Annotated in this window: 57 protein-coding genes and 2 other annotated features (2 of these 59 cut by a window edge); of the genes, 6 read left to right on the top strand and 51 right to left on the bottom strand. The window is 40.8% G+C overall.

Annotated features, from left to right (window positions below):
- The 5 genes from ABVF21_RS11180 to nadB all read right to left on the bottom strand — a co-directional run.
- Nucleotides 1-279: the start of a phosphotransferase gene (locus ABVF21_RS11180; protein WP_371018221.1), read on the bottom strand. The gene continues 633 nt to the left of window position 1, outside the view; only the first 279 of its 912 coding nucleotides appear in the window; its start codon is at nt 277-279; its stop codon lies beyond the left edge, outside the window.
- Entirely contained in the window at nt 263-2149 is a 1887-nt protein-coding gene (safA, locus tag ABVF21_RS11175; protein ID WP_371018220.1) for a SafA/ExsA family spore coat assembly protein, read from the bottom strand. The genes ABVF21_RS11180 and safA overlap by 17 nt, the downstream gene beginning before the upstream one ends.
- Before the next feature lie 186 nt (nt 2150-2335).
- Nucleotides 2336-3439, bottom strand: a complete 1104-nt coding sequence (gene nadA, locus ABVF21_RS11170; protein WP_371018219.1) for a quinolinate synthase NadA — start codon at nt 3437-3439, stop codon at nt 2336-2338.
- Nucleotides 3436-4278: a carboxylating nicotinate-nucleotide diphosphorylase gene (nadC, locus tag ABVF21_RS11165; protein WP_371018218.1), complete on the bottom strand. Its 843-nt coding sequence runs from the start codon at nt 4276-4278 to the stop codon at nt 3436-3438. Before nadC ends, nadA begins: the two co-directional genes overlap by 4 nt.
- On the bottom strand, nt 4232-5782 hold the full coding sequence (nadB, locus tag ABVF21_RS11160; RefSeq protein WP_371018217.1) for an L-aspartate oxidase: 1551 nt from the start codon (nt 5780-5782) through the stop codon (nt 4232-4234). Before nadB ends, nadC begins: the two co-directional genes overlap by 47 nt.
- Before the next feature lie 123 nt (nt 5783-5905).
- Between nadB and ABVF21_RS11155 the strand changes: the two genes are divergently transcribed.
- Both ABVF21_RS11155 and ABVF21_RS11150 read left to right on the top strand, forming a co-directional pair.
- Nucleotides 5906-7030 (top strand): IscS subfamily cysteine desulfurase, encoded by a 1125-nt coding sequence (locus tag ABVF21_RS11155; protein ID WP_371018216.1) that lies wholly within the window; start codon nt 5906-5908, stop codon nt 7028-7030.
- Nucleotides 7031-7070: 40 nt separating this feature from the next.
- Nucleotides 7071-7616: a transcription repressor NadR gene (locus ABVF21_RS11150; RefSeq protein WP_371018215.1), complete on the top strand. Its 546-nt coding sequence runs from the start codon at nt 7071-7073 to the stop codon at nt 7614-7616.
- Between the two features lie 70 nt (nt 7617-7686).
- Here ABVF21_RS11150 and pheA read toward each other — a convergent pair whose 3' ends face one another.
- The 29 genes from pheA to ABVF21_RS11005 all read right to left on the bottom strand — a co-directional run bounded on the left by pheA (nt 7687) and on the right by ABVF21_RS11005 (nt 33134).
- A complete protein-coding gene (gene pheA, locus ABVF21_RS11145; RefSeq protein ID WP_303531908.1) occupies nt 7687-8550 on the bottom strand; it encodes a prephenate dehydratase in 864 nt (287 codons plus the stop codon).
- Between the two features lie 9 nt (nt 8551-8559).
- Nucleotides 8560-9009, bottom strand: a complete 450-nt coding sequence (locus ABVF21_RS11140; RefSeq protein ID WP_303531909.1) for an ACT domain-containing protein — start codon at nt 9007-9009, stop codon at nt 8560-8562.
- A gap of 126 nt (nt 9010-9135) precedes the next feature.
- Complete coding sequence (gene obgE, locus ABVF21_RS11135) at nt 9136-10419, bottom strand: GTPase ObgE (protein WP_194219403.1); 1284 nt, start codon at nt 10417-10419, stop codon at nt 9136-9138.
- A gap of 9 nt (nt 10420-10428) precedes the next feature.
- Nucleotides 10429-10962: a Spo0B C-terminal domain-containing protein gene (locus tag ABVF21_RS11130; protein WP_226614537.1), complete on the bottom strand. Its 534-nt coding sequence runs from the start codon at nt 10960-10962 to the stop codon at nt 10429-10431.
- Between the two features lie 182 nt (nt 10963-11144).
- Complete coding sequence (rpmA, locus tag ABVF21_RS11125; RefSeq protein ID WP_098444403.1) at nt 11145-11435, bottom strand: 50S ribosomal protein L27; 291 nt, start codon at nt 11433-11435, stop codon at nt 11145-11147.
- 13 nt (nt 11436-11448) lie between these two features.
- Entirely contained in the window at nt 11449-11781 is a 333-nt protein-coding gene (locus tag ABVF21_RS11120; RefSeq protein WP_303531920.1) for a ribosomal-processing cysteine protease Prp, read from the bottom strand.
- 11 nt (nt 11782-11792) lie between these two features.
- Entirely contained in the window at nt 11793-12101 is a 309-nt protein-coding gene (gene rplU / locus ABVF21_RS11115) for a 50S ribosomal protein L21 (RefSeq protein ID WP_048312605.1), read from the bottom strand.
- Between the two features lie 12 nt (nt 12102-12113).
- Nucleotides 12114-12188, bottom strand: a sequence feature (ribosomal protein L21 leader region).
- 78 nt (nt 12189-12266) lie between these two features.
- Nucleotides 12267-13415, bottom strand: a complete 1149-nt coding sequence (locus tag ABVF21_RS11110; protein ID WP_303531927.1) for a ribonuclease E/G — start codon at nt 13413-13415, stop codon at nt 12267-12269.
- A gap of 31 nt (nt 13416-13446) precedes the next feature.
- Nucleotides 13447-14271 (bottom strand): M50 family metallopeptidase, encoded by an 825-nt coding sequence (locus tag ABVF21_RS11105; RefSeq protein WP_371018214.1) that lies wholly within the window; start codon nt 14269-14271, stop codon nt 13447-13449.
- Complete coding sequence (locus ABVF21_RS11100) at nt 14271-15005, bottom strand: M23 family metallopeptidase (protein ID WP_303531931.1); 735 nt, start codon at nt 15003-15005, stop codon at nt 14271-14273. Before ABVF21_RS11100 ends, ABVF21_RS11105 begins: the two co-directional genes overlap by 1 nt.
- A 188-nt stretch (nt 15006-15193) precedes the next feature.
- Nucleotides 15194-15994 carry a septum site-determining protein MinD gene (minD, locus tag ABVF21_RS11095; RefSeq protein ID WP_194219398.1) on the bottom strand — a complete coding sequence of 267 codons (801 nt, stop codon included), beginning with the start codon at nt 15992-15994 and terminating at the stop codon, nt 15194-15196.
- Between the two features lie 19 nt (nt 15995-16013).
- The gene (gene minC / locus ABVF21_RS11090; RefSeq protein ID WP_371018213.1) at nt 16014-16703 is read right to left on the bottom strand and encodes a septum site-determining protein MinC; all 690 of its coding nucleotides are present in this window, start codon (nt 16701-16703) and stop codon (nt 16014-16016) included.
- Between the two features lie 29 nt (nt 16704-16732).
- A complete protein-coding gene (mreD, locus tag ABVF21_RS11085) occupies nt 16733-17278 on the bottom strand; it encodes a rod shape-determining protein MreD (RefSeq protein WP_303531935.1) in 546 nt (181 codons plus the stop codon).
- On the bottom strand, nt 17275-18153 hold the full coding sequence (gene mreC, locus ABVF21_RS11080; RefSeq protein ID WP_303531938.1) for a rod shape-determining protein MreC: 879 nt from the start codon (nt 18151-18153) through the stop codon (nt 17275-17277). The genes mreD and mreC overlap by 4 nt, the downstream gene beginning before the upstream one ends.
- A 16-nt stretch (nt 18154-18169) precedes the next feature.
- Complete coding sequence (locus ABVF21_RS11075; RefSeq protein WP_194219395.1) at nt 18170-19207, bottom strand: rod shape-determining protein; 1038 nt, start codon at nt 19205-19207, stop codon at nt 18170-18172.
- Between the two features lie 102 nt (nt 19208-19309).
- Nucleotides 19310-19981, bottom strand: a complete 672-nt coding sequence (radC, locus tag ABVF21_RS11070; protein ID WP_194219641.1) for a RadC family protein — start codon at nt 19979-19981, stop codon at nt 19310-19312.
- 52 nt (nt 19982-20033) lie between these two features.
- Entirely contained in the window at nt 20034-20612 is a 579-nt protein-coding gene (locus tag ABVF21_RS11065) for a Maf family protein (RefSeq protein WP_303531941.1), read from the bottom strand.
- Between the two features lie 249 nt (nt 20613-20861).
- Complete coding sequence (locus tag ABVF21_RS11060) at nt 20862-21857, bottom strand: SPOR domain-containing protein (RefSeq protein WP_303531943.1); 996 nt, start codon at nt 21855-21857, stop codon at nt 20862-20864.
- Nucleotides 21858-22026: 169 nt separating this feature from the next.
- Nucleotides 22027-22806, bottom strand: a complete 780-nt coding sequence (locus tag ABVF21_RS11055; protein WP_303531946.1) for a hypothetical protein — start codon at nt 22804-22806, stop codon at nt 22027-22029.
- A complete protein-coding gene (locus ABVF21_RS11050; protein ID WP_303531949.1) occupies nt 22799-23392 on the bottom strand; it encodes a PilN domain-containing protein in 594 nt (197 codons plus the stop codon). The genes ABVF21_RS11055 and ABVF21_RS11050 overlap by 8 nt, the downstream gene beginning before the upstream one ends.
- Nucleotides 23382-24383: a type IV pilus biogenesis protein PilM gene (gene pilM / locus ABVF21_RS11045; RefSeq protein ID WP_371018211.1), complete on the bottom strand. Its 1002-nt coding sequence runs from the start codon at nt 24381-24383 to the stop codon at nt 23382-23384. The genes ABVF21_RS11050 and pilM overlap by 11 nt, the downstream gene beginning before the upstream one ends.
- 15 nt (nt 24384-24398) lie before the next feature.
- On the bottom strand, nt 24399-25154 hold the full coding sequence (locus tag ABVF21_RS11040) for a prepilin peptidase (protein WP_371018210.1): 756 nt from the start codon (nt 25152-25154) through the stop codon (nt 24399-24401).
- Nucleotides 25155-25243: 89 nt separating this feature from the next.
- Entirely contained in the window at nt 25244-25642 is a 399-nt protein-coding gene (locus ABVF21_RS11035; protein ID WP_371018209.1) for a prepilin-type N-terminal cleavage/methylation domain-containing protein, read from the bottom strand.
- Between the two features lie 77 nt (nt 25643-25719).
- Nucleotides 25720-26928 carry a type II secretion system F family protein gene (locus tag ABVF21_RS11030; protein ID WP_371018208.1) on the bottom strand — a complete coding sequence of 403 codons (1209 nt, stop codon included), beginning with the start codon at nt 26926-26928 and terminating at the stop codon, nt 25720-25722.
- A gap of 4 nt (nt 26929-26932) precedes the next feature.
- Nucleotides 26933-27967, bottom strand: coding sequence for a type IV pilus twitching motility protein PilT (locus tag ABVF21_RS11025; RefSeq protein WP_303531961.1), 1035 nt, complete (start codon nt 27965-27967; stop codon nt 26933-26935).
- A gap of 8 nt (nt 27968-27975) precedes the next feature.
- On the bottom strand, nt 27976-29640 hold the full coding sequence (locus tag ABVF21_RS11020) for a GspE/PulE family protein (RefSeq protein ID WP_303531963.1): 1665 nt from the start codon (nt 29638-29640) through the stop codon (nt 27976-27978).
- A complete protein-coding gene (locus tag ABVF21_RS11015; RefSeq protein ID WP_303531966.1) occupies nt 29637-31010 on the bottom strand; it encodes a VanW family protein in 1374 nt (457 codons plus the stop codon). Before ABVF21_RS11015 ends, ABVF21_RS11020 begins: the two co-directional genes overlap by 4 nt.
- A gap of 13 nt (nt 31011-31023) precedes the next feature.
- Nucleotides 31024-31821: a PRC-barrel domain-containing protein gene (locus ABVF21_RS11010; protein WP_303531968.1), complete on the bottom strand. Its 798-nt coding sequence runs from the start codon at nt 31819-31821 to the stop codon at nt 31024-31026.
- Between the two features lie 14 nt (nt 31822-31835).
- Nucleotides 31836-33134: a hypothetical protein gene (locus ABVF21_RS11005; protein WP_303531970.1), complete on the bottom strand. Its 1299-nt coding sequence runs from the start codon at nt 33132-33134 to the stop codon at nt 31836-31838.
- A gap of 141 nt (nt 33135-33275) precedes the next feature.
- On the opposite strand from ABVF21_RS11005, the gene ABVF21_RS11000 reads away from it, so the two are divergent.
- The 3 genes from ABVF21_RS11000 to ABVF21_RS10990 are packed head-to-tail and all read left to right on the top strand — an operon-like array spanning nt 33276 to nt 35998.
- Nucleotides 33276-33722: a type IV pilus modification PilV family protein gene (locus tag ABVF21_RS11000; protein WP_303531971.1), complete on the top strand. Its 447-nt coding sequence runs from the start codon at nt 33276-33278 to the stop codon at nt 33720-33722.
- Nucleotides 33703-34191 carry a PulJ/GspJ family protein gene (locus tag ABVF21_RS10995; protein WP_303531972.1) on the top strand — a complete coding sequence of 163 codons (489 nt, stop codon included), beginning with the start codon at nt 33703-33705 and terminating at the stop codon, nt 34189-34191. The genes ABVF21_RS11000 and ABVF21_RS10995 overlap by 20 nt, the downstream gene beginning before the upstream one ends.
- On the top strand, nt 34181-35998 hold the full coding sequence (locus ABVF21_RS10990) for a hypothetical protein (RefSeq protein WP_303531974.1): 1818 nt from the start codon (nt 34181-34183) through the stop codon (nt 35996-35998). Before ABVF21_RS10995 ends, ABVF21_RS10990 begins: the two co-directional genes overlap by 11 nt.
- 55 nt (nt 35999-36053) lie before the next feature.
- Here ABVF21_RS10990 and ABVF21_RS10985 read toward each other — a convergent pair whose 3' ends face one another.
- The 12 genes from ABVF21_RS10985 to hemA all read right to left on the bottom strand — a co-directional run bounded on the left by ABVF21_RS10985 (nt 36054) and on the right by hemA (nt 51860).
- Nucleotides 36054-37763, bottom strand: a complete 1710-nt coding sequence (locus tag ABVF21_RS10985) for a sensor domain-containing diguanylate cyclase (protein WP_303531977.1) — start codon at nt 37761-37763, stop codon at nt 36054-36056.
- A 112-nt stretch (nt 37764-37875) separates the two neighbouring features.
- Nucleotides 37876-39171 (bottom strand): bifunctional folylpolyglutamate synthase/dihydrofolate synthase, encoded by a 1296-nt coding sequence (locus tag ABVF21_RS10980; RefSeq protein ID WP_303531980.1) that lies wholly within the window; start codon nt 39169-39171, stop codon nt 37876-37878.
- A 56-nt stretch (nt 39172-39227) separates the two neighbouring features.
- Complete coding sequence (locus ABVF21_RS10975; protein WP_303532330.1) at nt 39228-41870, bottom strand: valine--tRNA ligase; 2643 nt, start codon at nt 41868-41870, stop codon at nt 39228-39230.
- Between the two features lie 114 nt (nt 41871-41984).
- Nucleotides 41985-42209, bottom strand: a binding site (T-box leader).
- Nucleotides 42210-42568: 359 nt separating this feature from the next.
- Nucleotides 42569-43534 (bottom strand): phosphotransferase, encoded by a 966-nt coding sequence (locus ABVF21_RS10970; protein WP_303531983.1) that lies wholly within the window; start codon nt 43532-43534, stop codon nt 42569-42571.
- A complete protein-coding gene (locus tag ABVF21_RS10965) occupies nt 43534-44397 on the bottom strand; it encodes a hypothetical protein (protein ID WP_303531985.1) in 864 nt (287 codons plus the stop codon). Before ABVF21_RS10965 ends, ABVF21_RS10970 begins: the two co-directional genes overlap by 1 nt.
- 68 nt (nt 44398-44465) lie before the next feature.
- Nucleotides 44466-45500 carry a stage VI sporulation protein D gene (gene spoVID / locus ABVF21_RS10960; RefSeq protein WP_303531987.1) on the bottom strand — a complete coding sequence of 345 codons (1035 nt, stop codon included), beginning with the start codon at nt 45498-45500 and terminating at the stop codon, nt 44466-44468.
- 142 nt (nt 45501-45642) lie between these two features.
- Nucleotides 45643-46929, bottom strand: a complete 1287-nt coding sequence (gene hemL, locus ABVF21_RS10955; RefSeq protein ID WP_303531990.1) for a glutamate-1-semialdehyde 2,1-aminomutase — start codon at nt 46927-46929, stop codon at nt 45643-45645.
- 24 nt (nt 46930-46953) lie between these two features.
- A complete protein-coding gene (hemB, locus tag ABVF21_RS10950) occupies nt 46954-47931 on the bottom strand; it encodes a porphobilinogen synthase (protein ID WP_303531993.1) in 978 nt (325 codons plus the stop codon).
- 12 nt (nt 47932-47943) lie between these two features.
- Nucleotides 47944-48660, bottom strand: a complete 717-nt coding sequence (locus ABVF21_RS10945; protein ID WP_303531996.1) for a uroporphyrinogen-III synthase — start codon at nt 48658-48660, stop codon at nt 47944-47946.
- Between the two features lie 26 nt (nt 48661-48686).
- Entirely contained in the window at nt 48687-49616 is a 930-nt protein-coding gene (gene hemC, locus ABVF21_RS10940; protein ID WP_194219381.1) for a hydroxymethylbilane synthase, read from the bottom strand.
- Nucleotides 49617-49641: 25 nt separating this feature from the next.
- Complete coding sequence (locus tag ABVF21_RS10935; RefSeq protein ID WP_303531999.1) at nt 49642-50469, bottom strand: cytochrome c biogenesis protein; 828 nt, start codon at nt 50467-50469, stop codon at nt 49642-49644.
- Between the two features lie 17 nt (nt 50470-50486).
- Complete coding sequence (gene hemA / locus ABVF21_RS10930; RefSeq protein ID WP_303532002.1) at nt 50487-51860, bottom strand: glutamyl-tRNA reductase; 1374 nt, start codon at nt 51858-51860, stop codon at nt 50487-50489.
- 241 nt (nt 51861-52101) lie between these two features.
- On the opposite strand from hemA, the gene ABVF21_RS10925 reads away from it, so the two are divergent.
- On the top strand, nt 52102-52578 hold the full coding sequence (locus ABVF21_RS10925) for a LiaI-LiaF-like domain-containing protein (RefSeq protein ID WP_303532005.1): 477 nt from the start codon (nt 52102-52104) through the stop codon (nt 52576-52578).
- Between the two features lie 22 nt (nt 52579-52600).
- Here ABVF21_RS10925 and ABVF21_RS10920 read toward each other — a convergent pair whose 3' ends face one another.
- From ABVF21_RS10920 to lon, 5 genes are all read right to left on the bottom strand, one after another.
- A complete protein-coding gene (locus tag ABVF21_RS10920) occupies nt 52601-53341 on the bottom strand; it encodes an amino acid ABC transporter ATP-binding protein (protein ID WP_276511803.1) in 741 nt (246 codons plus the stop codon).
- 21 nt (nt 53342-53362) lie between these two features.
- Nucleotides 53363-54022: an amino acid ABC transporter permease gene (locus tag ABVF21_RS10915; protein ID WP_160918640.1), complete on the bottom strand. Its 660-nt coding sequence runs from the start codon at nt 54020-54022 to the stop codon at nt 53363-53365.
- A 79-nt stretch (nt 54023-54101) separates the two neighbouring features.
- The gene (locus ABVF21_RS10910) at nt 54102-54917 is read right to left on the bottom strand and encodes a transporter substrate-binding domain-containing protein (protein ID WP_306558415.1); all 816 of its coding nucleotides are present in this window, start codon (nt 54915-54917) and stop codon (nt 54102-54104) included.
- A 282-nt stretch (nt 54918-55199) separates the two neighbouring features.
- Nucleotides 55200-55781 carry a ribosome biogenesis GTP-binding protein YihA/YsxC gene (yihA, locus tag ABVF21_RS10905; protein ID WP_303532012.1) on the bottom strand — a complete coding sequence of 194 codons (582 nt, stop codon included), beginning with the start codon at nt 55779-55781 and terminating at the stop codon, nt 55200-55202.
- Nucleotides 55778-57671, bottom strand: the 3' portion of a protein-coding gene (lon, locus tag ABVF21_RS10900) for an endopeptidase La (RefSeq protein WP_303532014.1). The gene runs 428 nt beyond the window's last position; 1894 of the gene's 2322 nt are visible here — the last part of the coding sequence; its start codon lies beyond the right edge, outside the window; its stop codon occupies nt 55778-55780. The genes yihA and lon overlap by 4 nt, the downstream gene beginning before the upstream one ends.

Below are 57671 nucleotides of genomic sequence, written 5' to 3'. Positions count from 1 at the left end.
CTTCATTGTTTTCATACAGGCAAAATATAGTCCCCCGTCCTCCTTAAGCCAATCGCCATCTGGAAATGGAATGAAAGTAATAAAAGAATCTGAACAGTGATGTGAGAGGTATATTTGCTTTCTTAACGATTCCTTTTTTAAAGATCCTTTCATATAAACTGATACCCCAGTAATCAATTTGCCCTTCCAAACAAGTGAATTAACACGTTCTAAATGAAGAAAAAAAGGACGTACCCTTTCCAGGATACCGTCCTCTTTTTCCTTAGCGTGATTCTGCATAGCTACTTTCCATGCCCATGTAATCATCCATCATTGGCGCTTTATTCGCTCCCTGAACAAATCCCGGATTAGCATATTGCGGCATTTGATGATATGGTGATGCGTTCTGATTCCCACCACATCCACAGTCGTGCTGTTGATAAGGTGATACCATTGGCTGATTCGGGTAACCCGGAGGCATCATCATGCCTGCTACGTTCTCATTTGGATAGCCATAAGCTCCCATTACAGCTTCAGGATATTCTTCATTTCCTTTATGGCCATAAGGTGATGGCATACCATTCCCATTCATTGAAGCACCTGCGACATTTGGGTAGCCCATATTCATTTGAGGATAACCGGAAGCTGCACCTGCTACAGCACCTGGGTATCCACCATTGTTTCCTTTGTGCCCGTAACCTTCATACGCACCCGCTACGTTTTGATTTGGGTAACCCTGGTTCCCATCATATTGCATGCCACCTACTGATCCTGGGTACCCACCATTGTTTCCTTTGTGCCCATAACCTTCATACGTACCCGCTACGTTTTGGTTTGGATAACCCTCGTTCCCATCATATTGCATGCCACCTACTGATCCTGGATAACCACCATTATTTCCTTTATGACCATAACCTTCATACGCACCCGCTACGTTTTGATTTGGGTAACCCTGGTTCCCATCATATTGCATGCCACCTACTGATCCTGGATAACCACCATTGTTCCCTTTGTGCCCGTAACCTTCATACGCACCCGCTACGTTTTGATTTGGGTAACCCTGGTTCCCATCATATTGCATGCCACCTACTGATCCTGGATAGCCTGACATTTGTTGATTGGCTTTATGACCATAGCTTGCTCCTGCTACATCTGAGCTTTCTTCACCCATTCCATAATTACTTTTATTAGCCCCACCGACAGAACTCTTATTTGCATATTGATATGCGTCTACTACATTCTGATTAGGATAGCCGTTACCTTGATTATACGCGCCTGCAACATTCCCAGAAGGCGCACCGAAATTCGGCTGACCATAACCTTCATAAGCCCCAGCTACTTCAGAGTTTTCCTCTTCTTTATGGCCATAATTATTCATTTCTGCTCCTGCAACTGAACCTGGATAGCCACCTTTATTTCCATAGCCTTGATACATCCCAGCCACTTCTCCTGGAGAGCCATTTTGATTACTTTTGTTCCCATAACCATCATATACACCAGCAATATTCTGGTTGTTCGGGAAGCCCATATGCGCTCCGCCTACAGAAGTTGGATACCCCGGGTAACCTCCATTGTATTCTTTGTTTGCATAATTCGTTGCCCCCGCTACATTATTAGGATAGCCCTGATTCATCGGCGGTGGAGGCATTTCCATTGATGAGGATTCAAATTCGCTCAGCACTTCTTCGTCATTCATTGGATAGAATAAATTTTCTGTTTTCTTCGCTTTCTCAACAGGTTTCTTCGCAGCTGTCTTTTTCTCTTCTACTTTCTTCTCAGCTTTCTTTTCAACAGGCTTCATTTTCTTTTCAGGCTTTATTTCTTTTGGCTTAACCTTTTTAGGCTTCTCTTCTTGAGGCATCATGTTCATATTCATGTTCATGTTCATATTCAATTCATTGTTGATCGGCATAGTCATTGAAGGCTTCTCTTTCGGCTTCATCATTGGCTTTTCTTTTTTCTTAGGCATTTCTTTTTTCATTTCTTTAATCGGCATTTCCTTCTTCTTTACCGGAACACCGCCAGATGGTATTTTCACTTTCATACCAGGCATAATCATATTAGGATTGTTAAGCTGTGAATTAACAGCTTTTAGTTGTTCAAAATCAACACCATATTTTTTAGCGATTTTCCACAAAGTATCGCCTTTTTGAACGACATGTATTTTCAAACTAAAAAACTCCCTCCTGTAATCAGTACAATGAAATTCAGTACAGTGTATGCGTGACTGGGCAGATTGCTACCTTTTTTAAAGGATAAGATCATCACATTAATATGCAGGAGTAAGTGTAGCTATGTATAGTGTCTCTCTCTTTTAAAAAAAAGGAATCAAACATCATGTCTGATTCCTTATCCATCATGCTCGATCAAGCATTCGATTCAATGCTTTAATTGCGTAGAAGGATGTTTCTTGATCAACGATTATTTGATTCGTTTTCTTTCCACTTTGTACTTCCTCAAGCGCCCAAAGAAGGTGGGGCATATCGATTCGATTCATTGTAAGACAAGGACACATATTTGGGTTTAAAGAAACAATTCTTTTATCTGGATGCTGTTGAATGATCCGATTCACAAGATTCATTTCTGTTCCAATTGCCCATTTCGTACCTGCCTCTGCTTCCTCAATGGTTTCAATAATCATTTTAGTAGATCCTGATAAGTCAGAGCGTCTAACAACGTCAAAACTGCATTCTGGATGAACAATAACGGACATACCAGGTTCATTCTCTCGAATTTGTGCGATGTTTTGAACTGTAAACTTTTCATGGACGGAACAATGACCTTTCCAAAGAATCACCTTAATTGCATCATAATCTCCCTCATATTCAAGCGTATCCGTTATTGGATCCCACACTGCCATCGCTTCAAGTGGAACACCAAGGTCGTAAGCTGTATTCCGCCCAAGATGCTGATCAGGTAAAAATAGGATGCGTTCTTTTTGAGTAAACCCCCACTCAACCATTGCTACAGCATTTGAAGATGTAACCGTGGCTCCTCCGTTTCTCCCAACAAATCCTTTAATAGCTGCCGTTGAATTTACATAAGTTAGGGGAAGTACAGTCTCTCCAAAAAGATTAATGAGATGGCTCCAAGCACGTTCAGTTTGATGAATATTCGCCATATCAGCCATTGAACATCCTGCTCGCATATCAGGTAAAATAACCGTTTGATCTTCTTCAGTTAAAATATCTGCTGTTTCGGCCATAAAATGAACACCACAAAAGACAATTGCTTCTGCCTTCTTATTCCGAGCGGAAAGCTGGGCAAGTTGAAGTGAATCTCCGGTATCATCTGCAAATTGAACGACTTCATCTTTTTGATAGTGATGGGCAGGTAAATACAAACGATCCCCCATCTCGGCTTTAATGGCTGCGATTTTTTCTACCATTTCTTGATCTGATAGTTCTTTGTATCGATCAGGAAGTCCGTTCGATCGCTTCAACGCATCTAAAATACTCATTTCTCTTCCCCTTTCATTCGTAAGCTAATATCAAGGCTTTTAACAGAGTGTGTTAAGCAGCCGAGCGAAATAAACTGAACACCTGTATCACGATAAGTTGCAAGGTTGTTAAGCGTGATGCCCCCAGAAGCTTCAGTTACAATGTGGTCAGGTACTAACTGCGCGTATGAAGCGACTTCTGTAGGAGAACAATTATCAAACATAATAATATCTGCTCCCGCATTCGCCGCTTGACGAACTTCTATTTCAGAAGACGTCTCAACTTCAATTTTGGTCATATGCCCTAAGCGACCTTTCACATGTGCTACAGCCTGTTCGATACTACCAAACTGGGCAATGTGATTATCTTTTAACATTACCCCGCTATCAAGAGTCATTCGATGATTAAATCCTCCTCCACTCCTTACTGCATACTTCTCATACATTCTTAACCCAGGCGTCGTTTTGCGTGTATCACAGATCCGAATCGATGAATCTCCCAACAATTCCACAGCATGGGAAGTCATCGTTGCAATACCGCTCATTCGTTGTATCATATTTAAAACAACCCGTTCTCCCGTTAATATTGTGCGAACTTTTCCTTTAACAGAAGCAATTACTTCACCAGTTTGAACGTGATCGCCATCTTCGACGTAAACCTCGACACAAATATCCCGATCAAGAAGTTCAAACCCGGTCTCGATTACCTGATGCCCACAAAAAACGCCAGCCTCTTTCATTACAAATAGCGCCTCAGCTTGCTCCTCTGAACGAAATAACAACTCACTTGATAAATCAACATTTCCAATGTCTTCAATAAAAAACTGTTCTAGATCTTTTTTGACTTTCAGCCCAATCATCGTAATATATCCCCCTGAGTATTCTTTTTTGCTTCCACTCTTGCTTCTGATCTGGATAATCTGCGCGATAATGCCCTCCTCTGCTTTCTTCACGAAGAAAAGCTGAAGTTGCCATTAACCACCCTACCTGAAACATATTGTATCGCTCGATTGACTCTATTTTTAAATCCTCAACTAGCCTCATTTCATCCAGCTGAAGCATTCTTAGCGAGTAAGCTAACCCATCACTTGTTCTTACCATTCCTACATGTTGTTCCATTATGTTTTTTAACTCATTTGTTGTTAACAAAGGTTCACGAAGTTGAAAATGTGAGCTCTCCGATTCACCTTCCGGAACGTTCCGTTTATTTTGAAGTATCCACTTCGAGGCTTCACTAGCAAATACAATTCCCTCCAAAAGAGAATTGCTTGCAAGACGGTTAGCGCCGTGCACACCTGTATGAGCGACCTCACCAAGAGCAAATAAACCTTCTATGGATGTTCTACCAACCTGGTCCGTCATTACTCCGCCCATAAGAAAATGGGCGCCTGGTTTCACAGGTATGATTCCCTCCGTTAATCTTACGCCATGACTTTTACACTGCTTAGCGATTGTTGGAAATCGTTCTTCAAACTGTGAAACCTTTGAGATATCAAGGTATACAGTCGAAGCCTCTTGTTGAATCGCTCTCGCAACGACATCTCTTGGGGCGAGATCTAATTGGTCATGCTTACCTTCCATTAAACGCTTGCCTTCAGACGTTAATAAAATGCCGCCTTCTCCTCGGACAGCTTCTGAAATAAGGAACGATTGCTCGGTGTCTCCTGCATACATTGTAGGATGAAACTGCATAAATTCTAGATCGGCTAGAACGGCGCCGGCACGATAAGCCATCGCAAGACCATCGCCCGTTATTGATAGTTCATTTGAAGTAACAGGATAAAGTTGCCCCGCTCCTCCGGTAGCGAGAATAGTGTATGCTGCATTAATAAGCATTCTTTCACCTTCTTGATTGATCGCTTCAGCTCCAATACAATGCCCATCTTTCATTGTTAAGTCAACGATTTGATGATGCTCAATGATCGTACACTTTCTTTGAACACGCTTCATTAGAGTTAAAACAATTTCTCTCCCCGTTGCATCTCCCCCAGAATGATAAATACGTGAAACACTATGAGCTCCTTCTTTACACCTTTTATACTTTCCATCAGCTTCTTGATCAAAATGAACTCCTAAGTTTATGAGCTGATCGATTTGATCTGGTCCTTTTCTGACCAAAAGTTCCGTTAGTTCTTCATTATTATGAAAAACCCCGGCACGAATCGTATCAAAAAAATGATTTGTCCAGCTGTCTTCATCAGCTGTAGCTGCGGCAATTCCTCCTTGTGCAAGCATTGAATTGCTTTGTCCAAACTTAGACTTTGTGATAACAGTCACATTCTTTTGCGCCGAAAGAAGTTCGGCCACCATCAACCCACTCACACCACTTCCAATTACTAATACATCTGTTTTTAGCTGATTCATGAAATCCCTTCTCTCGCTGAACAATATGGAGATTACACCCAAGTAAATTAACATGTGTCTTGACACCTATATTTACATATATTTAAATAAATAACAAGACGGAAAATAAGCGAGGAGATTAAAATGATTTATTTAGACTACGCAGCTTCAACACCGATGTCAGAAGTTGCAATTGAGGCATATACTCATGCTGCACAGCATTTCTATGCAAATACACAAAGTTCTCATGATGCTGGCACAGACGCTTCTCATTTACTAGAAGCTGCGCGTAGTTCAATCGCCTCTCACATCAATGGCGAACCATCAGGAGTTTATTTTACATCTGGTGGAACAGAAGCAAATATACTCGCTCTTAGAAGTTTAGTAAAAATGTATGCTAAAGGACATTTGATTACTTGTTCTGCAGAGCATTCTTCCGTTTTGCATACATTCTCTCAGCTAGAACAGGAAGGATTTGAGGTAACATATCTTTCTTATGATCATAATGGGCATGTATTACTTAGTGAATTGATAGAGACTATTCGTGAAGACACGATTTTAGTATCGATCGCCTGTGGGAATAATGAAATAGGAGCCGTTCAGTCAATGAAAGAAATCGGAGAAGAACTTGCGAAGCGTCACATTCTTTTCCATACAGATGCAGTACAGGCTTTCGGCAAAATCGCGATTAATGTCAAGGAGATGCATATCTCTGCATTATCCGTTTCATCCCATAAGGTATATGGACCAAAAGGTGTAGGTGCATGCTATATTGCACCGTCTTTAGCATGGAGGCAGGATTTACCCGGAACCGTTCATGAAAAAGGATTTCGTCCTGGTACCGTAAATGTTCCAGGCATTATGTCCTTTGCTGCAGCAGCAGAAGAAACGATTCATGCGTTGAACTCGAACCAAACAAAATATACAAACTTACGTGCCTACCTCGTGAATAAACTTACTCATCCGAATATTGTCATCGAGGGAGAGCAAGGACTACCACATATTATCGGACTTCGAATCAAAGGGCTGGAAGGACAATATGTCATGCTAGAGCTGAATCGCAAAGGAATTGCTATTTCAACTGGATCAGCCTGTTCAGTTGGCCAACAGCAGCCTTCAAAAACATTGCGAGCAATGGGGAGATCGGATGATGAAGCTAGAGAGTTAATTCGTATAAGCTTTGGAAAAAGAACTACACAGAAAGAAATTGAGAAAATAGCAGACGTATTTCGTGAAATCCTTACACGCACTTCCGTAACAAAGATATAATAAGGGTACACATCGTGGTCTTCGAAAGGGGTTTTCAATAGTGGGACAAGAAGGAGAAAAAATACTGGGTGAGAACAGGAGGTTACTCATTCTTCAATGGCTGAAAGAGAGCGAAAAGCCTTTAACAGGAAGTGATTTATCAAAACGAACCAATGTCAGCAGACAAGTGATTGTCCAGGATATTTCTTTGTTAAAAGCAAGAAATGAACCGATTATCGCTACTTCCCAAGGATATGTCATGTTCTCTTCAGATCGGAAAGATACAAAGCAAGAACAAGTGATTGCATGCAAGCATTTACCAGAAGATACAAAGAATGAACTCTATACAATAGTTGATAACGGCGGGATTGTGAAAGACGTCACCGTTGAGCATCCTCTTTATGGACACTTAACAGCTTCACTTTACGTAGGAAATCGCTTTGAAGCAGATCAATTTCTTTCTAGGCTCTCTATGACAAATGCTTCTCTTTTGTCCGAGCTTACTTCTGGTGTTCATCTTCATACAATCGAAGCAAACTCTAAATCACAGCTTGAGGCTGTTATCAACGCGTTAAAACACGAAGGATTTCTATTAGAACAGGACTAATTCTAAAAACTTTATTTTCCAATAGAAAAGAACGGCTCAGATGCCGTTCTTTTTTATTGCATTCCTATCGCTATTTATTTGTTACAACAAAGCAGGGGTACTCTCCTAATACAGATATACCAATACCAAGCGCTTGAATTTCTTCCATTACGCCTTTTAAGAGTACATCGCGGTTAGGACGTTCGACATCAATAATAAAGAAATAGTTACCAAGTCCTGTTTTCATTGGGCGAGACTCAATTTTCGTTAAATTGAGATTACGCCATGCAAATGCCGCAAGCACTTGATGGAGGGCTCCAGGATAATCTGACGGAAGAATAATCTTGTAAGTGACGCGGTCTTCCCGAAATAGGTTAGTTCTCGGGAGCGGTTCAGCCGTATGATGTAAAACAAGAAAGCGAGTATCATTATCTTCTGTATCATGTATGTCAGCCTGTGCAATGGTTAATCCGTATTTTTCTGCAGCAAGTTCATTACCAATTGCTGCCTCTTCGATCTTTCCGGTACTCTGCACATATTCCGCTGCAGCACTTGTAGACGCTGCATTACTAAGCTCAGCTTGAGCTAACTCCTTTTGTAGAAAAACATGGCATTGGGCTATCGCGTGTGGATGCGAAAGAACTCGAGTAATCTTTTTCCAATCGTTTTGATCAGGATGGATCAGTAAGTGCTGTCGAATTGGCAATACAAGCTCTCCTACGATTGGAAGTGAAACTTGCTGCGAAAGAAGATCCAGCGTCATATTAACGGAGCCTTCAATCGTATTCTCTAGAGGAACAACACCATAGTCAACAGATCCATTTTCTACTGCTTCAAGGCATGCGCGAATCGTAGGAAAAGGTGTCCGATCCTCGTCTTGAAATAACGTTTTTGCTGCGATTTCTGTAAAAGTTCCTTCTGGTCCAAGAAAACCTATCTTCTTTTGATTATCCATTTTCTCCCCCTATGCTCCAGATCCAATAATTTCAGCATTGTTTACGGCTTCGATGTCTTTAATTTTCTCAAGTAAATTGCTTATGCGTAAGTTTGTTTCACCAATTTCCATTGTTAAAATAACCGTAGCATAGCCCTGTAGGGGAATCGTCTGGTTAATCGTCAATAAATTGCAACCAAGTGAGGCTACTGTGCTAAGCACTCTAGAAAGCGCTCCTGAACGATCTTCCAAATGAACCGAGAGCGTTACGATCTGTTCAATGATCATCGTATGAAACGGTAAGATTGTGTCACGATATTTATAGAATGCACTCCGACTTACGCCAACTTCATCAATGGCTTCTCGAACTGATTCCACAGTGCCACTCTCAAGAAGAAGCTTGGCTTGCAGCGTTTTCAACATCGAATCAGATAGGACATCTTCCCGAACGAGATAAAAATTCTTATCGTCTTTGCTCATTCTTCCCCTCTCCTCTATCGCGGCCAGCTACGACCGATAATCGTCTATCATTTACAGGTTTGCTATGTTCAGGTAGGTCTATGTAAAAAAAGACCGCCCTTCCATGAGGACAGTCTTCTCCGTTTATCAGTCTACGAACTCAAATTCGAACTCCAGAATTCGAACCGCATCTCCATCCTCAGCTCCACGCTCTCTTAGCGCATCATCAATTCCCATGCTACGCATTTGTTGCGCGAACCTGCGAACATTGTCTTCTCGGTTAAAGTCTGTCATCTTGAATAGCTTTTCAATTCGTGGTCCATTAACAACGAATGTTCCGTCGCTATCACGCGTTACAAAGAACTCAGGTGCACCTTTTTCGTGACGGTACATCACGCGAGTCTCTTCTTCCTTCTCTTCATCAAGAGGGAACTCAGGTGTTGTCTCAAGCTTGTCTGCAATTTCAAACAATACTTCTTGGACACCTTGTCGCGTTACAGCAGAAATCGGATAAATCGGGAAATCTTCCTCAAGCTTTTCCTTGAAAATCTCAAGATTTTCTTCAGAATCTGGAAGATCCATTTTATTAGCGACAATGATTTGCGGACGTTCCATTAGACGCATTTTATATTGCTTTAACTCATCATTGATCTTCAAGTAGTCTTCATAAGGGTCTCGCCCTTCCATACCAGACATATCAATGACGTGAACGATAACTCGTGTTCGCTCAATGTGTCGAAGGAACTGATGGCCAAGGCCAACGCCTTCATGAGCGCCCTCAATTAATCCAGGTAAATCAGCCATAACGAAACTGCGTCCATCTTTTGTATCAACAACACCTAGATTGGGTGCAATCGTTGTAAAATGGTATGCTGCAATTTTTGGCTTCGCTGCTGATACTACGGATAGAAGCGTTGACTTACCTACACTAGGAAACCCAACAAGTCCAACATCAGCTAGAACCTTGAGCTCTAAAGTAACATCTTTTTCTTCCCCAGGTTCACCATTCTCTGAAAGCTCTGGTGCCGGGTTAGAAGGCGATGCAAAGCGTGAATTCCCACGTCCGCCTCGACCGCCACGCGCTACAGTTGCACGTTGCCCGTGCTCAGTTAGATCCGCAATAACCTCTCCCGTTTCCGCATTGGATACAATTGTACCAGGTGGGACCTTTACAACCATATCTTCTGAATTACGGCCATGCTGATTCTTCGAGCGACCATGCTCACCTGTTTTGGCTTTAAAATGACGATTGTAACGGAAGTCCATAAGCGTACGAAGACCTTCTTCTACTTCGAAAATGACGCTTGCGCCTTTTCCTCCGTCGCCTCCTGCAGGACCGCCATCCGGTACATATTTCTCTCGACGGAAGGCAACCATACCATTTCCGCCATCGCCTGCTTTAACAAATACTTTGACCTGATCTACAAACATACTTTCACCTCATTTAATCAAAAACGTGCTAACTAGCTCCTGACCCGTTTGCTCTAATTCAATCAATTTAGCGCTTTTCACTTCAGGATTTTCGAACGCCAGCTTGAGCTTGTTTTGATCGGAAACTTCACCTTGAAAATCAAAAACAAGATGAATTTCTTCATGGTACAACTGAAGCGTTAATAACAAGTGATGATCTGATGGAACTTTCACATGAGAATCAAGCACTGTTGTACATCGAGAGATTAACTCGATAAGATCCGCTTCATAAACGCAAATATCATACTCGTCTCCGATCACTTCAAAATCCAACTGAAATAAATGGTTACACCAGTTAAACGTTAATATATATTCTGCAAGTTTCGGAGCATTTAAATTCGATAATTTTGCTTCCTGTCTCGACTGGATAATAATTTCTTCGATAATTTCCTTTGCCCTGTCTACATGATCCAGTGCAAGGTTTCCCTTGATCAACTGCAAACGATTTAACCAATCATGACGAGAATGGCGCAGAACGTCAAAGGTATTCCAATTTTTAGACATAATTGCACTCCCAATGCTCTAACCATTTCCTTCATTATAACAATAGATCTTTTCTGTATGTTAATTTGGATTAAAAGAAAACAATCTTACGCGAATTCATTGTGCATCGTCACTTATCCATCTCATTTTCTCCATTATATCAAAAAACTCTAACCGTTCGGTTAGAGTTTTTCTTAAGTTGCTTATGCTTCCTTAGCAACTGGATATACACTTACTTGTTTACGGTCACGTCCAAGACGCTCGAATTTCACGACGCCGTCGATTTTCGCATATAGAGTGTCGTCTCCACCGCGGCCAACGTTTGTACCAGGGTAGATCTTAGTTCCGCGTTGACGGAAAAGAATCGAACCGCCGGATACGAACTCGCCGTCTGCGCTCTTCGCGCCAAGACGCTTGGAGATTGAATCACGGCCGTTTTTTGTACTACCTACACCCTTTTTCGATGCGAAAAACTGTAGATTCATTTTCAACATATTGTCCCACCTCCTATGTGTGAGTAATTTGGATGTGCTTGCCATATTCCTCGGCAATAGCAGAAATGGATACTTCCATTCCTTGAAGGAGAAGTTGAACGTTCTCATCTATACGTTGTTCCAGATGATCCGGAACAGTACAGCTGAGGTAGCCGCCTTCATCCTCCATATCAACTATGAGAGTTACATCGCAAAGGGATTCAATCGCATTCACCGTCCCAATCGACACAGCAGAAACACCTGCACAAACTAAATCATAGCCATAAGGGCCAGAATCAGCGTGTCCAGAAATGGAAAATGAAAGGATGCGATTGTTAGAATCTCGCTTCACCTTGAAACGTATCATCTTAGATATCCTTAAGCGTTAATTTTGTCGATAACTACTTTAGTGTAAGGTTGACGGTGTCCTTGCTTACGACGGTAGTTTTTCTTTGGCTTATATTTATAAACCGTGATTTTCTTACCTTTACCGTGCTTATCAACTTTACCAGTTACAGTAGCGCCATCTAGCATAGGAGAACCAACTTTAATGTCATCTCCACCTACCATTAGCACACGGTCAAAAGTAACCGTTTCACCAGCTTCAGTGTTTAGAAGCTCGATGTAGATTTCTTGACCTTCAGTAACCTTGATTTGTTTACCACCAGTTTCAATAATTGCGTACATACGTGCACCTCCTCTAATACTAAGACTCGCCATTGCAGGTGCTAGAAACTAGCTTAAAAACCTGTTCTTGAGCGGTTGTAGCTCTTTGGGTGCTTCCAAACGAACTAACCACTAAATCATACCACAGCTAAAATTGCCATGTCAATGCGATTAATGTGACTTATTTTACACAAACCGACTTAACGGAAGTCCGGACTTTTTACGTTGCATCTCAAATAGTCCTAACTTTGTAAATCCTCCAACTTTTAAGCGTTTATCTGTTTCTTCTTTGCTTTTCATTAACGCATGAAGGTTCTGTTGCTCTTCTTTCTCGACTCGTAAAAAATCGACGACAATCAATCCACTAATGTTGCGAAGTCGAAGCTGTTTCGCAATTTCGTCCACCGCTAATCGATTCACTTCGAAATGAGTTTCATTTTTCGTTTCAAGCTTTACTCCTCCAGTATCGACATCAATAGCTGTCAATGCATGCGTTTCTTCAATATGAAGATTCGCTTTCCCCATTTTAATGGTTTTTTTCATATTCAGAATGGTATCTTCAAGCTTATCAAGCTTTTTTTTCTTCTCATTCAATTCCATCAGGGTCGCATTCTTTGATAAAAGCGGAAAAAACGAACTAACCGCTTCGGAGGAATTTGCCGCTAAACTACTCACCCGATGAAGGGGATATAGTTTGCTCACTTCCTCCCCAAGGCCACTGTTTTTTTTCACCATACTAGGCGCTCGTTGTGTAGAGGATTGTTCGAGAATACGCAGCCATTCTTTACGATGAGACTGTAATTCCGCGAAAAGCGCTTCTTCCTTTATGTATCCTGCACTAGTTCTAAAGATAACACCTTCTTGCTCTATACAATATTTATCTGCAAATTGAAGTAGTTCTTCACGATTTGTAGTTAACTGCTTCGATACAGCTGAGTATCCTGCATAAGGCATGTAGACTAAGTGATCCAATGTCAGCTTAATTAGCTCTGTAACAATTGGGCCCTTCCGATCAACGCCTGGATGCTTTACTTGAACAAGAATAGCCTGTCCTTCTTGAACGCAGTCAGAAACAGCCGGTAATGGTTCTCCAGCTGTCTTTTTCTCCTGCGCTAAAACAAATTCTTCTCCATTTAATAACCCGGGTTTTCCACTGCCTAGAGAGATAAAGGCGGCGTTTTTGCCATCTAATACGGAAGACACTTTTCCGAGAATAATATCTCCCTGAGAAGGCTTCCTATTCGTCAACGTTTCCGCCCATATATCTGTAAATTCATTATTTATTTCAATGGCTGCTGCCCGCCATTGATTTCTCTCAAGAACAATTAATCGCATAGCCGTTCTCCTTTAGTAGCTTTTCTATAGTTTACCTAAATAGCGTTCCCACTGCACAGGCAATTTGATTTTTTTTGAAATAAGCCTCTAGTAAGAAATGTTCATCTGTTTCAATATTCAAATCTTGTATGAGGATATGGTAATGCTTCCCTCGTGAAAAAGTTGCTAGCAAGTCATTTAAGCGCATATCTGGAGCAATTGTAACAACCTGTTTTTTCCCATTAAACGATTTAGAATAGCGTTCAAGTAAAAATCTAAAATAAATATAAGGATGATGTTTCCATTCTTTAAATTGTGATACAGACAGAAACACAATCACCATCCACAAATTAAGATGAAAAGGAAATAATATCGCTGTTAAAATAATAAAGAGTGAAAAGCAAAACAACGAAGAATATAGCATCATTTTGTGAGCCGATTTAAAGGGAAGACGCAAAGAATAAAGAAGAAAGAGGAGCTTTCCGCCATCGAGTGGCCAAATCGGCAGCAAATTAAACAAAAGGATCATGATATTATGAAGCATAAAGAGATCGAACATGTCATTCCATATCCCCATATAATGGAGCGTCGCGCCAACCCCCATCATCCAAACATGCTGTAAAGGCCCTGCGAGAATGACAATAAGCTCTTCTTTCAAGGGACGATTCCCATGTTCATCAACTACGGCTACGCCCCCAAATGGTAATAAAACGATCTCATTGATACGCCATCCTAAAAAACGGGCTGCCCCCGCATGCCCTAACTCGTGAATGAGGACAACTAAGAAGAGCAGCAGCATCTCTCTAAACCTACCTGTTAAGATGGAAAGACCAATCGTCATCCAAAATAGTGGATGGATCGTTATCATTTTTACCATTATTTGATGGGCACAACTTGAAGCGGATCAATAAATGCCTCGTTCTTCTTAATGGCAAAATAGAATGTTCCTGTCTTCCCATCATCAGAATTCGACACGCTTCCAAGTTGATCCTTTGTTTGAACAAAATCATAAATCGATACATCCACCGAATCTAGCATCCCATACCATGATTCACTACCATCCGTATGCTGAATCACAACTGTCTGCCCAATTCCTTCTTTCTCACCTGCATATGTCACTACTCCTGCATCGATTGCTTCAACATCGGAGCTTAAAACCGTTTCAACCATGATTCCTTTGCCCGTCGATTCAAAGTTTTCAAGTACTTTTCCGCTCGCAGGAAGTGCATAGCTTGGTGCTTCCCCAGCTGAATCAGTTTCAGGGGCTGTCGGGAACAATGCCACTGGATTCCCAAACTTTCCTTCATACCAACTTTTCACAGTGGCAAACTGAAATTCTTCTACCATCATGGCTGACACATACTCCTGAACAGGCTCAAGCTTATCGCTCTCTGCTTTAAATAGTATTCCTGCAGCAAGAAACAAGCATGCCGCAATCATCGAGCGCATTAAAAAACTTTGCCTGTTAAAAAGAGGATGGATTTTGACCTCCGTGTTTTGAAAAGAAGATGAAGGGATAGCATCATGACGTCTTTCCATTTGGGGAACTTGTCGCCGCTGTCTTTTTCTTGAATGAAGTCGTTTCCTTACATCATCTAGATCTCTCCGCATTCTTCACCCAACCTTCCTATAAGTAGTACTCAGTTTATGACTTGTCCTGTGGGGATATGTCATTGAGAATACTTTCTTTCACAAGGAATTGAATGAAATGAAGATCACACAATCGATCAAAAGCCGTCTAACTTTGATAAAGAAGAAGGAATAGCATGAAACAAAAAAATCCCGGCCGTAGCCGAGATTTAGGAACGCATTCCAAAGAATTTCTTCACTTTACTAAACATCCCTCGTTCTTCCTGGAGAGAAAGAAGCGGAACAGATTCACCTAAAATTCGTCTCGCGATATTGCGATAGGCGATGGATGCTTTTGAACTAGGGTCGAGCGCAATGGGCTCGCCTTTGTTAGATGCTGTAATAACTGTATCGTCATCGCCAACAATGCCAAGTAGATCGATAGCAAGAATAGAAACGATCTCATCTACATCTAGCATTTCTCCACTTTCCATCATATGATTTCGGATACGATTAACAACAAGTTTTGGTGCTTCAATACCTTCTTCTTTTTCAAGAAGGCCTATAATACGATCAGCATCTCGCACAGCCGACGTTTCGGGAGTTGTGACTACAACCGATTTATCCGCGCCTGCAATCGCATTCTTAAAGCCCTGCTCAATGCCAGCAGGACAGTCAATGAGAACATAGTCATAATCCTGCTTTAACTCACCAATAATCTTCTTCATTTGCTCTGGCTGCACAGCAGATTTATCTTTCGTTTGAGCTGCAGGTAGCATATAAAGCGCTTCAAAACGCTTATCTTTTATTAACGCTTGATGTAGTCGACATCGCTCTTCAGCAACATCGACAAGATCGTAAATAATACGATTTTCAAGTCCCATGACTACATCAAGATTTCGAAGACCTATATCTGTATCTACCAGACATACTTTTTTCCCCGATAGTGCAAGAGCTGTCCCAATGTTTGCTGTCGTTGTGGTCTTACCCACACCACCTTTTCCGGAAGTAATGACGATAGCGTCTCCCACACAACATTCCCCTTTCTGTCTACAACCTAGTCAAATTCGGTCGAACTTTAGTCAGTATTTGAACGCGATCAACGCTAATTTCAGATTGCCCGTCCTTAACAAAAGCACATTCAGCTTCATGAATACTTACTCCTGCTTGATCAGGTGGCCTGCTTATTAGTTCAGCGATTTTCAACTGAGATGGCTTCATAACAGCTGCCGTAATCACGGCATTTATATCGCCATAAGCCCCTGCATGTGCGATGCCTCTAAGCGAACCCATTACGAATATATTCCCTGCAGCCATTACGGTGCCACCAGGATTAACGTCGCCAATCAAAAGAAGGTCTCCTTCTACTTCAAGTACCTGTCCAGAACGAACGGTTCTCGAAACAGATGTTACAGTTGTTCTTTTTCGCTCTGCTTCCGCTTCACTCCGAGAGATGACATTTGAATCAATCCGATCAACCTCAAGGTTTTGCTTAGATTGAATCATGGCACGAAGCTCTTCTTCTTGTTTGTCTGTTAAATATCGATTACCCAATTTAAGGGTAACAGTAATCGTATGACCTTCCGTCTGCTGTATGTGACGAGCGGAAAGTTTTTCATCAAGTTCATTTATAACATCACGAAAAGCGCAAGAATCATCTAAAATCAGATTCAAGCCATCCTTCGTTCCTTTAATCGTAACAAAATGCTGTGTATGCTTTTGTACCATAGACAATTTCATTCACCTCAACATAGAATAATTCAACGTTGCTAAAGGAAACTCCTTCTTTTGGCCTGATTTTCTTGTCTACGGTTTTCCGATAAATCATCCAGCAACCGTTTAACAGGATAGTAAACAATAAGCAAAAAGATTCCATTTAAAAGTAATGAAGGAAGATAGCGTTTGTAGAAAAAGGAAGAGAAAGAAAGATCCGTTACATTAATTAGTGAAAATAGTTCATACACATAGAATTCCACCAATGATACGCCAAGTAAACCGAGGATAAGCGTTGTAAACCAATTCAGGTGAAATACTTTCGAAAAATAACCGATTATGTAGGCTGCAACAGACATTCCAAACATATAGACACCAACAAGATCCGTGTAGATCAAATCGTGTAATAGACCAAATATGACGCCGTAAACTACTCCATAAGCAGGGGAGAGAATCATTCCGATCATAATCACAATCACAGTAACAAAACGTGGGATTAATTGAAATTCAAATCCGAATTGCTCAGGGGCAAACACCTGAAAAACGGTACCTTCAAGAAGAAAAAGAACAAATAGCGTTCCAATTAGAAGAAAACGCCTCATTCCTCTTCACCTTCTCCGTCATCAGGCGTAACATCCTGTGCTCCACGATCGATTACCATAACATTGTTAATATCATATAAATCGGCGGCTGGTTTCACATAAGCCGTCTGAGTCGTTCCAACGTTGTCTGTTTCTACATCTACAATTTCCCCGATGACAATGCCTCGTGGAAAAATGCCTCCATTACCTGCCGTAATAACAGTTTGACCTTTCTCAACCTTTGTATCTACTGGAATTTTTGAGAACATAAGTACTTCTTTTTCAGTATCATAACCTTCTATTGTACCGAAAACGTTCTTATCTTCTTGAGTCATAGCTGCGATTCGATTCGTCCGGTCTACATCACTCACTAGCTGGACAGTCGACGAAAAAGGCTGAACGTTTTTCACTTTACCGATTAATCCATCCGGTGTGGCAACAGCCATATCAGCTTCTACCCCGTCCTGTTTACCTTTATCAATCGTTAATAAATCATTCCACCGATCTGGAGATCTTGCAATCATATTTGCGTGAAATGTTTGATAGCTAGCTAACCCGGTTGATGAATCGATGTTTAATTCGCTTTTTAAGTCTTCATTTTCCTTCTTCACTGTTTTGAGCTCTTCTGAGACAGCAACAAATTCATTAAGTCTCGATTTCAATAGCTCATTTTCTTCGTACATGTCCCTCATATCACCAATACTCTCAAATAAACCCGCTACTGAATTAGCGGGTTTATAGAAGATTGATTGAAGCCAGCCAACGGAATCTTTGAAAAATTGCTCCGGCATCGTGAGAGCATCACGTTCTTTCATAGACGTCCCAATTAACGCTACAAGAATAATGATACTGACAAGTAGTACAATGAGTCGTTTATTCGAAAAAAATTGTGGCATGCCTTACACCTTCCAACTACTTCTGTTTTGAGCGGGAAGTAATACCAGCTCTAGATTTGAACAGATGAATATTTTCTAGCGCACGCCCAGTACCAATCGCTACGCACTCAAGCGGATTCTCAGCTACAATAACAGGCATTTTTGTTTCATCGCTAATCACCTGATCCAGGTTACGAAGCAATGCACCACCACCTGTAAGAACAATTCCACGATCCATAATATCTGCTGCAAGTTCTGGCGGTGTTTTCTCAAGTGTTACTTTAACAGCTTCCATAATGCTATTAACCGTATCACGAAGAGCGCCCGACACTTCATCAGCGGATACGCTGATCGTCTTTGGAAGACCCGTTACAAGGTCACGTCCACGAATATCCATCGCTTCAATACCTTCTGTCGTTCCAGCAGATCCGATTTCAAGCTTAAGCTGTTCAGCTGTACGCTCACCAATCATTAAATTGTATGTTTTCTTCACATATTGAATGATAGACTCGTCCATCTCATCACCAGCAATGCGAATCGATTCACTTGTAACGATTCCACCTAATGAGATGATCGCAACTTCTGTTGTTCCTCCACCAATATCGACAACCATACTACCAGTTGGTTCCCAAACTGGTAGATCAGCTCCGATTGCGGCTGCAAACGGCTCTTCAATTGTATAAGGTTCACGTGCTCCAGCTTGACGAGTGGCATCTTCTACCGCTCTTTTTTCGACAGCAGTGATCCCTGAAGGTACACAAACCATCACGTTTGGCTTACGTGCGAACACAGAACGGTTTTTCTGTGCCTGTTGAATAAAATATTTCAGCATTGTAGCCGTCGTTTCAAAATCAGCAATAACGCCATCTTTCATTGGACGAAGTGCAACGATATTACCCGGTGTGCGTCCAATCATGTTCTTTGCGTCGTTTCCGACTGCTTCAATAGAACCTGTATCTGTACGAAGTGCCACAACTGATGGCTCTCGAACAACAACACCTTTTCCTTTTACATATGCCAGCGTATTCGCTGTACCTAAATCTATTCCCATATCTCTTGAAAATCCACCAAACATTTATGTTAAATCTCCCTTCAATTCAAGCAAAACTCATAAATATGATTATACTGCATCAGTATTGAAAACGGTAGTGGGAATACGTGCTATCCCACGTCCAATTTATACATACCCTTTTTCTTTTAAACTAATAAACTTCTGATCTCCAATAATAATATGATCTAGCATATCAATACCAAGCATTTTGCCACATTCTGCAAGACGTTTTGTCACTTCAATATCTTCTCTGCTCGGTGTTGGATCACCGCTCGGATGATTATGAAAACAAATTAATGAAGCGGCCGACCGCCTAAATGCTTCACGAAAGACCTCACGCGGATGAACAATCGATGCGTTTAGACTTCCAACAAAGACAGTTTGACGATGCAGTACCTGATTCTTCGTATTTAAGTATAAGCAAACAAAATGTTCTTGTGATAGGAAGCGCATGTCTTCCATCACATAATTCGCACCATCTTCAGGAGAACGAATCGTATAGCGTTCTTCTAATTGAAGGCGGCTAACTCTTCTACCGAGCTCCATCGCTGCGATTAGCTGAACCGCTTTAGCAGTTCCAACGCCGTTTAGAGACGTTAACTCTTCAATACTTGCATCTTTCAGAAGTCGAAGTCCTTCAAAGTTCTGGATAATGCGATAAGAAAGCTGAAGCACTGACTCCTGCTTTGTTCCTGTCCTGAGGATAATAGCTAATAATTCTTGATTAGATAAGGTCTCAGGACCATCCTTCATCAGACGCTCTCTCGGGCGCTCTTCTTCAGGATAATCTCGAATCATTAAAGGGGTTTTCAACAACACGCTTCCTCCCTGGATTCATCTTCATGACTGACTAACGCTGAATCTCCGGAACAATTCCAAACGCACGAAGCTCTCGTAGCGTTTTCGAAATAGGAAGCCCTACCACACTATAATAATCACCATGAATTCGCTTCACAAAGGCGGCACCGAAACCCTGTATGCCATAACCTCCCGCTTTATCAAAAGGCTCTCCTGTATCAAGATAGTTCTCAATCTCCTTATCTGTTAACTCCCAGAATTCTACTTCAGTTGCTTCAAAGAATTGGGCACTTCGTTCACTGGATAGAATAGCCACACCTGAATAAACGACGTGAGATCGTCCTGATAAGGCTTTAAGCATCTGCCTCGCATGCTCGCGGCTATCAGGTTTTCCAAGGACCTCATGGTCGAGTGTAACAACCGTATCTGCACCTAGCACGACAGCATCTGAAGTATTTGTATACACTTCATTTGCTTTCCCTAAGGCAAGCTGTTTCACAAGTTCTGAAGGTGGGACAGATTGAGAGAGATGCTCTTCAAAGCTGCTAACGATAATCTCAAATTGGAGATTCATTTGATCTAGAAGTTCTTTTCTTCGTGGAGACCCTGAGGCTAAGACGAGGCGCTTCATTTTACCACCCTTTTTGTAAATGATTCATAAGTGGGAAAAGGGCTTGATAACAGCTTATCAAATCCCTTTTCTTTCCACAATTTAATTTTCTAACGTTCCTCTACATTTTTCGTTTTCTTTCGTTTCTGTATGTGCATACAGTTTAAATTTGTTTAATCTTATTTTAATTCGTTAAGAAAAAGTCGTTAGGGAGGGTCGCTCCCAATACTCATATCGTACCGTTAATTGAGAATCTCCGCAAATAACTGATTATTTCAACCTTTCCACTACATCTTGTAAGGCTACCATCCCATCTAATAAATGCTGCTGAACAACCCATAAAGACGGTACTGTTTCCTCAGAAGCGTACATTTCAAGTTCCTCCAAGGCACTGTTCAGACTTTGTTCAAGCTCTTTCCCGCCGATTTCATCCCACTCTTTTCTCCCCGATCCACTCTCATTCCAGGCTTCAACTTCTTTTTTTATGTCACTCATTTCAGCTTCTTTCAGCTTTCCATCAGATAATGCAACAAGATCTAACGTCGTTAATTTTTCGAGCAATGATTTGCCTTCCTTCAGATGACCCGCCATTTCGTCACTCACAGATGCTTTCTGACCATCAATTGACCACACCTTCTTATAGACATCCTGTCCTTTTCCTTCATAATAAGCCCCAAGTGCATCCTGTCCTTCAGCAGAAGGAGATACACCTATAAACAAATAGTATTTCTCTCCTTTAAAAATAGCTGCCGGAAATCCATTCTCTTTCAACTTGTCTTGAAACTCCTTCGCAGATTCCTCTGTTTCATAAGCTCCAGATTGAACTACGTGAAAATCTAATGATAAGTCCAAATCCGTGGTCGTTGTAGCTGCTTCTTCATATCCATCATCTATCGTCGCCACGCTATCCCCACTGAATACCATTAATAAACCAAATCCAAATAAAATCCCAAGAATAATAGCAAAAGCAGCGGAAGCCACCACTTTCTTTTGTAATGTAATAATAGGTTTCTTATTAACTAAGTGTTTTTTCTTTTTGCGTCCGACTGGGAGCCTTGGACTTTTCTTTTCATAAAAAGCACCAGCTTTTTTTTGAATGTGCCTCTTTTTAAGTTCTACTATCTTCCTCGAATCACGCCGTTCGGGTAAAATCCACTCAAATTCCTTCTCCTCAGCTGCTGCACTTTCTTCTTTATGTGTTTCGGGAGGCTCGCTTTTCTCCTCATCATTTAATCGAATTGAAATCGTCCGTCTCTCCTTATCCATAATCATCCTCCTCGGTACCAGCTTGTACTACAGTCTATGAATTCTGACGAAATACTAGAACTGCAAATACTAGAGTAGATCAGGATAATTCAGACGATAAAAAGAAGCCTTTGTTAACCGACAAAGGCTTCCCCCACTTGCTATATCACTTCTCATTATAAGAACATCATTACTCCGAAGCTTCTTCTTTATCAATCTTTTCATACAATGGATTGTCTTTATCTGCAGGCTCTGGATAATCAAGCGATGGCGTTTGCTCTGCTAAATCCGTTAAGGTTGGTATGTAAAAAGTAGCTACATCAGCCGTATATGTTAACTCATTTTTCTCAGCTTCATCTAACAACACAGCATCCGTTTCACCTGTAAAAGAAAGCCCGCTGATCACCGCCATACGCGGTAAACCTTCAATCGATTCAAGAAATGTTCGAAGCGAAGAATAATTATCCGAAACCATCGCCATACTCACATTCACAGCCTGAATCCCATCTGGAAGCCCCGGCAAGGCGTCTGCCGACTGCGATTCCGCTGACTCTGCTTCATCTTCAGATACCTCCTCAGGAGCATTATTTTCTCCGCTTTCCACTGTTTCTTCTTCTGAAGCCTCTTCCGCATATTGCTCTGGATTTAGCACCTCGTCGACAAAATCAAGCTGTTTAATATTACTTTTTGAAACCAATTCCGCTTGATTCAAATCAAGAACAAACTGGTCAACAAGCGGTTTCACAGGCACCATTTTCTGAAGCGCATTAGTATCATAGACTTCTTCCTGAGTGCTCGTTTGTTTTTCTTCAAGAACAGCGATAAGCTCTTTATTCTGACTAACCTGAGATTCGAGCCGTTCTACTTCTCCTTTTTGTGGAAGAATTGAAAACATAAAGAACAACACAAGACCAAGAAGAGGGATGAGAAGACCAATAGACGTTAACAAATTTCGCGTCCTGTTATCCATTCTCTTCTTCCTCCTCTTCATTCACTCTTAAATTCGATTTATTAATAACGATTTCGTAATCTGTTATATATCGAGGCAATATGCGACTCTCGGTATCTACCGTTTCTTCTGTGAGATCAGCAGCGGATACTGTTAAGAGACTCGCTGCTTGAACATTTCCTGATTCATTTAGTTCATTCAAATATTGGGACACTTCCTTCATCTGATCGAACTGTACAGTTAATGTTACCGTTTCACTACCATCAAACTCATAATTCATAAAGTAGCCACGTTCAGGAAGGCGTGCAACAAGATCATCAAGTAACGCTACAGTTGAGAATTGCACCCCATCAAGCCAATCAACATATTCCTGAAGCGTTTGTCCAGATGAAACAGTACCAGCTTCCGATGCTTGTAAAGCTGCTACAAGATCAGTAGTTTTTTCAAGTCGGTCTGTTAACGTTTCCTGTTCTGCTTTTAATTGAAAAGAACTATACATCATCCAACCAAAAACAAGAAGAAGAACGGCCCCTGCTGATATCGGAATGAGCATAAAGGAAAAGGAGCGCTTTTGTTTATTTGGAAGCAGGTTAATATCAATTAACATTCTTCCACCCCTTTAATGCCAGCCCATACGCACCGAAGAATGGGAGCGGAAGAACATTCCCTTCCTCATCAACAATGGCATGTTCATTTGCATACTGTACAGCTGTACCGACGACCGTTTCTAATCTTTTTTTAAACAATGGGATTTCAGGAAAATCTCCTGAAAGAAAAACACGCTGAATCGTTTGCCCACTTTTGTTCATCGAATAGTGATAGAAATTGATCACTCGTTCGATTTCCGTTACACTTTCCTCCACGGCATCGATTAATTGTTCACGTTCACCTCGCCACTGCATTTCACTTTTAAATCGTGAAGTTTGCGTCACTTCCCAGTTCATATGCGGTGTATCCATTAACACCTGGCGAATAAAGGCTGGTTTGTGCTGATAAAAAACGCTCACATTAATCGATTGAATGCCGCAGTTTAGAAAGAGCGAGGGCTGCTGTGAATCAACCTGATCTGTATAATAGTACATTCTATAGAGAGAAAGGGCATTCACATCGGCCGCTTCCGGATGTAGAGCAACCGACTCTAAAATAGAAGAAAAAGCCATCACAATATCCTCCGGTGCAGCAAAAAGAAGAATTTCTTTTTTCTCACCCGATTCACCAATTAACTCATAATCAAAAACCGCATTCTGAAAAGGAAGCATGATGCTTGCTCCGATTTCAAGGTACAGGTAGCCTTTAATGTCATCGTTAGAAATGGCTCGTGGAATCTTCTCATGACGGAGAACAAGATAGGCATCGGGGACAAGAAAAAAAACCCGCTTCCCTTTAATACCCCACTCTTCTACACACTCTTCTAAAATCACAAAGAGCGTATCACGCTCAATGATTTTTCCGTCCTCAACGATCCCTTCAGGTAAAAACCGTTCCTGATAAGAACGAATTCCCATCGTGGAAGGCGCGAGCTCTACCATCCGAATCACATGATCATGCAGAATCAAACTAATCTGCTTTGTTTTTGGCTTGAAATTAAAAAGGCCCATCGTCTATTCCCTCCATCATGAAAGAAAACTAAAATACCAGTGCAAGATTTGTTCGCCATAAAAATACGTTAAGATCGCGCCAAGCGCTATCGATGGTCCAAATGGAATGTGCTGCTTTCGCTTTACTCTCCCAGTCGATAGCGCTGTTACGCCAATGATCGTGCCACATAAAGTAGAAAAGAAAAACACAAGAAGTAATTCCTGATAACCAAAGACGAGCCCTAGCACTGCGAACAATTTAATGTCACCGCCGCCCATTCCCCCTTTACTAATAACAGCAATGAGAAGGAGTAATAAAAACCCTCCAGCCGCTCCAATAAAAGGGCTGTACCACGGATCCATTGGAACAAGAATTCGACCAACAATAAAGTAAGCGGCAAAAAAAAGTAGAATACGATCTGGAATAAGCATATAGGTGATATCTGAAACAAAAATAATCACAAGAAGCGAAATCAATCCATACGAAATGATCAATTCTTTTGACCATCCCACCAAAAACGGTGCAATCGTAAAAAGAAGCGCCGTAGCGAATTCAACACCGGCGTATATCGGTGAAATACGTGACGCGCAGCCTTTGCATTTCCCGCGCTGGAATAAATAAGAGAAAACCGGCACAAGCTCAAGCGGTGAAAGCTCTCGTTCACACGTTGGACAGGATGAGCGCGGGGCCACAATCGATCGTTTGGCAGGCACACGAAGACCTACAACATTATAAAAAGACCCAAGTACAAGCCCAACTAGAAATAAATAGCTATGTAAAATGACCCCCATATGTTTCATCCTTCTTCGAAAGAGTTTAATAGATTTAAAAAAGCGGTATGTAGTAGGAAGAAAACCCTCCTGGGAGGGTTTTCTAAATATTAGTCCTTAGATTTTTTCCAAGAAATCAAAGCTTCTTCGGTAGCTGTTTCATCTTTACCACCGTTAACAACTTTGTTACCTTCGTGCCCAGTTATTGAATAAACGCCTTCCTTAGTAGCTGACACTTTAAATCCTGTGGCCGCCTTGTCAACATATTCATCAATAGTTCCTTTTTCCACATTAGCTATTGGTAATTTAATATCCTCAGAAGCAACATAAAGTTTTGTCGCCTCAATAATTTGGATCGCTTCAGCAACAGCAGCTTTATCTTCTGAATTTTTCACTAAATTCCCAATCGCCGGAATTGCAATCGCTGCAATAATTCCTAGAATAACGATAACCACAAGCAATTCAATTAACGTTAAACCTTTCTCATTCTTCAAATAACGTTTCAACATCTTTTTTCCCCCTTGGTTTCTGTTTTTCTGTTTCTCTTCTAAGTATGATTTCCCATGGTGTCTTTCAAACTACTTTTCTACCCCACATTGTTGTAGATTTCAAACATCGGCACGATAATGGCAAGAACGATAACGCCAACAATACTAGCGAGGAACACAATCATAAGCGGCTCAATCATGGCTTTTAGGCGATCGGTTGCGTTTTCAACTTCGTCTTCATAGAAGTCGGCAACTTTCGCTAGCATCGCATCGAGTGAACCCGTTTCCTCTCCAATGGCGATCATTTGCGTGACGAGTGGAGGAAAAATCCAGTGTGCTTTCATTGGTTCTGTTAATCGTTTCCCCTGCTCAAGCGAAGTTCTTGACTCACGCAGTACCCTCACCACCACCTCGTTTCCTACAACCTTTTCCACGATCGCCATCGACTGCAGAATGGGGACCGAACTTGAGAAAAGAGAGCTTAACGTGCGCGTCATTCGCGCAAGTGTCGCCTTTTGTAAAATTTTTCCGAAAATCGGCATTTTTAGTATAGCATAGTCGAAATAATACTTACTATAACTTTTTTGTCTAATTATAGAAATCAATCCGACTATTGTCACAATTACCAAAATTATGAGCCACCAATACACTTGAACGACGTCACTTGCACTCATCACAAACTGCGTAATGGCCGGTAAATCACCCCCTAAATCTTCTAACATATCCGCAAAAGTAGGCACGACGGATGCTAATAAAAAGATCACAACACCAATAGCGACGACCCCGACAATGACGGGATACGTCATCGCAGAAATGACTTTTTGCCTCGTCTTATGCTGCTTTTCAAAATACTCCCCAAGACGATCGAGTGCTTCATCCATACCACCGCTCACCTCACCGGCATACACCATATTTGTAAACATGGGCGGAAAAACCTTTGGATGCTTTGCTGCAGCTTCCGAAAATGGATTTCCTGTACGGAGTTCTTCTTCAATCGCTTTTAACGCCTTTCCGAGCGCTTTGCTTTCCGTTTGCTCAGCTAAAATGGCCGTGGAGTCTACAATCGAAATACCAGCCCGAAGAAGTGTTGCAAACTGCCTCAAATACACGACAAAGTCGCGTAATTTCACAGGATTACCTATCGAAATATCTTTCGCAAGAACAGAAGCCTCGACTTCTTGAATTTCCATCACGGCAATCCCTTTTTCACGAAGAGCAAGAATCACGTCGCGCTTCGAATCACCCGGCATGTTTCCTTTCTTTACTCTTCCTTTCGTTGTTTTACCAACGTATTGAAATTGACTCATCAGTCTACTCCCCCTGTAAATACGGCTCAGCAGCTTCTCGCAAAATCGCATTCTCACTTAAAAGCTGTTTGATTGAGCTTTCAAGCGCGATCATTCCCGCTGCTCGACTTGTCTGAAGTACATTTGGAATTTGATACACCTTGCTGTCACGAATTAAATTCGCTACAGCTGCGTTATTCACTAGCACTTCAAACGCGGGTCGTCTCCCTTTACGATCCTCCGTTGGGAAAAGACGCTGAGACAAGATACCAACGAGCACAGATGCGAGCTGAACCCGAATTTGGGTTTGCTGACTCGGAGGAAACACATCGATGATGCGATCAATCGTCGCTGAAGCATTGCTCGTATGAAGCGTACCAAGAACTAAGTGGCCTGTCTCGGCGGCCGTGACAGCAGTTTGAATTGTTTCGAGATCACGCAGCTCCCCGACAAGAATCACATCTGGATCTTGTCTTAAGGCAGCGCGAAGGCCATCTCCGAAATTTTTCGTATCGGATCCTACCTCTCGCTGATCAATGACACAGCTACGGTGTTTATGTAAATATTCAATTGGATCTTCAAGGGTAATGATATGCTTTTGCACCGTATGATTCATAAAGTTGATAGTCGATGCAAGCGTTGTTGATTTTCCGGATCCTGTTGGCCCCGTCACCAAAATGAGACCCTGTGGTTTAAGAGATAACTTCTTCATAATTTCAGGAACGTGCAATGCTTCCATTGAAGGAATATCAGTCGGCACAATTCTGATCGCGAGACTAATACACGAGCGCTGATGATAAGCATTCATTCTGAATCTCGAAACACCTGGCATGCTATATGAGAAATCGAGATCTCCCTTTTCAGTAAACGTATCCCACAGTCCTTCTGGAATTAAGAGCTTCGCCATTTGTTCGGTCACATTGGGGAGAAGCGATTCATTTCCATAGCGCTTCAAATCCCCATTCACTCTCACAATTGGCGGAACCCCAACTGTAAGGTGTAAATCAGAGGCGCCAAGCTGAAAAGCCGCTTTTAAAAGCCTGTCCAATTGCTCCTTCATATTCTCACCTACTCATTGAAAGCGACGCGAAGAACTTCTTCGGTCGTTGTTAGCCCGTGTTTCACTTTTAACAATCCATCATCGATCAAGAAAATCGTCCCCTTTTTGATCGCGTACTGACGGATCGATGTCATCGATTCGTTATTCATAATTTTTTTTCGGATCGCATCGTCCATTACAAGCACCTCTTGTAGTGCGATCCTTCCTTTGTATCCTGTCATATTGCAGTTACCGCAGCCTTTTCCTCGAGTAATAGTCGAGATCGAAATGCCGCGCTTTTTAAAGATCTCCTTCTCACGCTCTGTTGCTTCTTCCTTAGTACCACAATCACGGCAAACTCGCCTTACAAGGCGCTGTGATACAATGCCCGAAAGAGAGGCAGCTACGAGAAAGGGCTCGACTCCCATATCTATTAATCTAGCAATCGTTGCGATCGAATCGTTTGTATGAAGCGTACTTAGGACTAAGTGCCCTGTTAAAGAAGCACGAACCGCAATCTCCGCTGTTTCTGTATCACGAATTTCTCCAACCATAACGATATCCGGGTCCTGCCTCAGTATAGAACGAAGTCCTTTCGCAAACGTAAGTCCTACGTTGCTGTTCACTTGAACTTGATTAATTCCTTCGAGACGATATTCTACAGGATCTTCAACCGTAATAATATTCGTTTCTTCCTCATTAAGGTGATTAAGCGTCGCATAGAGAGTAGAAGATTTACCTGACCCCGTTGGACCAGTAATCAAAATAATTCCGTTCGGCTGCTCGACCATTTTACGAAACCTTCGATCATTAATGGGATGAAGATCAAGCTTATTCAGCTGATTTAACGTACTGCCCATATCAAGAACACGAAGAACAATCTTCTCTCCATAAACGGTTGGTAAAGTCGAGACACGCAGATCAACCGGTTTTAAATTTAAGTTCACTTTAATACGGCCATCCTGAGGGACACGGCTTTCCGTAATATTAAGGTTTGCCATGATCTTAACGCGTGCAGTGAGCACTTTTTGCATATGCTTCGGTAAACTTCGCTCTGTTCTTAGCTGACCATCCACCCTATAACGAATTTGAAGCTTCGTTTCTTGAGGATCAAAATGAATGTCACTTGCACGATTTTGAACCGCAAACTGAATGATCTGATTCACAAGTCGAACGACAGGTGATTCTTCATCCGTGATTTGCTCTTCCTCAAGATCTTTCCGTTCTCCCGGTAAGTCACTCAATAGTTCATCCATTGAATCATCAATTTCGTAATATTTACTTATAGCTCTTGCAATATCATCCGTAGTAGCAATCGCTCTTTCAATAAGAAAGCCCGTCGAGAGTCTTAAATCGTCAATCGCAAAGAAATCCATTGGATCCGACATCGCGACGTAAAGCCGACTATTCTCAATCTTAAGTGGAATAAGGTGATATTTTTTGACAATATCCTTTGGGACAAGATCAATAACATGTTGCTCAACAGGATAGTTATATAAGCTAACATGTGGAATACCGAGCTGAAACTCAAGTACTTCAATTAACTGCTGCTCTGTAATCGTGCCCTGCTGAATTAAAGCATCACCAAGCTTCAAGCTACTAGGTTTTTGAGACAACGTTTCTTCTAGCTGTTCTCTCGTAATAGCATTAGATTCAATTAGGAGGTCACCAAGGCGTTTCTTTGTTTGTTTCAACCCTCTTCCTCCTTCTGATACTCTAAGCCCTTTATCACTTCGTCCTCGTTCCCTTTTCCATCCTTGTTCTCAGAGGGTTCATCACTTTTATCACCATCTATTGGATTACCATTTTCATCTACTGAGCTTTTCTCATCGATTTCTTTCCCATTCTCTTTTTCACCCTCAGATGAACCGTCATCATCTGACTGGGTGTCTTCAGTTTTTTCAACAACTGGTGGCTCTGGATAAGCCTTTTTCTCAATTCGATGAATTGGAGAATAAAAGTCTTCAATCATTTTTTCCTTCTTAATTACGCGATTATCTTGATCAAGCGTCTCTCGATATGTCGTAATCAGATAGCCGAGCTTACCTTCCTGGATAATCGTTTTCTCATTCCCGCTTAGCGCTTCAGAATATTGAATGATTGTATCTGGTTCGAGTTTTTCCTTTTCGACAGATGGTTGATACGTTAATGGAAATGGTGGGCCATAAAGCGTAACGATGAGATGATCCTTATCCCATTTAAATTCAAGATTATAGGACGACTCATTCGGATTATAGAAGCTGAAATCTTGATTTGTCATATTGATGGAAGCATTTAATCCTAACTCCCCATACTTTGGAAGCTCTAGCGTCGTATGTCGTTCTTTTAGCTCAAAATTTGAATGGAGCAGAACTTCCATAATCGCTGATGAGAAGAGATTCAAACTCTCTGTCGCTTTTTCAGTGACACTCGCTTCCCTTAACAACTCCTGCAGAGAAAAAGGTTGCTCTGGCTCAATCGTCACGTTCTCAAACGCCTTCGCTAGATTCGGAACGAGAATGAGGTCCTCCTCGCCCTCCACCTTACTCTGAGCGATTTTTTCGATATCGTTAGCAGTAGCGTAATAATTCGCTAAATCGATTGAAATGTCATCTCTTTCAAAGGTAGACGCATACCCTGTCAGCACTTCTGAAAGTAAAGGTAAGCTAAAAAGATCAGCATTCACACCCATTTCGGAAATAAGTTCTGTCAGGTGTTCTGTGTTAATGGTAACGATAAGTGGCACTTCGATTGCATCAGTGGAAGCCCTCGCGTCCACTGTTTCATTTGTTTGAAACGTCCAAAGCTCTCCAGGTAATGTGATGTTCTCTGAATCATGCTGTAAGGAGAGAGATTGAGACGACTTCCACGCCTCTGCTTCTTTATTGATTTTCTCTTTAGCCTCAGCTGGCTGCATTCCAGATACAGAAACGCTTCCGATTAGCGTGTTCTCTGGAAACGTATTTTCTCCAAAAACCGTTTGATAAGAAGAGGTGCCAAGGATCGAAAAAGTAGAAATAAAAATAGTAGATACGACAACAAGTCCTGCTGTTTTCATCAACCCTTTAAGAGCTATCTCGCTCATCTCCTACGCACCCCTATTCTGATACATGCATGGACATTTCAACAACAACACCTACACCAGTGTCCTGGGCTGTAACGATTTGCTCCCGACTCAAAATAATCCCCTGTTCAAAAAGAAGCTTTCCATCGGAACCATAAATATCTTTTAATAACGTCTTACCTTCTAATAATTCAATCTGCTTTTCCTTGAAGTCAGAATCTTCATCAACACTAGGCTGCGCATAGTTCGATAGTTGCTCTGACTCAGGGACTTTTGCTTCTTCCGTACTCTGATTTACATCAGCTACTTCTATACTCTGCGAATCTTCCTCTCCAAGAAATGCTTCTGGATTCTCCGCAACGTGTTTGAATGCATCGATTGCAACGATGAGAAGATCTTTTCCGAGCGTAATAATATGCTCTGTTGATAGAAAGTGTTCGGCGTCTTTATTTTTAAACTGAAGACCAAGAATTCGACCAGTATGATCATCAAGGAAAAACTCACTTACTTCCCCATGGAACTGACCACCACGGTCAATAATCTTAGTACCAATGATACTAATTTTCTTTTTGACTAATTCATTTGCAATCGGAATTTCTGAAAGATCAAAGATCGCTTTCTCTTCTTCAATCATTACAGCGTATTCTCCTACACCGATTACCTTACGAAATGGAACAGCTTTTACACTCACATCCCAGTCCGGATGGTCTACGGTTAGAAAATCAATTGATTTATCTGCGGCATTAATGACAAGTGACTTTACATGCCCAATTTCTGAACCGCTTTGAATGCTAATGATCGGAAGTCCTACTACCTGATTGCTTTTTTTCATCTGTGATCACACACCTATTTCATCATTTTGTTCTGAATCATCGACTGAAGGTAATGAATTTCTTGCTCGAGCAGTGGATACTGACAGCGAGTCTCCATTTCATTTAATAATGCTAGTACTTCATTCCAGCTTTCTTTTTGCATAAGATAGTCTCTATACTCAGCCGCGACCGAGAAATACATCACATCGTCGAGCTCACTGCTGAGAAGCTGCTGGGTCATTTGTTCATACTCTTTTACAAAGCCGCTTTCTTTGTAATTCTTTGCTTGATCATGAAGTAAATCAAACATGCGAGAAGCTACTTCTACTGATCGCTCAACAGCTTCATCACTATTATCAAGATTTACTTGTTCTTCTTCCTCATGCTCATCTTCGATTAAATCAAGCTGTTCTACTATCAATATAGAACTTTCATTCTCTTCCTCATCTAAAACCTTTTCTTCCATTCGTTGAACCTTCCGCTCTTCTTCTTGAGAAGAAATATCAGATAGCTCTTTGCGCGTTGGTGGATCCTTTTCATCAACGACTTCTTCAGCTAGATCAGGATGTTCTTTGTTCTCAGAACCTACTTCTTCTTGCTCAGCTTCACGAATGAAATCTTCGAAAAATCCGTCAAGTTCTTCTTCCTCTTCCTCAACCTCTTCTTCCTCATAGACCGTTTCCATTCTTGCTGAAAAATCAATGTCTTCCATTTCTTCTAGCTCACTTAGTTCATCTTCTGTAGGAAGAGTTTCTTCCTTATCGTTCTCCTCTATATTCGCTATGTACTGGTTCACTTCTTCAATCGACTCAACCTTTTCTAGTTCTTCGTCCAAGGTCTCAGTTGATTCCTCCGTCTCTTTCAGATCGTCTTCCATTTCGTCTATTTGATCAATCTTTAAAAATAGTTCATGTTCTGTTGACTGTTCTTCATCAATATGACCGGTTCTTTCATCCGTTTCTACGTCATCATCTTTCTTTCTACTATTATCGTCACTTTCTACTGTATCTTTAATAGATTTCGTCAAAAAAGACGATTTCCCCTCACGATTTGTTTCTTCCACATCCATCGCAACACTTGTCTCACTCTGAACCTGAACAAATAAGTAATTGGCTTTCTTCCAAAAAAGATACATAAACCCACATGCACAAAGGAAAACAAGTAAGATTGCTAGTGGGAGAGGGTATATTCCCTTTACCACTAGTAATAGCATGCTTAATAACACACCCAATCCAGCCACCCATGTTTTTTGTATGATGGTAAGATTCATAGGAACGAGCGTCAGAATAAGTAAAAGCAAACCTCCACCGATTAAAGCTAATACAAATTGCACTAGCTTAACACCTCCTCAATAAAAATATTGTCAATATCTCACAATAAAAAGAAATTTATGTAGTTTATTGTATAATAGTATTAGTAAATTGGAAACAACACTATTTTTTTCCAACTATTCTTTTACATAAGGGGGAGAGTCGTGCTTAATAACGAAAAAGGTTTTACTCTTGTCGAAATTCTCGTCTCACTGACTCTATTAACAACAATCGTTTTAGCCGCTTCTTATTTTTTTTCGCAATCAAATACAATATCGTCCTATAATAATCAAAAATTAGTTGCCGTGAACCTTGCACGCTCTACTCTAGAGAGAATTCAATTAGAACCATCTTCTTATATTACGAACGGCATAGCCGGAAGCCCTTATTCCTTTCAATCTTGCCAAGCGTCTGGGGGATCTAGTTGTCAAAACTATCGTGTATTAATTAACAATCATGAATATGCTATCGACGTTGCCCTCAGCCAGGATAACAATGAAAAAGATTTAAAATTAGTTGATATACAGGTGGATGTTTCTCTCACTTCTTCCGATAAATCTATTAAAAGCACAGTCGAGGGGTATATCGCGAATGATTCCATACTTCCATAATAATCGAGGAGTTACACTACCAGAAGTTCTGATTACACTCGTTCTCCTTTCAATCGTTTCAATCGCTATCTATTCCTTTCTTTTTAACGGGCTTCACTCATATGAAAAAGTGAAAACAGAAACAGCTTTTCGTGATGAAGCTGATATTGTGATGACCTCGTTTATAAACAAGCTTTATCCAGTTAAAGAAGTAGAAATTACAAAAAGAGAGTTTAAACCTGCTAAGGAAATCTATCTCTTGACAATTAATAACACTACAACAATTGGCTTTAAAGAAGGGAAGGCACTGTTAAATGGTCAGGTAGTGAATGCCGCTGAGTATGATTTAACTGGCTCCAAAATTTCTGAGCCTTCCAAAGGGCAGTTCAGAATTACAATTCATATTACGAAACCCGACGTTGACTTCGCCAAACCTTTAACACTCGAAAGTCAAATTGGGCTATTAACGGAGGCCGCTAATGCACCATAATCATATTCGAAATGAACACGGTTCGAGTCTCGTACTTGTATTGCTTGTTACGCTCATTTTTACCGTGCTCGGTCTCTCTTTACTTAGCGCGACTGTCAACGGGACGAAGCGAACGGAATTAAGAGAAGACGACGTGCAAGCAACTTATGTAGCAGAAAAAGGCGTTGATGAGATCGTCCAATCCATCCAAACAGACCTTCGAAACGGACTTGGTACGTCCGGTAAATCAATCGCTGAATTTAATACCTTAATTGACACAACAATCAAAGGGCACAAATCTCCAACTTCTATCAATCATCAAACTGGAACTTCTGTAGCCAAAGTTTTAAATTTTAGCACCGCTACAAACGTATTGAGACGCGTAATCGAAGTGGAAAGCACCGGAACAGTGAACGGTGAAACTGAAACGATTCGCAAAACGTTAGAAATTGGACCCAACTCTGTTCCCGATGTTTTGCGGTATGCCCTCGGGACGTACACGGTTTGTCAAAGACACCAAAACTGTGATGTTCAAGGGGAAGGGAATTTATTTCTTCACGGTGGAGTTTCGATTCAAGGCGATATGAAAGTGGATGGGAATTTAATCACAACTGATCAAGGATATGCAAGTTATAACAGAAAGGATTACTGGATTGATACTTTCTTACCGACGATCCAAAACATTTCAGACCCTTCATCGAAAGCTAAAATGGTTCTTGGTGGAAAAATCATCAATTTCACCCATAAACCGACTTATCAAAACCATATCAATCAGCCGAACTTTTCTTCGAGTAACTATCACTTAGTAGATCCAGAAGAAGCTTTTCAAGGTAACGACTACCCAATTATCGAAAAGCGCGAGCCCATTAGAGACCCGGTTGATATCGGGGATAGTGAGAGCTTATATAAATATACTCTCTCTAGCAGTTCAATAAACGGAGAAGCTATTACCAAAAAAACTTTCTCCTATAATAACTTTTACAATTTCTTTGGAACTTATATAGACGCAATCATTCGTAATACAAATATGCCAAATGATAACGTATATCCATACTACTTACATAGATACAATAATGGACAGCAGAGAATTTATGAGTTTGATCTAATTACATTCACAGGAAATAATAATTTCAAACGTTTTAGTACAGCCGGCAATTTAAAATTAGACGGGGGTGATACATCTTACAGCAAGACACAATCCAAAAATGGAATTTACGTAGGTAACAATTTGACGATTGGAAATTCTAGCTCATCAAATAATATTAATGATTACGATAAATTAAAAGTTAGTGGCCCTTTCTATGTAGGAAAAGACTTAAAAATAAGTGGAGCAAACGTAGAATTTAACGCATTGATTTACGTGAAAGGCGATGTAACAATCGAATACTCTGTGCTAAAAGGACTAAATGAAAATGGTACTAACGGTTCTCTAATCGTTTTCGCAGAGGGAGATATTAATATTCGAAATAACTCGCTTTATGAAGATAATCCAAGCTATATCCGCGGCTACTTCTATTCTGGAGGCGCATTTGAAATGTTTGGTGTTGGATCTAACGTGAATATCGATGGAGGAATTTCAGCTAGAAGGATCGTTTTAAATGCGGTTAAAGGAAAAGCAAAATCTATAGATCCACGTAACAATCAGTATAAAGAATACGGAGATGGCTATGGCTATTTCCAACAAAAAACTTACCAAGAAAATCAGCCATCGCGCCTTAAAATCACTTACAACCCTACGATCATTAAAACTTATTCCGACTTAAAAACCGAAGAACCCTTTGTTAAGAACATTGCTGAACCCGTCCCCATTGAGCGTTCAAAAAAGTGATTCTCACTAAATACCCCCGTTCTTCACAATTCGTGAAGAACGGGGGTTTTCTTATTTATCCAACATAGCTCGCAACGCGGTTTCGCCCCTGCTGCTTTGCTCCAGTATACATTGCTCGATCCGCATTTCGTATCAACGTTTGCGCATCCTCTCCCTGATCAGGAGCCGTAGCCACACCAATACTAGCCGTTACGTAAATGACCTGGCGATTGCCGTTATCGAGATCATTATAAATTTCAAATGGACGATCCGCGATGGAGCATCGTAAGTCTTCTGCTACTTGAACACTCTTCTTATGAGAATGATTTTCTAGCAGAACGACAAACTCTTCTCCACCAAATCTTGCAACTGTACCTCTGTCTCCAATTTCTTCTTCAAGTCGATTCGCTACCCCACAAAGCACTTCATTACCACTATGATGACCAAATGTGTCATTCACTTTTTTGAAATGATCCAGGTCGAGCAGAATGATAGAGAACGGATCAGGCGTTTCGCCAAAACGCTTGTATTTCTCATCCAATAACTCCCCAAAAAACCTGAAGTTGTATAAATTCGTTAATGGACATCGTTCACTTCGCCTTTTCGTCTCTTCATAATGTCTAGCATTATCAACAGCCACAGCTAAATAGTTAGCTAGTATTTGCAGGACAAGAATGTGATGCTTCTCGTAAGAACGGACGCGGTCTGAAGCAAGAGTAATGATGCCTACAACATTTTTATTCCGCTTCATTGGGACGGAAATGACCGAGTTAGCAGCGTCAGAAAGCACGCCTTCCGTAAGGTTCTTCCACTGAGAACGCTTCGTATACAAGCGGCTTCGTCCGCTTCGCCACACCCTTGAACTGATTCCTTCCTGATAAGGGCTACTTTCCTCTTTGGATACAATGCCACGCTCTTTTTCATATCGCTTAATAACTGTCAATCGTTTCACATGTTCGGCATCCATAATATAAGCATAGTCAACAACGAACATATCTTTTACTTCATTTAAGAATAAATTTAATATTTCATCTGTATCGAGAGATTGGGTGATTTGCTGACCAATCTCACTCGTTTGCTGAAGAAGATTGTTAATTTTTTGGCTTGAATAATACAGCCTGAGCATAAGAGAAGCCAGTATAAAAGGTACGCCTACAAAGAAAATAGCGACTGTGCCTAGATAGGTATGTAACATATATAGTAAGAACCCAACAGGAAGAGTCACCCCAGTGGATATCGCTTCCCAGAGCATATCTTTACCAAAAAATTTAGTATCAGCTTCTTTGTAAATATAAATTTTTAAAAAATGTAGGAGAATTTGATTTACAACAATAAGCGATAAGATGTATGCAATTGAAGGAACGAGCTGCGTAATCGCATCACCAGAGAATTCACCTACTGAACCACCGAGTAAATAGAAAAGTCCTCCGGAAAGGAGTGAAACAAGCATAAACATCAGCATGTTAACAGGATAACGATGACTATCTTTTTTTGTGACACGTAAGTTTAAAAGAAAAACGAGTATCGCTAACTGAGTTAAGATCATTTCGATAAATAGACCATACCTTAAGAACACAGCAAGCGAGATCCCCTGGATAAAAAAAAGGTCAGTCCCCTTTACATTAATCGGCATCATAGCTACAACAGCAAGAAGCACAAACAATGCAAGAACATCTGCCCAATTCCCTGATAATACAGGAGGAAAGAAATAGAACGTTGCAAAAATGAGTAGTGGCCAGAACAAAAGCCATACCAACCAAACTTTACGTTTCATTAATGCAGTCAATTGTTTCCCCCTCCATCTTCCAAACCCAGGAAGAATATTTTTCCATATTAATGTGGTTAAGTTCTATTTTAGCAAAAAATGGCGAAAAAGTCCTAGTTTTTTCTATAAAATTCTAATTTTTTAGAAAATGACGAACTTCAGAGACAAAATAAAGAGAACCCGTTATCAGAAGCAGGTCATTTTCAACCATCTCATCCATCGTCACCTGGATGGCTTTCCTCCAGTTTTCCTCATATCTCTTATTAGCAAAAGTCGCTTTATTCGACAACTCCTCACCTGATACAGCTCTTGGAAATTCAAAGGTAGTAAACGAAATAGTCTCAATTAGAGGATAAAGTGGTTTTAGCATCGATTCAATATCTTTATCACCAAGAGCACTAAAGATAACATGTATGTGTCTTTCAGGGTAATGCTGCTTAAGCGTGTTAGCAAGACTTTCGACACCTTCCGGATTGTGCGCACCGTCCACAACAATAGTCGGATTTGAACGAAGCTGTTCGAATCGACCTGGCCACTTCGCTCTCTCCAGTCCGCGCTGAATCATATCCTGTTCAATATGTAGACCATAGAAAACACGTAAATATTCAAGTGTCATAAGCGCTGCACCTGCATTTTTTACCTGGTGCTCACCCTTCATCTGAATGTGTAGATCTTCGAGTTTACGGTAAGGTGATTGAAAAGAAAAACGCTCCCCTTCCTTATCACTCATTTGCTCCTTAATAGAAAACTCTTCATTCAATCGATAAATTTTCGTCTTTTTCGATTTCGTCGTTTCATGTAAAAGAGTGAGTACCTCTTCTTTTTCAGCAGTTGTCACAAGAGGAACCCCTGACTTAATGATCCCCGCTTTTTCATAAGCGATTTGCTTAATATCACTCCCTAGAATGTGCGTATGATCGTATCCGACATTTGTAATCACACTTACAAGCGGGTGAATAATATTGGTTGAATCAAATCGTCCGCCAAGACCAACTTCCATCAAAACAAGATCTGGATAGGCAATTGTCCCAAAATATAAGAGAGCGATAACCGTAATCACTTCAAATTCAGTTGGTGACCCAAGCGGAGAGACAGCCGCCATCTCAACAAGAGGCTGAACACGATTGCATAGAGCAACTAAATCTTCTTCATTAATCGGTCGTCCATTAATAGCGATTCGTTCGCTAAACGATTCAATATAAGGAGAAGTAAAACTTCCTACTTCATACCCCGACTCCTCGAGCACCGTTCGCAAGTACGTAACGGTTGATCCTTTTCCGTTCGTTCCGCCAACGTGTACCGTTTTCAACCGTCTTTCTGGATGGTCGAGCTGATCGAGCATCCATTCCATACGCTCTAAACCTGGTTTAATGCCATGATTTAATAAACTATGAATCCAACTTACCGCTTCGTCATATGAGTGAAACATATGTCCCGCTCCCTCCTTAAAAGAAGACGAACCTCTAAACGAGATTCGTCATTTTCTTATTTTTTTAGTTCGTTAATACGAGCTTCTACGTTGCTTCTTCTCTCAAGATAATCCTTTTCTTTCGCTCGTTCTTCTTCAACAACTTTCTCAGGAGCTTTGCTAATAAAGCGTTCATTAGCGAGCTTCTTCTGAACACGATCAACTTCAGAATCTAGCTTCTTCATTTCTCCTTTTAGACGCTCAATTTCTTCATCAATATTGATTAACCCTTCAAGCGGCAAGAATAATTCAGCTCCAGATACAACAGCCGTCATCGATTTTTCCGGTGCCTGAAGATCCGCAGAAATAGTCAAGGTTTCTGGGTTACAGAAGCGTTCAATGTATTGACTATTTTGTTCAAGCTGTTTCTGAGTATCAGCTGATTTTGGCTTAATACGAAGTTCAATCGGTTTGCTTGGTGCCACATTCATTTCAGCTCGAATGTTACGTACTGAACGAATAATTTCCGTTAGAAGCGCCATATCAGCAGCAGCTTCTGGGAAGTGAAGCTCTTCGTTCTTTACTGGCCAGCTTGCAACAGTAATCGATTCTCCTTCATGAGGAAGGTGTTGCCAGATTTCTTCAGTAAGATAAGGCATGAATGGATGCAGAAGACGCATCGTTTGGTCAAGTACATAAGCTAGAACAGAACGAGTTGTTTTCTTAGCTACTTCGTCTTCACCATAGAGCGGTAATTTCGCCATTTCAATATACCAATCACAGAAGTCATCCCAGATAAAGTTGTAAAGGTAACGACCCACTTCACCAAACTCATAGTTATTAATCAGGCGCGTCACTTGCTCAATCGTATCGTTTAAGCGAGTTAAAATCCATTTATCAGCTGTCGATTTTTCACCTGTTAAATCAAGTTCCTCATACGTCATGCCATCCATATTCATTAAGGCAAAACGAGAAGCGTTCCAAATTTTATTAGCAAAGTTCCACGTAGACTCTACCTTTTCCCAATAGAAACGGAGATCCTGACCTGGTGATGAGCCAGTGGATAGGAAGAAACGAAGGGAATCAGCACCGTACTTCTCAATAACATCCATTGGATCGACACCGTTACCGAGCGATTTACTCATCTTACGTCCTTCAGAATCACGTACAAGTCCATGAATGAGGACGTCGTTAAACGGGCGCTGCTCTGTAAATTCAATACCCTGGAAGATCATACGAGCTACCCAGAAATAAATAATGTCATAACCCGTTACTAGAACGTTTGTTGGGTAGAAACGGTTAAAGTCTTCAGCGTCTTCGTTTGGCCATCCCATTGTAGAAAAAGGCCAAAGCGCTGAACTAAACCACGTATCTAGAACATCAACGTCTTGCTCCCAGTTTTCAATATCGGCTGGCTCTTCAAGTCCAACGTGGATCTCTCCAGTTTCTTTATGATGCCACGCGGGAATGCGATGCCCCCACCAAAGCTGTCTTGAAATACACCAGTCACGAATGTTCTCAATCCAATTTAAATACGTTTTTTCAAATCGCTCAGGTACAAAGTTCACTTTGTCGTCTGACTTCTGAAGAGCAATCGCCTGCTCAGCAAGAGGCCCCATTTTAACAAACCACTGTGTTGAAAGATAAGGTTCGACAACAGCACCGCTTCGCTCAGAATGACCTACGGAATGAACGTGCTCTTCAATGTTGAATAAAATTCCTTTATCCTGTAAATCTTTCACAAGTTTCTTACGGCATTCAAATCGGTCCATGCCCTGGTACTCTCCGGCACTCTCATTCATTGACCCATCTTCATTCATTACGAGAATGCGCTCAAGGTTATGACGGTTACCAATTTCGAAGTCATTCGGATCGTGAGCTGGAGTGATTTTCACAGCACCTGATCCAAATTCCATATCAACGTAATCATCCGCAACAATTTCAATTTCACGCCCTACAAGCGGCAAAATCGCTTTCTTACCAACTAGGTGCTTGTAGCGCTCATCTTTTGGATGAACAGCAATACCTGAGTCACCTAGCATTGTTTCAGGACGAGTTGTTGCAATTTCGATATGTCCTGAGCCATCTGCAAGAGGATAGCGCATATGATAGAAGTGACCAGTTACTTCTTGGTGAATAACTTCAATATCAGAAAGGGCCGTTTTTGTTTGTGGGTCCCAGTTGATAATATATTCACCGCGATAAATTAAGCCCTTCTCATATAGCTTTACAAATACTTCACGTACTGCATCAGAAAGACCGTTATCAAGTGTAAAACGCTCTCTTGAATAATCTAGAGAAAGACCAAGCTTCGCCCACTGGCTACGAATAAAATCCGCATACTCTTCTTTCCATTCCCAAGACTTCTCAAGGAACTTCTCTCGGCCAAGGTCATAGCGCGAGGTACCTTCTTCTCGGAGCTTTCCTTCAACTTTTGCCTGTGTCGCAATCCCAGCATGGTCCATTCCTGGAAGCCAGAGAACATCATATCCCTGCATACGCTTTACACGCGATAGAATATCTTGAAGCGTTGTATCCCAAGCATGCCCGAGGTGTAGTTTACCTGTAACGTTCGGCGGGGGGATTACAATTGTATAAGGTTCTTTTTCTTTATCACCTGTTGCCTCAAAAAATTTGCCATCTACCCAATACGGGTACCATTTCTGCTCTGTTGCCTTTGGATCGTACTTCGTCGGCATCGTTAGCTCTTTATTCGCCATTGTCACTCTTCCTTTCCATTCAATAAGTCTCAGGACATTTCTGCGGCTTTCCTTGTTCTCTTTCCACGAAGGTGTAAGCTTTTTAAACAACAAAAAAACTTCCTCCATCCTTAGGAAAAGGACGAAAGAAGTATTTTCGCGGTACCACCTTTATTTACAGCTAAATAAACGTTAGCTGTACGCTTCATTCGAATAACGGGATTACCGGATTCTCCTACTACTCGTTCAGAGAAACAGCTCAAGGGCGACTTCGAATGCTACGATCCTGAGAAATCTTTCAGCAAATGACTTCTCTCTCTGAAGGGTTCACATTCTACTACTCCCTATCTTTGCCTGTCGACTATTTGTATCATTAAGTTTACCTTTTTGATTCGAGATCGTCAAGATCATAAGAGCCCTTTTTCTTAGCTTAGCCAGTTCTCTCCCGCCTTAATCACCCAATTTCAACTTCACACATAGTCTATTTGTAACAATAACTGAAAACAAAGGAGAATACCTGATATGAAAAAACGGTTTGGTGGAATGAATCGCTTTCAGATCCCACCCTCGTTATATAAGTTCAGAGATATTTGCGCTCAGTTCGTACCTCCGTTTATTGTGTTTCAAACGATCCGAACAATCCTTTTTCCAACATCTATAGATGTACTTATATTAATAATCCTTGTTGCATTAGAAGTGTGCTTTTACTTTGAATGGATCTAGAAGTTTTCTAGAACTTTATTTATCCCATTCATCACTTCTATTTTTTTCGTGAATAGGCGGACATGCTTAATATGTGGCCATTGTTGTCGGTTTTCATTAAATAATAACACGCTATTAAAAACCGACTCTGGAAAATATAAATAGCTTGCAAGTAGCTCCTTTTCCTCATCATTAAGAGAGAATTGGGCTTCATATCTGGCAAGATGAGCAGTTGTGGCAGCAGGATTGAATTGAAAAGGTTGAATAGATGAGCGAATAAAATAAGCAAGATCCCTGATAGGAGTATCGCTAACTGACTTCTCGAAATTAATAAAATACCCTCTCCCCGCGCTTGATACATAATGAGAAGGAGAGCATTTTCCGTGACAGAGAACACTTCGATACCGTTTTGCATCCAGAATTTGCTCATACCAGTCATCTAATCTTCTTTTCGCGAGCTCACAATACCTCATCAGTTGATGAAAATGTGATACAAAGGTAAGCTCAAATGGCGAAAGATAAATGCGTTTTTCAATATGGCTTACGTATTTCTCCATTTCAAATTGTCTACTTTCTCTTAATAAAACCATTTTCTGATACGACTGTTTGATCACTTCTTCAGAAAAAGCTTGCTCTTTAGCAGTATAGCCATGTAATTCAGCAAGGTGATGAACGAGAAGCTCATCTTTTTGAGCAGGACTTGTTTCCCTTTCATCTACCCAAGGCGTTAAATAAACGATGTGATCCCCTTGATAAACGAAGGAATCCCCATACTTTGTTCGAACAAGTGGTACATATCCTTCGAATTTTAGCTGTTTAAACCGCTCCTCTAGATAAAGCATACGATCCATCTGTTCTTTACTAAGCTGCGCTTTTTTTAAAGCAAACGCGCCTCTCTCTGTTTCGATCTTTGTGATTTTCCCCATTTGTACAACCCGTTCAGGATATAAATCATATTGAAATAAGAGTGCTGGATCGCTCATTAGAAGGAAATCCTCCTATCTGAAAGGGAGAGCTCAAGCAGCCTTAACATATCTCTATTCGCTTCCCACTTATCAATAAACTCTTTCATGACCTGATCAGGGTCATTCATATTCGATTGCAATGCCTGAATACATTCCTGCCACTCCCATGGAGCAAAAATAACCTGAATAAGTCTGGGTTTCATATCGTCCTCCACGCCATTCACTAACGCTTCAAAGCATTTTATAAAGTGAGGGGAGTTCTTAAGAGCATACCAGGAATGAACTTCTTTCAGGATAACTTTGGAAGCAGAAACAGGTGGTTCGTCGCTACATTCAAAGTAGATTTGGCCTAAAACCTCTTTTAAAACATGGTGAGTAAATGGAATGAATGGAAGCGAATAACATATCTCAAAATCCAGGCGCTTTTTCACTTCTGGAATAAGGTTAACAAGTAACAAGTATTGTTCTTTATGAGTTAATCTTAGAGACGATAAATCCTCTAACGTCTTACGATAAGGAAAATGTGATGTAAGAGTAGCCTTCTGATCTCCGGTACTTAGTAGTGTCGCAAGTAAATATCCTTTCATTTCAGGAACGTTCTCCAATGGATAAGCTTCTTCTACATGATCATGTACAGTCATATAATCGTTTTCTATTCGGATAAATCTTTTCCCTTCATTGGTTCGAATCATTCGATTACAAAGAAATCCATGTTGAGAAAAAAGACGGTCACGGAAGTTGAGATGATACTCAAGCAAATCCCGATCCCGCCAGTATGATAGTTTTCTTTTACCTAAATGGGTCATGATCAATTGTGGTTTCTCTAACCATTGGACATCTTTTAGATCATACTTCTCTTCAATGATCGCTACGAGATCCATTTCGATTACCCCTTTACCCCCTACCCTATTTGCAACATTCCAAAGGTAGGGGCAGCAAACAATTTAAGTTAACGATTGACAGGAATATATAAGATCTGTCCTTCCTTCACTTCATCTTCCTCAAGACGATTGACTCGCGCAAGATGACTCGGAAGGACTCGATAGCGTTCCGCTATTTCGGTTAACGAATCACCCGGTTGGATAATACACATCTTCATTCTCGAAAATTGTTCTTCCTCTTTTGTCAGCATACTTGTAAGATAGAGCGCATTTTCTTCACGCGGTGCTTGATTCCGGTTTTCCTGATACTCTTGTTCCTCCTCTTCATAGTTATAATGATCGTCTTGATTTGACCTCGTTTCTTCTACGATTGGCTGGTTATTATATTCATTGGAACCATCCATTTGCCTAGCCATTCTCGTGAGAAAATCATACGTGGGTTCCGGCTGCTCCTGATCATCGTTCTCTAGTTCGTTTACTTCATATGAGTCTGACTTAGCTCTCATACCTACTTGTGGAGCGCGTAAATGATAGGCCTGTTCCAATGATTCTTCCTCACTGTCATCAACGTATTTAATATCATTCTCCCAGATTGCATCTTCCTCTGTTGTATATTCCTCTGTCTCTTCGTCCTCTTCTACAACGTATAGTTCAGCTTCTTCCTCTTCTACACGATTTTGATCCCCCTGAATGCCGCTAATGGAAATATCTGCTTTCAACTGAAGGCAATTCTCTTCCAGTAGAGAGTAATCAAACGTGTCAACCGTAACGAAAATTTCCTCGAGACTCCTTATACGGCTTGCTGGAATCGTAATATCAACAGGGAAACGATGCCCCATTGACGCTGTGCCATCTTCTCTAACATTCACCTCATGAATGGAACGATAAGGGGAAGCCTCGTTTGTAACTTCCTCATCTGTTTGGTCACGCTGCAAATATTCACCCGTTAAATATAAACAGCCTTTCACAGCTACATAATCCTCATACTCTTCAATCGAAATTTCAGGGTCAAGTGAGATGGATAGAACCTCTTCAACTTCCTGTCCTTTCTTTAACCAGACCTGCTCCTCCACGGAGAAATGCAAATATGAGCCTTCAGGCATGCCTTCTCCTCCTTTCAAACATTATCCATACATTACACATGTATGAGTGATTCACAGGATTATGTCTAAATTGAAAAAGAATGAAGATGTTTTCAATTTCTTATCATAGAAAAAGCTACCGGCAAATGCCGGTAGCTTTAGGTTAGACAAGTTTTGAGAAAGCCGCTTCTGCAGCCGCAATTGTTTCATCAATATCGTGATCTGTGTGGGCGGTTGACAAGAACATTCCTTCAAATTGAGAAGGTGGAAGTGAAATCCCTTGTTCAAGCATTTCTTTAAAATAGTTTGTAAAATGTTCAAGATTTGAAGAGGATGCTGTTTCGAAATTAATCACATCTTCATTCGTAAAGAAGAAACCAACCATCGATCCTGCACGATTTACTGTATGAGGGATATTGTATTTTGCAGCAGCTTTTGAAAGTCCTTCTCCAAGTCGCTCTGCTTTCCGTTCAAATTCCTCATAACTTTCTGGTGTGAGTTGCGATAGCGTTTCATACCCAGCCGTCATAGCAAGCGGATTTCCACTTAATGTTCCCGCTTGATAAATCGGACCGCTTGGTGCGATTTGATCCATAATTTCTTTCTTACCGCCATAAGCGCCAACAGGGAGCCCACCGCCTATAACTTTACCTAGACACGTAAGATCGGGTGTAACATTGTAAAATCCTTGAGCGCAATTATACCCAACGCGGAAGCCTGTCATAACTTCATCAAAAATAAGAAGTGTGCCATTCTCTTCCGTTATCTTACGAATTTCTTCAAGATAGCCCTGCTGTGGTGGGACGACCCCCATGTTACCTGCTACAGGTTCAATAATGACGCCGGCAATGTCATCTCCAAATTCCTTGAATGCGTAACGTAAGCTTTCAAGATCATTATATGGAACCGTAATAGTATTTTTCGCAATTCCCTCAGGTACGCCAGGACTGTCAGGTAGCCCAAGTGTCGCAACACCAGAACCCGCTTTTATTAATAACGAATCCCCATGCCCATGATAGCAGCCTTCAAACTTAAGGATTTTATTACGGCCAGTATATCCTCTTGCTAAACGTAAAGCACTCATAGTGGCTTCCGTTCCTGAATTCACCATACGAACAATTTCAATAGATGGTACTCGATCAATCACTAGTTCAGCTAGTTTCGTTTCATACTTACTAGGTGCACCAAAGCTCGTTCCAAGCTCTGTCACAGCTTTAAGGCGATCAACAACCTGTTCATCAGCATGACCAAGAATAAGTGGTCCGTACGAAAGGACGTAATCAATATACTCATTTTGGTCGATATCATAAATTTTAGATCCTTTTCCTTTTTCCATAAAAATAGGATCCATGCCAACTGATTTAAACGCCCTAACTGGACTGTTCACTCCACCTGGCATTACTCTAGATGCTTCTTGAAAAGCTTCCTTAGAACGATCAAAATTACCCATTTTCACAACCCCTCTCTTTCAGTTCTATTGATCTAGCCAGCGAGCAGCATCTTTCGCAAAATATGTGATAATTAAATCTGCTCCTGCGCGCTTCATACTTGTTAATTTCTCAAGGACAACCTCTTCTTCATTTAGCCACCCGTTCTGACTCGCAGCCTTTATCATGGAATATTCCCCACTTACATTATAGGCAACCATCGGTAGAGGATAACGATCTTTGAGTTCACGAATGATATCAAGATAAGAAAGAGCCGGTTTAACCATTAAGAAATCTGCCCCTTCAGCGATATCGCTCTCTGCTTCTCGAATAGCTTCGAGTCGATTAGCTGGATCCATTTGATACGTTTTACGATCTCCGAACTGCGGAGTACTATGAGCCGCATCGCGGAAAGGACCATAGAAAGCAGATGAGAACTTCACAGCGTAGCTCATCACTGGGACGTCAACAAAGCCCGCTTCATCAAGACCTTGACGAATTGCCGCAACAAAACCATCCATCATGTTAGATGGGGCAATCATATCTGCTCCTGCTTTCGCTTGAGAAATCGCTGTTTTCGTAAGTAACTCTAGCGACTGGTCATTTTGTACATAACCATTCTCAATCACACCACAATGGCCATGATCCGTATATTGACAAAGACATGTATCTGCAATAACAGTTAATTCAGGAAACGCTTCTTTAATTTGTGCAATAGCTCTTTGCACGATGCCAGTATCACAGTATGCTTCTGATCCAACCGCATCCTTATGATTTGGGACACCAAACATCATAATTGACTTAATACCAAGGTCAACAACTTCCTGTACCTCTTCATTCAAACGGTCTAATGAATAGTGATAAACACCAGGCATAGAAGGAATTTCGCGTTTCACATTTTCTTCTTCAACTGCAAAGATGGGATAGATGAAATCCTCTTTATGTAAATAGGTTTCTCTCACGAGTGATCTCATTGATTCAGATCGTCTTAGACGACGATGACGATGAAAGTTTCCTGTTTCCATTATACTTTCCTCCTATTTTTCAAAGAAACGCTCAAGGCTATCAAGCATTCCTTCAATTGTATATTGATCAGGGACTACCTGAGGTACGATCCCATAAGACAGTAGCGTCTTTTCAGTAATAGGTCCAATTACCACTATTGTGATCCCTTTAAGCTTATCTTTCAAATTCTCGGCTTGGAGAAGTTGATTAAAATGGTGGACCGTTGACGAAGAAGTGAACGTAATGACATCACACTCTCCCTCTTCAATCACTCTTTTCAATGCCGCCCTGGACTCGTAAGGAATAACTGTGTCATAGATAGGTAAGTCAGTTACGTTAAATCCAAGATCCCTTAATTGCCCCGGTAATACTGCTCGACCAAGATTCCCTCTTGGTAATAATATCTTCTCATTTGGGTCAGCCTTACGAGACAAAGCGGCTACAAGCCCTTCTGCTATAAAATCCTTTGGCATAAGATTGATTTCAATCCCATATCGCTTTAGGGCCTTAGCTGTTTTACTTCCAACAGCGGCAACCTTTACACCTTTTGGAACCTTCGCTTGCTTCAAGAAAAACCGCACACCATTCGCACTTGTAAACACAATCCAGCTATATTCACTCAACGTGATCGAGTTCAACAGTTGATTCCGAGATTCGAATGAAATAAGAGGGATTTCAATAGAAATCCCCTCTTTTTCTTCAATTAATTTCGTAAATGATGTTGCCTGCTCCCGAGCTCTCGTGACCAATACACGCTTTCCTGAGAGCGGCGAGATCATTGGTCTAATTCTTCTTTCACACGGTCGAGGATATCCTTAGCTCCCTGTTCTTTCATTCTATTTGCAAGTGTGTTCCCTACCTGGATAGGATCATCACCAATTTCCATTTCCTTAATAATGATAGAACCATCAGGCTCTCCCACTAATCCAGTAACCGTAAGCGTCTCATCCTTAAGCGTCGCATGACCGGCAATCGGCACCTGACATCCACCTTCGAGAGTATGAAGAAAAGCTCGCTCCGCTAATACTGTTTTCGTCGTTTCATAATCACTGAATTGATTTAAAATAGCTCGTAGTTCATCATCACTTTCTCGACATTCAATCGATAAAGCGCCTTGTCCAACAGCCGGTACACACAAATCAGGATCAAGGTATTCTGTAACAATCTCCTTTGACCACCCCATGCGGTGTAGACCCGCTGCAGCTAGTACAATAGCATCATAATCTTCATCTGTAAGCTTACGTATACGCGTGTCAATATTTCCGCGAATCCACTTAATCTCCACATCCGGACGAATGGCTTTCAACTGTGCACCACGTCTCAAACTGCTAGTTCCGATTACGGCACCTTCTGGAAGCTCTCTGAACGTCTTCTTCGATTCAGAAATAATCACATCCCGATGATCTTCACGTTCAGGTATACACCCAATCATTAATCCTTCAGGTAAAATAGAAGGCATATCCTTCATACTATGAACCGCCATATCAATATCTCCTCTTAACATGGCGTCTTCAATTTCCTTCACAAATAGGCCTTTTCCCCCAACTTTTGAGAGAGTAACGTCAAGAATTTTATCACCACGAGTGACAATCTCTTTGATTTCAAAATCAACATCCGGATTTAATTCCTTTAGTTTACTGATCACCCATTTTGTTTGAGTGATCGCTAATTTACTTCTTCTTGAACCAACTACGATTTTACGCATCATTTATCCTCCATTCAGTGCTCCCTTATACATACCAGAAATGGAATTCTGAAAATGTTCCAGAAAGGAAGACATTAATTAAAACGATAAGAAACGCCGCTACGTTCCATAAAGCAAGGGATTTCCCTTCCATATCTCTAGCTACCTTTTGATATAAATACGTACTATATGCTCCAAGAACGATGAAAGAGATAATAACCTTTGCATCCAGTAAGCTGAATGTATCTACTTTCAAGATAGCCCATACAATTCCTAAAATCAGGCTCAGTAACAAAAGCGGCACACCTAGAACGCTACATAAATAAGACAATTTCTCAAGCTGTGACAAATCCCCAAATCTTCTCAGTCGTTTGCTCCACTTCTTACCTTTTAACATTTGATAGAGAGTTAAATACATAATTGAGAAAATAAAGGAAAGTGAAAATGCTCCATATGATAAGAAAGCCATCGTAATATGAATAATCGAAAGCTCAGACATAAGCTGTTCAGTGAGTAAACTCGATGCCTGCTCTCGAGTAGCAAATAAGTTGATGGCCATTATACTGAAACCGAGTACATTTGCAAAAAAGACAAAGAAGTCAACTCGAAAAAACCAATTAATTAAGAGTGATAGTGAGACAATCACCCACGCATAAAAAAATAACCCCTCAAAAGGTGTTAAAATCGGGAATCCGCCAATTTCAATAATCTGCGTTACAAGAAACGCACTTTGCAGGATCCAGACAATAGAAAGCAACCAGAAAGCAAACTGATTTACTTTCCGGTTGTTCTGCAAGAAATCAATAAAATACCCAAGCACACTAAGTGCATAAAGTAATATCGTTATATCATAAAGCCAGCTGGCGTTCGTCACAAATCATGTCTCCTCTCCTAGGAGCGCAACTGCGATACCTGTAATAAAGGGGAGTAGTCAACGGATTCATGCTGTCTTTTTTCTTCGTTTTCTTTCACTCTTTGCTTATGGAGTTCTCTCTCAATCTCTTCTTCAATCGCAAATATTTTAGTGAAGATCTCAAGCGACTCTTCTGCATTTGGCTCTGCAGCCATCTCCTTCACACGCACTATAGGATCACGTAGCAGCTGGTTCACTATGCTTTTGGTATGCTTACTCAATACTTTTCGTTCCCGATCTGTTAAATTCGGCAGTTTGCGTTCAATACTATTCATTGTTTCTGCTTGAATCGCAAGTGCTTTCGTACGTAATGCTGTAATCATCGGTACAACGCCAAGTGTATTGAGCCACTCTCTAAATTGAACAAGATCTTCTTCAATCATTAGTTCAATTTTCTCTGCTTCCTTTTTCCGCTCTGCAATGTTTGTTTCGACAATCCCTTCTAGATCGTCAATATCGTATAAGAAAACAGAGTCCATATTATTAAGTGATGGATCTAGATCTCTTGGAACAGCAATATCTACCATAAACAATGGACGACCTCTTCGCTTTTTAAGTAGAGGTTTGACATTTTGCTCGGTTAGAACATAACTTGTTGAGCCTGTTGAACTGATTAGAATGTCTGCATCAGCTAGCGCAGTTTCTACTTCATCCATAGAACGAGCCTGTCCTTTAAAACGAGAAGCAAGCTCTGTCGCTTTCTCAAGCGTTCGATTTACGACCGTAACTTGGTCTACACCGTTGCTTTGCAAATTCTTAGCAGTGAGTTCACCCATCTTGCCAGCGCCAAGAATGACAACGTGTTTATTTTGAAGTCCACCAAAAATCTTCTTGGCTAATTCGACTGCAGCATAGCTCACCGAAACGGCATTTTCTCCAATTTCAGTTTCGGAATGGGATCGTTTAGCAAGAGTAATCGCTTGTTTAAAAAGCTGGTTAAAAATTGTTCCTGTTGTCTCTGAATCCTGAGCAAGCAAGAAAGCATCACGAACTTGTCCAAGGATTTGCGTCTCCCCAATGACAAGCGAATCAAGTCCAGCCGCTACACGATAAAGATGTTCTGTTGCCGCATCGTTTTCGCGAATCACTAGATATGGTGAAAATTCTTCTTTCTCAATTCCAAACCATTCAGATAGAAAAGCTTTTGAATAATATCTCCCTGTATGAAGCTGATCAGCAACAACATATAACTCTGTACGGTTACATGTTGATAAGATCACCGCTTCTAGAATACTTTTAGAGTGACGCAACTTATCTAATGCTTCAGGCAATTCATTCTCCTGAAAGGAAAGTTTCTCTCGTATTTCAACAGGGGCTGTTTTGTGGTTCAACCCTACGACCAGGATGTGCATCGTTCCACCCCCAAAAAATTGTTAGCTAAAACTAATCTTTTGCTATCATACCGTCTCTAATTATTGTAACATGTGACAAAACTCACAGAGTTATGAAATGTGAACAGACTATGAAAGCAATTATGATATGATGAAGAAAGTATTATCTCTGCATATTATTAGTAGTCATACAACTATTAATGTACCAGAAAATCAATTGTATAGCAAAAAATGCGTATTTCTGACAATAGGAGGATTTTCATTGAAACGTCAAAGTATTTTTCCAGGTGTTTTATTTATCGGAATCGGCCTTTATTATCTCTCACAAACGTTAAACCTGCCTTTTGCTGAGCAACTAATGAATTGGCAAGTAATCCTAATCGTTATCGGTGTAGCGATGATGATTCAAGGCTTCATTGCGAGAGAAGGAAACATGCTTTTTCCTGGAGTACTCCTACTTGGCCTTGGTGTCCATTTCTACTTCGTCAATAAACTCGCTATTTGGCCAGACAGCTGGGGCATGTATACCCTTATATTAAGTGCTGCCTATCTCGTTACATATTATAAGACCAAGAAAACTGGCCTCATTCCAGGTTTAATTCTACTTGCTATATCCATTATCGAACTTCTATACACCGGGTTAGAAATTTGGCTTTCGACTACTTTTTCTTTCGTAGGAAAATTCTGGCCCCTTGCTTTAATTGCAATCGGTATCTATCTTGTAACGAAAAAAAAGTAAGGAGCTGCAGCTCCTTACTTTTTTATAGAATTGAACTTAAAAAGTCTTGTGTTCTCTGTTCTTTTGGATCGTTGAACAGTTCGTTCGGGTGACCCTTCTCCACAATTTTACCGTCGTGCATGTATACGACCCAGTCTCCAACTTCGCGCGCAAAGCCCATTTCATGTGTGACCACTACCATGGTCATTCCTTCTTTCGCTAATTCTTTCATAGTTGAAAGAACTTCTCCTACAAGTTCAGGATCAAGCGCAGAAGTCGGCTCGTCAAAAAGCATAATGTCTGGCTTCATCGCAAGTGAACGTGCTATTGCAACTCGCTGCTTTTGCCCACCTGAAAGTTTGTTCGGATACACATTTGCTTTATCAGCTAGCCCTACCTTCGCAAGGAGTTCTTTGCCTTCCTTCTCAGCCTCAGCACGTTTCAATTTCTTAACCATTAACGGTGCTTCGATCACGTTTTCTAGAACGGATTTATGTGGGAATAAGTTGAAATGTTGAAACACCATTCCAACCCGCTGCCTTACTTTATTTAGATCATTTCTTTTAGGATCGATTGTTTCACCCTCAATGATTACATTCCCACTATTCTTGATTTCAAGAAAATTCATACAGCGTAGCAAGGTGCTTTTACCTGAACCACTAGCTCCAATCAGAACAACAACGTCACTTTCATTAACTTCAAGATCAATATCCTTTAGGACATGGAGGTCACCAAAGGATTTATTCAATTTCTCTACTCGAATCATTTCAGCTTTTTCGGCCATTTCTAACACCTCTCCGGTTTCTTAATCACTAGCTGATAGTCGTTTCTCAAGAAGGTTAACTAAGAACGTAAAGATTAGAACCAACACAAGATAATATACAGCAACTATAAGTAAATACGTCATCTCATCAAACGTTCTTGCCCCCTGCGTAGTCGCAACGCTGAACAATTCTGGTAGAGCAATAAAGGCTGCTAGAGAGGAATCTTTCAATCCAATGATAAATTGGTTACCCAGTGGCGGAAGTGCTCGTCTGAATGCTTGCGGAAGGATAATCCGCCTCATAGCAAGAGTATGACTCATTCCAAGAGAGCGTCCTGCTTCCATCTGACCTTTGTCGATTGATTGAATCGAACCTCGAAAGATCTCTGCAATATAAGCCCCATTATGGAGAGCAAGTCCGATCGAAGCAGCCCAGAATTTCGGAATGTTGAATTCAGTTAAACCAAAATAGAAAATAAAGATTTGCACAATAAGTGGTGTACCTCGAATGACAGCGATGTACACATTCGCGATCCAATTAAGTATTTTTGATTGAGATATTTTAAAAAGTGCAAAAAACAGTCCAATAAAAACAGCTATTAAAACAGATACGAATGTAACTCGAATCGTTAGCCATAAACCTTCAAAGAAAACAGGGTAGCTTTCTAATAATGTTTCAAAAAAATGAGCAAAAGTTGGCAAGTGCGATCAGCTCCTTAGAATTCAGTAACGTAACAGGTTAAAAAAAAGAATGTGCGCACATCGCACACATTCCTTTTCCTTACTCACTGTCAGGACTCTGGGTGATGTCTACTCCGATGTATTCCTCACTTAGCTTTGTTAGTGTTCCATCTTCTTTTAACTCTTCTAAAGCTTTGTTAACGGCTTCAAGAAGATTTGAGTTCTCTTTCTTAATGGCAACAGCTTGTTCACTCGTACCAAGTTGCTCAACCTTCTCAATCTTGAAATCTTCTTCGATTGCTTGCTTGCCTGTAATGTCATCTGTAATAACTGCATCATGCTTTCCTTCACTTAATGCACGCAATGCAGTTTGATCACTATCGTAATTTGAAATCTTATCAGTGTACTCTTCCGCTGATTTTTCGTAAGTGGAACCTTTAGATACAGCGACATCTTTGCCACTTAGATCTTCTACACTCTTAATATCGCTTCCAGGCTGTACATAAAGTACAGGTCCCGAATAGTAATATGGTTCACTAAAATTAACTGCTTCTTTACGCTCATCCGTAATCGTATGACTAGCTACTGCCGCATCATAACGACCTGACTGAATGGCCGATACCATACCGCTAAATTTAAATTTCTCTACAGCGGGTTCAAGATCTAACTTTTCTGCGATGGCTTTCCCAACTGCTACGTCAAAGCCATCAAGATCTCCATTCTTATCTACTGTACTAAACGGTGGAAATTCACCCGAAACGACGTAGCTGAATTTACCGTCTTCTGTTAATTCTAGACCGTCGTCTCCTTCAGAACCAGATGATCCACTTTCTTCTTCGTTCCCTCCACAAGCGGCTAAAACAAGCACAAACAATAACATTATTGCGGTTAGAAAACTCCACTTTCTTTTCATCATCACGTGTCCCCCTTAAACGACTTTTCAAACATGCAGTTAGGATTATGTAAACTGCGATACTTTTATAATACCAATTTTTAGACATTTCTTTCAATTCTAACTTACGGCTTGTACACCTCCTAATTCCTCCTAAGAGTGGATATCAGAAAAACAGCCTCTATATCCTTCTGTTTCCTTCACTTTATTTCCATTCCCTTTCTATTTGAATTGAAAACCCTAAATTGCTAATTATCTGAAAAATAAACATAAAGAAAAACCCGATCTACTGACCGGGCTTGATAACTACAAATAAGATTTAATTGCACCCCATACATTTTCTTTACCTTGTCCAGTATGAGAAGAAAACGTGACGAGTTTGTCGGATGGTTCAATTTTCAGCGTCTGGTTAACGATTTTTAAATGTTTATCCCATTTTCCTTTAGGGATTTTATCCGATTTCGTCGCTACAACAATTACTGGTATTTCATAGTGCTTTAACCAGTCGTACATCACGACATCATCATTAGATGGAGAGTGACGTAAATCAACAATTTGAATGACCGCTTTAAGCTGATCTCGATCAGTTAAATAAGTCTCAATCATACGCCCCCAAGCATCTCTTTCTTTCTTGGATACTTTAGCAAAGCCATAACCAGGAACATCCACAAAATACAATAGCTCATTAATTAAATAAAAATTAAGCGTTTGGGTTTTTCCAGGTTTTTGTGATGTTCTAGCAAGATTCTTTCGATTAATTAGCGTGTTAATAAGAGAAGATTTCCCTACGTTAGATCGGCCAGCTAAGCCAATCTCAGGCAAACCATCTACAGGATATTGCTCTGGCTTAACAGCACTAATTATAAAATCTGATTTCGTTACTTTCATTTATTCTCCCCCACAAGTGCGGTTTTTAACACTTCATCCAAATGTGAGACCGGAAGGAATGTTAAATCTTTGCGAATGCTTTCTGGAATATCATCCAGATCTTTTTCATTTTCCTTTGGCATGATGATAGTGGTTAAACCAGCTCGATGCGCACTAAGCGATTTTTCTTTTAGTCCACCAATCGGCAGAACACGTCCACGTAACGTAATCTCACCGGTCATCCCTACATCTCTTCGTACAGCCTTGCCTGTTAATGCGGATACAAGAGCCGTGGCAATTGTAATCCCTGCTGATGGACCATCTTTTGGAGTAGCCCCTTCTGGTACGTGAATATGGATGTCGTTCGACTCATGGAACGACGGGTCAATGGAAAGCTCTTCTGACTTAGAGCGAATATAACTAAACGCAGCTTGAGCTGATTCTTTCATCACATCGCCAAGTTTCCCTGTTAATATGAGCTTACCTTTACCAGGTGATAGGGAAACTTCAATAGCAAGGGTGTCTCCACCAGCCGTCGTATAAGCTAGACCCGTGGCCGTTCCAATTTGATCTTCCTTCTCAGCTTCACCATAACGAAATTTCGGATGTCCAAGCAGCTCTTCAAGCATTGTTTCAGTAACAATAACGCGTTTTTTCTTACCTGAAACAATTAATTTCGTTGCTTTTCGACAAACCGTAGCAATTTGGCGCTCAAGATTACGAACACCAGCTTCTCTCGTATAGTGGCGCACAAGCTTATAAAGACTCTCTTCTCTGAGCTGAAGATTACCTTTTTTCAATCCGTGCTCTTCAAGCTGTCTTGGTACAAGATAATTCTTAGCAATATTCACTTTTTCAATTTCAGTGTACCCTGCAATTTGAATGACTTCCATACGATCAAGTAGTGGTTCCGGTATCGTTGCAAGATTATTCGCTGTTGTTACGAACATCACTTTCGACAGATCATACGGCTCTTCAATATAGTGATCACTAAATGTGTTGTTTTGTTGTGGATCAAGCACTTCCAATAAGGCAGATGATGGATCACCACGGAAGTCATTAGACATTTTATCGATTTCATCTAATAGAAAAACAGGGTTAACAGTGCCTGCTTTTTTCATCCCTCTGATGATTCGACCTGGCATAGCTCCAACATAGGTTCTACGATGACCTCGTATTTCAGCCTCGTCACGCACACCACCAAGAGAAATTCGCACAAACTCTCGTCCAATGGAACGAGCGACAGATCTTGCAAGTGATGTTTTCCCTACACCAGGAGGTCCAACAAGACAAAGAATTGGTCCTTTGAGCGATTTGGTGAGTTGCTGAACAGCAAGATATTCTAGCACACGTTCTTTTACTTTCTCAAGACCGTAATGATCTTCATCAAGAATCTTTTCTGCATGATTAATATCTAGGTTATCCGTCGTTTCTTTTGACCAAGGTACTTGAATTAACCAATCAATATAATTACGAATAACAGAACTTTCAGCTGAGCTTTGCGGAATTTTCTCATACCGATCAAGCTCTTTATACGCCATTTCTTGAACGGATTCGGGCATATCCGCTTCTTCAATTTTCTCTTTGAGTGTTGCGATCTCACCAGTTTTACCTTCTTTTTCACCCAGTTCGTTTTGAATCGCCTTCATTTGTTCGCGAAGATAATACTCTTTTTGTGTTTTCTCCATCGACCGTTTTACACGCTGACCAATTTTCTTTTCAAGATCGATTACATCTTTTTCATTTTGAAGAATTTCAATCAGCTTATTTAATCGTTCTTGTGAACTATAGGTTTCTAGAATTTCTTGCTTTTGGCGAATCTTTAATGAAAGATGAGAAGCAATAATATCAGCAAGCCGTCCGGGCTGCTCGATATCACTTACAGACGCAAATGTTTCGGCGGTCACTTTT

This window comes from Pseudalkalibacillus sp. JSM 102089 (assembly GCF_041366475.1).
Lineage (GTDB): Bacteria > Bacillota > Bacilli > Bacillales > Guptibacillaceae > Guptibacillus > Guptibacillus hwajinpoensis_B.
This window is presented reverse-complemented; position numbering and strand designations above follow the sequence as displayed.

Excerpts from the sequence above, each read along its gene's own strand:
- nadA (WP_371018219.1), bottom strand. The coding sequence starts at position 3,439 with ATGAGTATTTTAGATGCGTTGAAGCGATCGAACGGACTTCCTGATCGA.
- nadC (WP_371018218.1), bottom strand. The coding sequence starts at position 4,278 with ATGATTGGGCTGAAAGTCAAAAAAGATCTAGAACAGTTTTTTATTGAA.
- nadB (WP_371018217.1), bottom strand. The coding sequence starts at position 5,782 with ATGAATCAGCTAAAAACAGATGTATTAGTAATTGGAAGTGGTGTGAGT.
- ABVF21_RS11155 (WP_371018216.1), top strand. The coding sequence starts at position 5,906 with ATGATTTATTTAGACTACGCAGCTTCAACACCGATGTCAGAAGTTGCA.
- pheA (WP_303531908.1), bottom strand. The coding sequence starts at position 8,550 with ATGGATAATCAAAAGAAGATAGGTTTTCTTGGACCAGAAGGAACTTTT.
- ABVF21_RS11140 (WP_303531909.1), bottom strand. The coding sequence starts at position 9,009 with ATGAGCAAAGACGATAAGAATTTTTATCTCGTTCGGGAAGATGTCCTA.
- obgE (WP_194219403.1), bottom strand. The coding sequence starts at position 10,419 with ATGTTTGTAGATCAGGTCAAAGTATTTGTTAAAGCAGGCGATGGCGGA.
- ABVF21_RS11130 (WP_226614537.1), bottom strand. The coding sequence starts at position 10,962 with ATGTCTAAAAATTGGAATACCTTTGACGTTCTGCGCCATTCTCGTCAT.
- rpmA (WP_098444403.1), bottom strand. The coding sequence starts at position 11,435 with ATGTTGAAAATGAATCTACAGTTTTTCGCATCGAAAAAGGGTGTAGGT.
- ABVF21_RS11120 (WP_303531920.1), bottom strand. The coding sequence starts at position 11,781 with ATGATACGTTTCAAGGTGAAGCGAGATTCTAACAATCGCATCCTTTCA.
- rplU (WP_048312605.1), bottom strand. The coding sequence starts at position 12,101 with ATGTACGCAATTATTGAAACTGGTGGTAAACAAATCAAGGTTACTGAA.
- ABVF21_RS11110 (WP_303531927.1), bottom strand. The coding sequence starts at position 13,415 with ATGCGATTAATTGTTCTTGAGAGAAATCAATGGCGGGCAGCAGCCATT.
- ABVF21_RS11105 (WP_371018214.1), bottom strand. The coding sequence starts at position 14,271 with ATGGTAAAAATGATAACGATCCATCCACTATTTTGGATGACGATTGGT.
- ABVF21_RS11100 (WP_303531931.1), bottom strand. The coding sequence starts at position 15,005 with ATGCGGAGAGATCTAGATGATGTAAGGAAACGACTTCATTCAAGAAAA.
- minC (WP_371018213.1), bottom strand. The coding sequence starts at position 16,703 with ATGAAATTGTCTATGGTACAAAAGCATACACAGCATTTTGTTACGATT.
- mreD (WP_303531935.1), bottom strand. The coding sequence starts at position 17,278 with ATGAGGCGTTTTCTTCTAATTGGAACGCTATTTGTTCTTTTTCTTCTT.
- mreC (WP_303531938.1), bottom strand. The coding sequence starts at position 18,153 with ATGCCACAATTTTTTTCGAATAAACGACTCATTGTACTACTTGTCAGT.
- ABVF21_RS11075 (WP_194219395.1), bottom strand. The coding sequence starts at position 19,207 with ATGTTTGGTGGATTTTCAAGAGATATGGGAATAGATTTAGGTACAGCG.
- radC (WP_194219641.1), bottom strand. The coding sequence starts at position 19,981 with ATGATTCGAGATTATCCTGAAGAAGAGCGCCCGAGAGAGCGTCTGATG.
- ABVF21_RS11065 (WP_303531941.1), bottom strand. The coding sequence starts at position 20,612 with ATGAAGCGCCTCGTCTTAGCCTCAGGGTCTCCACGAAGAAAAGAACTT.
- ABVF21_RS11060 (WP_303531943.1), bottom strand. The coding sequence starts at position 21,857 with ATGGATAAGGAGAGACGGACGATTTCAATTCGATTAAATGATGAGGAG.
- ABVF21_RS11055 (WP_303531946.1), bottom strand. The coding sequence starts at position 22,806 with ATGGATAACAGGACGCGAAATTTGTTAACGTCTATTGGTCTTCTCATC.
- ABVF21_RS11050 (WP_303531949.1), bottom strand. The coding sequence starts at position 23,392 with ATGTTAATTGATATTAACCTGCTTCCAAATAAACAAAAGCGCTCCTTT.
- pilM (WP_371018211.1), bottom strand. The coding sequence starts at position 24,383 with ATGGGCCTTTTTAATTTCAAGCCAAAAACAAAGCAGATTAGTTTGATT.
- ABVF21_RS11040 (WP_371018210.1), bottom strand. The coding sequence starts at position 25,154 with ATGGGGGTCATTTTACATAGCTATTTATTTCTAGTTGGGCTTGTACTT.
- ABVF21_RS11035 (WP_371018209.1), bottom strand. The coding sequence starts at position 25,642 with ATGTTGAAACGTTATTTGAAGAATGAGAAAGGTTTAACGTTAATTGAA.
- ABVF21_RS11030 (WP_371018208.1), bottom strand. The coding sequence starts at position 26,928 with ATGAGTCAATTTCAATACGTTGGTAAAACAACGAAAGGAAGAGTAAAG.
- ABVF21_RS11025 (WP_303531961.1), bottom strand. The coding sequence starts at position 27,967 with ATGAAGGAGCAATTGGACAGGCTTTTAAAAGCGGCTTTTCAGCTTGGC.
- ABVF21_RS11015 (WP_303531966.1), bottom strand. The coding sequence starts at position 31,010 with ATGAGCGAGATAGCTCTTAAAGGGTTGATGAAAACAGCAGGACTTGTT.
- ABVF21_RS11010 (WP_303531968.1), bottom strand. The coding sequence starts at position 31,821 with ATGAAAAAAAGCAATCAGGTAGTAGGACTTCCGATCATTAGCATTCAA.
- ABVF21_RS10995 (WP_303531972.1), top strand. The coding sequence starts at position 33,703 with ATGATTCCATACTTCCATAATAATCGAGGAGTTACACTACCAGAAGTT.
- ABVF21_RS10990 (WP_303531974.1), top strand. The coding sequence starts at position 34,181 with ATGCACCATAATCATATTCGAAATGAACACGGTTCGAGTCTCGTACTT.
- ABVF21_RS10980 (WP_303531980.1), bottom strand. The coding sequence starts at position 39,171 with ATGTTTCACTCATATGACGAAGCGGTAAGTTGGATTCATAGTTTATTA.
- ABVF21_RS10975 (WP_303532330.1), bottom strand. The coding sequence starts at position 41,870 with ATGGCGAATAAAGAGCTAACGATGCCGACGAAGTACGATCCAAAGGCA.
- ABVF21_RS10970 (WP_303531983.1), bottom strand. The coding sequence starts at position 43,534 with ATGAGCGATCCAGCACTCTTATTTCAATATGATTTATATCCTGAACGG.
- ABVF21_RS10965 (WP_303531985.1), bottom strand. The coding sequence starts at position 44,397 with ATGGATCTCGTAGCGATCATTGAAGAGAAGTATGATCTAAAAGATGTC.
- spoVID (WP_303531987.1), bottom strand. The coding sequence starts at position 45,500 with ATGCCTGAAGGCTCATATTTGCATTTCTCCGTGGAGGAGCAGGTCTGG.
- hemL (WP_303531990.1), bottom strand. The coding sequence starts at position 46,929 with ATGGGTAATTTTGATCGTTCTAAGGAAGCTTTTCAAGAAGCATCTAGA.
- hemB (WP_303531993.1), bottom strand. The coding sequence starts at position 47,931 with ATGGAAACAGGAAACTTTCATCGTCATCGTCGTCTAAGACGATCTGAA.
- hemC (WP_194219381.1), bottom strand. The coding sequence starts at position 49,616 with ATGCGTAAAATCGTAGTTGGTTCAAGAAGAAGTAAATTAGCGATCACT.
- hemA (WP_303532002.1), bottom strand. The coding sequence starts at position 51,860 with ATGCACATCCTGGTCGTAGGGTTGAACCACAAAACAGCCCCTGTTGAA.
- ABVF21_RS10920 (WP_276511803.1), bottom strand. The coding sequence starts at position 53,341 with ATGGCCGAAAAAGCTGAAATGATTCGAGTAGAGAAATTGAATAAATCC.
- ABVF21_RS10910 (WP_306558415.1), bottom strand. The coding sequence starts at position 54,917 with ATGATGAAAAGAAAGTGGAGTTTTCTAACCGCAATAATGTTATTGTTT.
- yihA (WP_303532012.1), bottom strand. The coding sequence starts at position 55,781 with ATGAAAGTAACGAAATCAGATTTTATAATTAGTGCTGTTAAGCCAGAG.